At 59.8% G+C, this 56,908-nt stretch carries 47 protein-coding genes and 10 pseudogenes (2 of these 57 cut by a window edge); 21 read left to right on the forward strand and 36 right to left on the reverse strand.

Translation table 11 applies throughout. The features are described 5' to 3' along the window. The 16 genes from nuoH to AB4N82_RS21510 all read right to left on the reverse strand — a co-directional run. Positions 1-191: the 5' portion of an NADH-quinone oxidoreductase subunit NuoH gene (gene nuoH / locus AB4N82_RS21435; protein WP_003174724.1), read on the reverse strand. It extends 817 nt beyond the left edge of the window; the window shows 191 of its 1,008 coding nt (coding positions 1-191); the start codon lies at positions 189-191; its stop codon lies off the left edge, out of view. Continuing rightward, positions 188-2,902 (reverse strand): NADH-quinone oxidoreductase subunit NuoG, encoded by a 2,715-nt coding sequence (gene nuoG / locus AB4N82_RS21440; RefSeq protein ID WP_032889693.1) that lies wholly within the window; start codon positions 2,900-2,902, stop codon positions 188-190. Before nuoG ends, nuoH begins: the two co-directional genes overlap by 4 nt. Positions 2,903-3,037: 135 nt before the next feature. Further along, entirely contained in the window at positions 3,038-4,393 is a 1,356-nt protein-coding gene (nuoF, locus tag AB4N82_RS21445) for an NADH-quinone oxidoreductase subunit NuoF (protein ID WP_003174722.1), read from the reverse strand. Next, the gene (gene nuoE, locus AB4N82_RS21450; protein WP_003174721.1) at positions 4,390-4,887 is read right to left on the reverse strand and encodes an NADH-quinone oxidoreductase subunit NuoE; all 498 of its coding nucleotides are present in this window, start codon (positions 4,885-4,887) and stop codon (positions 4,390-4,392) included. Before nuoE ends, nuoF begins: the two co-directional genes overlap by 4 nt. Before the next feature lie 2 nt (positions 4,888-4,889). Then, the gene (gene nuoC / locus AB4N82_RS21455) at positions 4,890-6,674 is read right to left on the reverse strand and encodes an NADH-quinone oxidoreductase subunit C/D (RefSeq protein WP_095184439.1); all 1,785 of its coding nucleotides are present in this window, start codon (positions 6,672-6,674) and stop codon (positions 4,890-4,892) included. A gap of 71 nt (positions 6,675-6,745) precedes the next feature. Then, positions 6,746-7,420 (reverse strand): NuoB/complex I 20 kDa subunit family protein, encoded by a 675-nt coding sequence (locus AB4N82_RS21460; protein ID WP_003174719.1) that lies wholly within the window; start codon positions 7,418-7,420, stop codon positions 6,746-6,748. A 10-nt stretch (positions 7,421-7,430) separates the two neighbouring features. Next, a complete protein-coding gene (locus tag AB4N82_RS21465) occupies positions 7,431-7,844 on the reverse strand; it encodes an NADH-quinone oxidoreductase subunit A (RefSeq protein WP_003219575.1) in 414 nt (137 codons plus the stop codon). A gap of 657 nt (positions 7,845-8,501) precedes the next feature. Continuing rightward, a complete protein-coding gene (aceA, locus tag AB4N82_RS21470; RefSeq protein WP_010458877.1) occupies positions 8,502-9,827 on the reverse strand; it encodes an isocitrate lyase in 1,326 nt (441 codons plus the stop codon). 485 nt (positions 9,828-10,312) lie between these two features. After that, positions 10,313-11,050 (reverse strand): secretin N-terminal domain-containing protein, encoded by a 738-nt coding sequence (locus tag AB4N82_RS21475; RefSeq protein ID WP_122765471.1) that lies wholly within the window; start codon positions 11,048-11,050, stop codon positions 10,313-10,315. A gap of 211 nt (positions 11,051-11,261) precedes the next feature. After that, a complete protein-coding gene (locus tag AB4N82_RS21480) occupies positions 11,262-11,684 on the reverse strand; it encodes a GNAT family N-acetyltransferase (protein WP_032889687.1) in 423 nt (140 codons plus the stop codon). Next, on the reverse strand, positions 11,677-12,843 hold the full coding sequence (locus AB4N82_RS21485) for a ribosomal protein uL16 3-hydroxylase (RefSeq protein ID WP_032889686.1): 1,167 nt from the start codon (positions 12,841-12,843) through the stop codon (positions 11,677-11,679). The genes AB4N82_RS21480 and AB4N82_RS21485 overlap by 8 nt, the downstream gene beginning before the upstream one ends. 84 nt (positions 12,844-12,927) lie before the next feature. Next, the gene (gene purB / locus AB4N82_RS21490) at positions 12,928-14,298 is read right to left on the reverse strand and encodes an adenylosuccinate lyase (RefSeq protein ID WP_032889684.1); all 1,371 of its coding nucleotides are present in this window, start codon (positions 14,296-14,298) and stop codon (positions 12,928-12,930) included. Positions 14,299-14,423: 125 nt separating this feature from the next. Continuing rightward, the gene (gene hflD / locus AB4N82_RS21495; protein WP_027606331.1) at positions 14,424-15,047 is read right to left on the reverse strand and encodes a high frequency lysogenization protein HflD; all 624 of its coding nucleotides are present in this window, start codon (positions 15,045-15,047) and stop codon (positions 14,424-14,426) included. Continuing rightward, entirely contained in the window at positions 15,044-16,168 is a 1,125-nt protein-coding gene (gene mnmA / locus AB4N82_RS21500; RefSeq protein ID WP_122765470.1) for a tRNA 2-thiouridine(34) synthase MnmA, read from the reverse strand. The genes hflD and mnmA overlap by 4 nt, the downstream gene beginning before the upstream one ends. A 59-nt stretch (positions 16,169-16,227) precedes the next feature. Further along, a complete protein-coding gene (locus AB4N82_RS21505) occupies positions 16,228-16,674 on the reverse strand; it encodes an NUDIX hydrolase (protein WP_095184442.1) in 447 nt (148 codons plus the stop codon). A 220-nt stretch (positions 16,675-16,894) separates the two neighbouring features. Beyond that, on the reverse strand, positions 16,895-19,120 hold the full coding sequence (locus AB4N82_RS21510; RefSeq protein ID WP_095184444.1) for an NADP-dependent isocitrate dehydrogenase: 2,226 nt from the start codon (positions 19,118-19,120) through the stop codon (positions 16,895-16,897). A gap of 494 nt (positions 19,121-19,614) precedes the next feature. Here AB4N82_RS21510 and icd point away from each other — a divergent pair, with 494 nt between their 5' ends. Further along, a complete protein-coding gene (icd, locus tag AB4N82_RS21515; protein WP_032890041.1) occupies positions 19,615-20,871 on the forward strand; it encodes an NADP-dependent isocitrate dehydrogenase in 1,257 nt (418 codons plus the stop codon). Positions 20,872-20,955: 84 nt separating this feature from the next. Here icd and cspD read toward each other — a convergent pair whose 3' ends face one another. Next, positions 20,956-21,234 carry a cold shock domain-containing protein CspD gene (cspD, locus tag AB4N82_RS21520; RefSeq protein WP_163033180.1) on the reverse strand — a complete coding sequence of 93 codons (279 nt, stop codon included), beginning with the start codon at positions 21,232-21,234 and terminating at the stop codon, positions 20,956-20,958. 226 nt (positions 21,235-21,460) lie between these two features. Between cspD and clpS the strand changes: the two genes are divergently transcribed. Both clpS and clpA read left to right on the forward strand, forming a co-directional pair. Beyond that, positions 21,461-21,829, forward strand: coding sequence for an ATP-dependent Clp protease adapter ClpS (clpS, locus tag AB4N82_RS21525; protein WP_010567912.1), 369 nt, complete (start codon positions 21,461-21,463; stop codon positions 21,827-21,829). Between the two features lie 29 nt (positions 21,830-21,858). Further along, the gene (clpA, locus tag AB4N82_RS21530) at positions 21,859-24,129 is read left to right on the forward strand and encodes an ATP-dependent Clp protease ATP-binding subunit ClpA (protein WP_032889678.1); all 2,271 of its coding nucleotides are present in this window, start codon (positions 21,859-21,861) and stop codon (positions 24,127-24,129) included. Between the two features lie 182 nt (positions 24,130-24,311). On the opposite strand, the gene infA is transcribed toward clpA, so the two are convergent. The 3 genes from infA to aat form a co-directional block, all read right to left on the reverse strand. After that, complete coding sequence (infA, locus tag AB4N82_RS21535) at positions 24,312-24,530, reverse strand: translation initiation factor IF-1 (RefSeq protein ID WP_002553999.1); 219 nt, start codon at positions 24,528-24,530, stop codon at positions 24,312-24,314. Positions 24,531-24,630: 100 nt separating this feature from the next. After that, entirely contained in the window at positions 24,631-25,338 is a 708-nt protein-coding gene (locus AB4N82_RS21540; RefSeq protein ID WP_032889677.1) for an arginyltransferase, read from the reverse strand. Positions 25,339-25,394: 56 nt separating this feature from the next. Further along, positions 25,395-26,075, reverse strand: coding sequence for a leucyl/phenylalanyl-tRNA--protein transferase (gene aat / locus AB4N82_RS21545; RefSeq protein ID WP_032889676.1), 681 nt, complete (start codon positions 26,073-26,075; stop codon positions 25,395-25,397). A gap of 497 nt (positions 26,076-26,572) precedes the next feature. On the opposite strand from aat, the gene AB4N82_RS21550 reads away from it, so the two are divergent. From AB4N82_RS21550 to cysG, 6 genes are read left to right on the forward strand one after another with little or no spacing between them, the layout of a single operon-like run. Beyond that, the gene (locus tag AB4N82_RS21550; protein WP_122765468.1) at positions 26,573-28,981 is read left to right on the forward strand and encodes a DNA translocase FtsK; all 2,409 of its coding nucleotides are present in this window, start codon (positions 26,573-26,575) and stop codon (positions 28,979-28,981) included. A 54-nt stretch (positions 28,982-29,035) separates the two neighbouring features. Beyond that, positions 29,036-29,659, forward strand: coding sequence for an outer membrane lipoprotein chaperone LolA (gene lolA / locus AB4N82_RS21555; RefSeq protein WP_032889674.1), 624 nt, complete (start codon positions 29,036-29,038; stop codon positions 29,657-29,659). Between the two features lie 23 nt (positions 29,660-29,682). Next, the gene (locus AB4N82_RS21560; RefSeq protein ID WP_032889673.1) at positions 29,683-31,005 is read left to right on the forward strand and encodes a replication-associated recombination protein A; all 1,323 of its coding nucleotides are present in this window, start codon (positions 29,683-29,685) and stop codon (positions 31,003-31,005) included. Further along, positions 31,005-31,379, forward strand: coding sequence for a fluoride efflux transporter CrcB (gene crcB, locus AB4N82_RS21565; protein ID WP_032889672.1), 375 nt, complete (start codon positions 31,005-31,007; stop codon positions 31,377-31,379). The genes AB4N82_RS21560 and crcB overlap by 1 nt, the downstream gene beginning before the upstream one ends. 16 nt (positions 31,380-31,395) lie before the next feature. Continuing rightward, positions 31,396-32,676, forward strand: coding sequence for a serine--tRNA ligase (gene serS / locus AB4N82_RS21570; RefSeq protein WP_032889671.1), 1,281 nt, complete (start codon positions 31,396-31,398; stop codon positions 32,674-32,676). Next, positions 32,677-34,071, forward strand: coding sequence for a siroheme synthase CysG (gene cysG, locus AB4N82_RS21575; RefSeq protein WP_032889670.1), 1,395 nt, complete (start codon positions 32,677-32,679; stop codon positions 34,069-34,071). 118 nt (positions 34,072-34,189) lie between these two features. Here the strand turns inward: cysG and AB4N82_RS21580 are convergent. The 6 genes and pseudogenes from AB4N82_RS21580 to tusD all read right to left on the reverse strand — a co-directional run bounded on the left by AB4N82_RS21580 (position 34,190) and on the right by tusD (position 37,633). Continuing rightward, positions 34,190-35,184, reverse strand: a pseudogene (locus tag AB4N82_RS21580) (glutathione S-transferase family protein). Between the two features lie 88 nt (positions 35,185-35,272). Beyond that, positions 35,273-36,273, reverse strand: a pseudogene (locus tag AB4N82_RS21585) (glycosyl transferase family protein). Next, a pseudogene (locus AB4N82_RS21590) lies at positions 36,270-36,606 on the reverse strand (TusE/DsrC/DsvC family sulfur relay protein). The pseudogenes AB4N82_RS21585 and AB4N82_RS21590 overlap by 4 nt, the downstream one beginning before the upstream one ends. Continuing rightward, entirely contained in the window at positions 36,603-36,884 is a 282-nt protein-coding gene (gene tusB / locus AB4N82_RS21595; protein ID WP_460102944.1) for a sulfurtransferase complex subunit TusB, read from the reverse strand. Before tusB ends, AB4N82_RS21590 begins: the two are co-directional and overlap by 4 nt. Then, a pseudogene (gene tusC, locus AB4N82_RS21600) lies at positions 36,884-37,236 on the reverse strand (sulfurtransferase complex subunit TusC). The gene tusB and the pseudogene tusC overlap by 1 nt, the downstream one beginning before the upstream one ends. A 1-nt stretch (position 37,237) precedes the next feature. Next, positions 37,238-37,633, reverse strand: a pseudogene (gene tusD / locus AB4N82_RS21605) (sulfurtransferase complex subunit TusD). A gap of 157 nt (positions 37,634-37,790) precedes the next feature. On the opposite strand from tusD, the pseudogene AB4N82_RS21610 reads away from it, so the two are divergent. Next, positions 37,791-38,965, forward strand: a pseudogene (locus AB4N82_RS21610) (CaiB/BaiF CoA transferase family protein). 96 nt (positions 38,966-39,061) lie between these two features. On the opposite strand, the gene AB4N82_RS21615 reads toward AB4N82_RS21610, so the two are convergent. Continuing rightward, on the reverse strand, positions 39,062-39,556 hold the full coding sequence (locus AB4N82_RS21615; protein ID WP_032890037.1) for a SprT family zinc-dependent metalloprotease: 495 nt from the start codon (positions 39,554-39,556) through the stop codon (positions 39,062-39,064). Positions 39,557-39,684: 128 nt separating this feature from the next. Beyond that, positions 39,685-40,287, reverse strand: a complete 603-nt coding sequence (locus tag AB4N82_RS21620) for a Yip1 family protein (RefSeq protein WP_032889661.1) — start codon at positions 40,285-40,287, stop codon at positions 39,685-39,687. A 266-nt stretch (positions 40,288-40,553) separates the two neighbouring features. Between AB4N82_RS21620 and ttcA the strand changes: the two genes are divergently transcribed. Beyond that, complete coding sequence (ttcA, locus tag AB4N82_RS21625) at positions 40,554-41,378, forward strand: tRNA 2-thiocytidine(32) synthetase TtcA (RefSeq protein WP_122753670.1); 825 nt, start codon at positions 40,554-40,556, stop codon at positions 41,376-41,378. A gap of 67 nt (positions 41,379-41,445) precedes the next feature. Next, positions 41,446-42,116: pseudogene (locus tag AB4N82_RS21630) on the forward strand (DNA-3-methyladenine glycosylase I). A gap of 79 nt (positions 42,117-42,195) precedes the next feature. On the opposite strand, the pseudogene AB4N82_RS21635 reads toward AB4N82_RS21630, so the two are convergent. From AB4N82_RS21635 to arsC, 3 genes and pseudogenes are all read right to left on the reverse strand, one after another. Further along, a pseudogene (locus tag AB4N82_RS21635) lies at positions 42,196-42,604 on the reverse strand (DUF2069 domain-containing protein). Then, positions 42,588-43,202: an NAD(P)H:quinone oxidoreductase gene (gene wrbA, locus AB4N82_RS21640; RefSeq protein ID WP_032889655.1), complete on the reverse strand. Its 615-nt coding sequence runs from the start codon at positions 43,200-43,202 to the stop codon at positions 42,588-42,590. The pseudogene AB4N82_RS21635 and the gene wrbA overlap by 17 nt, the downstream one beginning before the upstream one ends. After that, positions 43,199-43,552 (reverse strand): arsenate reductase (glutaredoxin), encoded by a 354-nt coding sequence (gene arsC / locus AB4N82_RS21645; protein ID WP_032889654.1) that lies wholly within the window; start codon positions 43,550-43,552, stop codon positions 43,199-43,201. The genes wrbA and arsC overlap by 4 nt, the downstream gene beginning before the upstream one ends. Before the next feature lie 115 nt (positions 43,553-43,667). Between arsC and AB4N82_RS21650 the strand changes: the two genes are divergently transcribed. Next, a complete protein-coding gene (locus AB4N82_RS21650) occupies positions 43,668-44,129 on the forward strand; it encodes a TlpA disulfide reductase family protein (protein ID WP_032889653.1) in 462 nt (153 codons plus the stop codon). A 129-nt stretch (positions 44,130-44,258) separates the two neighbouring features. Here AB4N82_RS21650 and AB4N82_RS21655 read toward each other — a convergent pair whose 3' ends face one another. From AB4N82_RS21655 to AB4N82_RS21670, 4 genes and pseudogenes are all read right to left on the reverse strand, one after another. Continuing rightward, the gene (locus AB4N82_RS21655; RefSeq protein WP_032889652.1) at positions 44,259-44,663 is read right to left on the reverse strand and encodes an META domain-containing protein; all 405 of its coding nucleotides are present in this window, start codon (positions 44,661-44,663) and stop codon (positions 44,259-44,261) included. After that, positions 44,660-45,100, reverse strand: a complete 441-nt coding sequence (locus AB4N82_RS21660; protein ID WP_032889650.1) for a hypothetical protein — start codon at positions 45,098-45,100, stop codon at positions 44,660-44,662. Before AB4N82_RS21660 ends, AB4N82_RS21655 begins: the two co-directional genes overlap by 4 nt. A gap of 45 nt (positions 45,101-45,145) precedes the next feature. Next, positions 45,146-46,162: a 2-hydroxyacid dehydrogenase gene (locus AB4N82_RS21665; RefSeq protein WP_460102952.1), complete on the reverse strand. Its 1,017-nt coding sequence runs from the start codon at positions 46,160-46,162 to the stop codon at positions 45,146-45,148. A 48-nt stretch (positions 46,163-46,210) separates the two neighbouring features. After that, positions 46,211-48,964: pseudogene (locus tag AB4N82_RS21670) on the reverse strand (response regulator). A 203-nt stretch (positions 48,965-49,167) separates the two neighbouring features. Between AB4N82_RS21670 and AB4N82_RS21675 the strand changes: the two are divergent. Together AB4N82_RS21675 and AB4N82_RS21680 are read left to right on the forward strand one after the other, a co-directional pair. Further along, positions 49,168-49,896 carry a response regulator transcription factor gene (locus tag AB4N82_RS21675; RefSeq protein WP_032889647.1) on the forward strand — a complete coding sequence of 243 codons (729 nt, stop codon included), beginning with the start codon at positions 49,168-49,170 and terminating at the stop codon, positions 49,894-49,896. Next, positions 49,886-51,254 (forward strand): annotated as a pseudogene (locus AB4N82_RS21680) (histidine kinase sensor domain-containing protein). The gene AB4N82_RS21675 and the pseudogene AB4N82_RS21680 overlap by 11 nt, the downstream one beginning before the upstream one ends. A 3-nt stretch (positions 51,255-51,257) precedes the next feature. Here AB4N82_RS21680 and AB4N82_RS21685 read toward each other — a convergent pair. Next, a complete protein-coding gene (locus tag AB4N82_RS21685; protein WP_460102954.1) occupies positions 51,258-51,773 on the reverse strand; it encodes a DUF2062 domain-containing protein in 516 nt (171 codons plus the stop codon). Positions 51,774-51,908: 135 nt separating this feature from the next. Here AB4N82_RS21685 and AB4N82_RS21690 point away from each other — a divergent pair, with 135 nt between their 5' ends. The 6 genes from AB4N82_RS21690 to kdsB form a co-directional block, all read left to right on the forward strand. Next, positions 51,909-54,134, forward strand: coding sequence for a DNA internalization-related competence protein ComEC/Rec2 (locus tag AB4N82_RS21690; protein ID WP_241089539.1), 2,226 nt, complete (start codon positions 51,909-51,911; stop codon positions 54,132-54,134). Positions 54,135-54,244: 110 nt separating this feature from the next. Beyond that, positions 54,245-54,880, forward strand: a complete 636-nt coding sequence (locus AB4N82_RS21695) for a MotA/TolQ/ExbB proton channel family protein (protein ID WP_032890033.1) — start codon at positions 54,245-54,247, stop codon at positions 54,878-54,880. Then, complete coding sequence (locus tag AB4N82_RS21700) at positions 54,877-55,305, forward strand: ExbD/TolR family protein (protein WP_032889643.1); 429 nt, start codon at positions 54,877-54,879, stop codon at positions 55,303-55,305. Before AB4N82_RS21695 ends, AB4N82_RS21700 begins: the two co-directional genes overlap by 4 nt. Then, the gene (gene lpxK, locus AB4N82_RS21705; protein WP_122765461.1) at positions 55,305-56,315 is read left to right on the forward strand and encodes a tetraacyldisaccharide 4'-kinase; all 1,011 of its coding nucleotides are present in this window, start codon (positions 55,305-55,307) and stop codon (positions 56,313-56,315) included. The genes AB4N82_RS21700 and lpxK overlap by 1 nt, the downstream gene beginning before the upstream one ends. 24 nt (positions 56,316-56,339) lie before the next feature. Next, positions 56,340-56,525, forward strand: coding sequence for a Trm112 family protein (locus AB4N82_RS21710; protein ID WP_003174668.1), 186 nt, complete (start codon positions 56,340-56,342; stop codon positions 56,523-56,525). Further along, positions 56,522-56,908: the 5' portion of a 3-deoxy-manno-octulosonate cytidylyltransferase gene (kdsB, locus tag AB4N82_RS21715; protein ID WP_032889641.1), read on the forward strand. It continues 378 nt past the right edge of the window; the window shows 387 of its 765 coding nt (coding positions 1-387); its start codon is at positions 56,522-56,524; the stop codon falls past the right edge of the window. Before AB4N82_RS21710 ends, kdsB begins: the two co-directional genes overlap by 4 nt.

Below are 56,908 nucleotides of genomic sequence, written 5' to 3' on the forward strand. Positions count from 1 at the left end.
ATGTCGGCAGCGATCTGGAACATGCCGAATGGGCCAACGCGGTTCGGACCGTAACGGTCCTGCCACCAGCCCAGCAGGCGACGTTCGACGAAGCTGAGCAGGGCGCCCGCAACGACCACGGCCAACAGGATCACGATGGCCTTGACGACCGAGATGATCACGTCGATCACTTCAGGGGTGAACCAGGTCATTGCGCTGCCTCCTGCAGACCGTCAACGGTTTTGCCAAAGATCGCAGGCGGAATGCCGGCAAGGCCTTTAGGCAGTGCAACCAGGCCAGCGCCCAACGCTTCGTTGATACGCAGCGGCAGACGCAGAGTCTGGCCGGCCACGTTCAGGCTGAGCACGGCACCGTCGTTGACGCCGAGACGGTCGGCTTCGGACTTGGCCACGGACACGTACGCTTCTGGGATGCGGCTTTGCACCGGCGCGGCCTTGGAAGAGTTCTCTTCGCTGCCGAACAGGTGGAAGAACGGCACAACTTGCCAAGTGCCCTGGGCCGGGTTGAACGGGCGCGGTACTGCTGCGAACCAGTTCAGCGAGTCACCGGTGCTTTCGATCAGGCGGGTGCCTGGGTCGCCAGCGCGGATGTGACCACCGACTTCGTCCTGGAACTTGTTCCAGGCTTGTGGCGAGTTCCAGCCCGGCGACCAGGCAAACGGCACCTGCTGACGCGGCTCGACCGACCCCGAGTAACCTTCCATGGAGAAGGCGAACGCGGTGTCGTTGTCTTGTGGGGTACGCGGTTCGTGCACGCTGATGTCGGCGCGCATGGCGGTACGACCGGAGTAACGCAGCGGTTCACGGGCCAATTTCATGCCCTTGATGCGGAACGCGGCGGACGGTGCGGCATCGACGATACGCGCAAGCTGCGGTGTGCTGCCGGCGACGGCTGCGGTCACGTGGTCCAGTTGGGTCCAATCGATCGGCTGGTTCAACAGGGTCGCGCGCAGGGCATGCAGCCAGCGCCAGCCTTCGTGAACCAGGATGCTGGCGTCCATGTACTTCGGATCGAATACCTGGAAGAAGCGCTGGGCGCGGCCTTCCTGGCTGACCAGGGTGCCGTCGCCTTCGGCAAAGCTCGCCGCTGGCAATACCAACTGAGCGCGGTCGCTGGTGGCGGTCTTCTGGTGGTCGGCCACGATCAGAACTTTTGCGGCGTTCAGTGCAGCGTCAACCTTGGCGGCGTCGGTGCGTGTGTACAGGTCGTTTTCCAGCACCACCATGGCGTCGGCGTTGCCGTCGATCACGGCTTGCAGGCCAGCGTCCAGGGACTCACCACCCAGCATGGCCAAGCCTAGGCTGTTGGCTTCCGGCACGACCAGGCTGATGGAGCCGTTCTTGTCGCGCAGCTTCAAGGCCTTGGCGATGTTGGCGGCGGCTTCGATCAATGCTTTGGAACCCAGCGAGGTACCGGCAATGATCAATGGACGCTTGGCTGCCAGCAGGGCGTCGGCAATGCGTTGGGCCAGTTCGACGGCTTCAGTGTCCAGGCCTTCGACGGCAGGCGCGCTGGCGTCCAGGGCGTGGGCCACGGCGAAACCGATGCGGGCGAGGTCGTCCGGTGCAGCGTGGACGCATTCTTCGGCGATGTCGTCGAGCTTGGTTTCAGCGATGCTGGCGATAAACAGCGGGTTCAGCGCGTGCTGGCCAATGTTTTTCACCGCAGCGTCCAGCCATGGCTGTACGCGCATGGCGTCGGCCATCTCTTCAGCCTTGCCTTTGACCGACTGACGCAGGGACAGCGCGATACGCGCGGCGGTCTGGGTCAGGTCTTCACCGAGCACGAAGATGGCATCGTGGTCTTCGATGTCGCGCATGTTCGGCACTGGCAGCGGGCTGTCGTTCAGCACTTGCAGGACCAGACGGATGCGTTCCAGCTCACCAGCTTCGATGCCGGAGTAGAAGTGCTCGGCACCGACCAGTTCGCGCAACGCGTAGTTGCTTTCGAGGCTGGCGCGAGGCGAACCGATACCGACGATATTACGACCGCGCAGCAGGTCGGCGGCTTTATCCAGCGCGTCGTCCAGGCTCAGCTTAGTGCCGTCGGCCAGCAGTGGTTGGCGCGGGCGATCCTTGCGGTTGACGTAGCCATAGCCGAAACGGCCACGGTCGCACAGGAAGTACTGGTTGACCGAACCGTTGAAGCGGTTTTCGATACGACGCAGTTCGCCGTAGCGTTCGCCCGGGGAAATGTTGCAACCGCTGGAGCAGCCGTGGCAGATGCTCGGGGCGAATTGCATGTCCCACTTACGGTTGTAGCGCTCGGAGTGGGTCTTGTCGGTGAACACACCGGTCGGGCAGACCTCAGTGAGGTTGCCGGAGAACTCGCTTTCGAGCACGCCGTCTTCAACGCGACCGAAGTACACGTTGTCGTGGGCGCCGAAGACACCAAGGTCGGTGCCGCCAGCGTAGTCTTTATAGAAACGTACGCACCGGTAGCAGGCGATGCAGCGGTTCATCTCGTGGGAAATGAACGGGCCGAGGTCCTGGTTCTGGTGGGTACGCTTGGTGAAACGATAACGGCGCTCGTTGTGGCCGGTCATCACCGTCATGTCTTGCAAGTGGCAGTGACCGCCTTCCTCACAGACTGGGCAGTCGTGGGGGTGGTTGGTCATCAGCCATTCGACAACGCTGGCGCGGAACGCCTTGGATTCTTCATCTTCGATGGAGATCCAGGTGTTGTCGGTAGCTGGGGTCATGCAGGACATGACGATACGACCACGGGTGTCGTTCTCGTCGGTGTATTGCTTGACCGCACACTGGCGACAGGCACCGACGCTACCGAGTGCGGGGTGCCAGCAGAAATACGGGATGTCGAGGCCTAGTGACAGACATGCCTGTAACAGGTTGTCCGCCCCATCGACTTCGAGCGCTTTGCCGTCTACGTGGATAGTGGCCATGGTTCAAAGTTCTTCGTTGGCCCGTTGTCAGCGGGCGTGGCTAATGGAATCTTGTTATTCATGGGCATCAACACAGCCTTTACGGCGTCAGCCCATGAGAAGACGAAGGGCACGGACCCTTCGCCTTTTAAAGCGTTACGCGCCGACTACGATCGGCCTTGCCAGAGGCGGGACGGCGGCGCTGGTAGGCGCAATACCGGCTTCGAACTCCGAGCGGAAGTATTTGATTGCGCTGCCCAATGGCTCCACGGCGCCCGGTGCGTGAGCACAGAAGGTCTTGCCTGGGCCGAGGAAACCGACCAGACCCAACAGGGTCTCGATGTCACCCTCACGGCCTTCGCCATTTTCCAGGGCCATCAGCAGCTTGACGCTCCACGGCAGACCGTCGCGGCATGGGGTGCAGAAGCCACAGGATTCACGGGCAAAGAACTGCTCCATGTTGCGCAGCAGCGAGACCATGTTCACGGTGTTGTCCACCGCCATCGCCAGGCCAGTACCCATCCGGGTGCCCACCTTGCCGATGCCGCCGGCATACATTTGTGCGTCGAGGTGCTCGGGCAACAGGAAACCGGTACCAGCGCCGCCTGGCTGCCAGGCCTTCAAGGTGTAGCCGTCGCGCATGCCGCCGGCGTAGTCCTCGAAAAGCTCGCGTGCGGTAACGCCGAATGGCAGCTCCCACAAGCCAGGATTCTTGACCTTGCCGGAGAAGCCCATGAGCTTGGTGCCCATGTCTTCGCTGCCTTCACGGGCCAACGATTTGTACCAGTCCACGCCGTCGGCGATGATCGCCGGCACGTTGCACAGGGTCTCAACGTTGTTGACGCAGGTCGGCTTGCCCCATACGCCCACGGCGGCGGGGAAGGGTGGCTTGGAGCGCGGGTTGGCGCGGCGCCCTTCGAGGGAGTTGATCAGTGCGGTTTCTTCACCGCAGATGTAACGCCCGGCGCCGGTGTGCACGAACAGTTCGAAATCAAAGCCGGAACCCAGGATGTTCTTGCCCAACAGGCCAGCAGCCTTGGCTTCTTCCACGGCACGGTTGAGGTGCTTGGCGGCGGTGGTGTATTCGCCACGCAGGAAGATATAGCCACGATAGGTTTTCAGCGCGCGGGCACTGATCAGCATGCCTTCGATCAGCAAATGGGGCAGTTGCTCCATCAGCATGCGGTCTTTCCAGGTGTTCGGCTCCATTTCATCCGCGTTGCACAGCAGGTAGCGGATGTTGATGGACTCGTCCTTGGGCATCAGGCCCCACTTCACGCCCGTGGGGAAGCCTGCACCGCCGCGGCCTTTGAGGCCGGCGTCTTTCACGGTCTGGACGATGTCGTCCTGGGCCATGTCGGCAAAGGCTTTGCGCGCAGCGGCGTAGCCGTTCTTGGCCTGGTACTCATCGAGCCATACCGGCTCGGCATCGTCACGCAGGCGCCAGGTGAGAGGATGGGTCTCAGGCGAACGCTTGATCAGGTTGGCGGGGCCGAAAGATGTAAGGGTCATGGGTAGCCCTCAAGCAATTGGGTCACGCCAGCAGGCTGCACGTCACCGAATGTGTCGTCGTCGATCATCAACGCCGGCGCCTTGTCGCAGTTGCCCAGGCAGCACACCGGCAGCAGCGTGAAGCGGCCGTCCGGAGTGGTTTGGCCCAGGCCGATGCCCAGTTTGTTCTGGATCTCGCTGACCACGGATTCGTGACCACCGATGTAGCAGACCATGCTGTCGCACACGCGAATGATGTGACGGCCCACCGGTTGGCGGAAGATCTGGCTGTAGAACGTAGCCACGCCTTCAACGTCGCTGGCAGGGATGCCGAGAATCTCGCCGATGGCGTAGAGGGCGCCGTCCGGCACCCAGCCACGTTCCTTCTGAACGATCTTCAGGGCTTCGATCGACGCCGCGCGCGGGTCTTCGTAGTGATGCAGCTCGTGCTCGATGGCCGAGCGCTCGGTTTCACTCAAGGTGAAACGGTCTGTCTGGATAAGCGTGCTGTTCATGCTTAGCGGTCCACGTCGGCCATAACGAAATCGATACTACCCAGGTACGCAATCAAGTCCGCGACCATCTCGCCTTTGATCACCGAAGGGATCTGCTGCAAGTGCGGGAAGCTTGGAGTACGAATCCGGGTGCGGTAGCTCATGGTGCCGCCATCGCTCGTCAGGTAATAACTGTTGATACCCTTGGTCGCTTCGATCATCTGGAAGGATTCGTTGGCCGGCATGACCGGGCCCCACGAAACCTGCAGGAAGTGCGTGATCAGGGTTTCGATGTGCTGCAGCGTGCGTTCTTTGGGCGGCGGCGTGGTCAGCGGGTGATCCGCCTTGTACGGGCCGGCCGGCATGTTGCGCATGCACTGTTCGATGATCTTCAGGCTCTGGCGCATTTCTTCGACGCGCACGATGCAACGGTCGTAGGCATCGCCATTGGCGGCCACCGGCACTTCGAACTCGAAGTTCTCGTAGCCGGAGTATGGGCGCGCTTTACGCAGGTCGAAGTCGCAGCCAGTCGAGCGCAGGCCTGCACCGGTGACGCCCCATTCCAGGGCCTCTTTGGTGTTGTAGGCGGCGACGCCGATGGTACGGCCCTTGAGGATGCTGTTATCGAGCGCGGCTTTTTGGTACTCGTCCAGACGCTTGGGCATCCAGTCGATGAATTCCTTGACCAGGCGCTCCCAACCATTCGGCAGGTCGTGGGCCACGCCGCCGATGCGGTACCAGGCCGGGTGCAGACGGAAACCGGTGATGGCTTCGATGACCTTGTAGGCGCGCTGACGGTCGGTGAATGTGAAGAACACCGGGGTCATGGCGCCGACGTCCTGGATATAGGTACCCAGGAACAGCAGGTGGCTGGTGATCCGGAAGAACTCGGCCATCATGATGCGGATGGTGTCGACGCGGTCCGGGACCTTGATGCCGGCCAGCTTCTCGACCGAGAGCACGTACGGCAGGTTGTTCATCACGCCGCCGAGGTAGTCGATACGGTCGGTGTACGGGATGAAGCTGTGCCACGACTGACGCTCGGCCATCTTCTCGGCGCCACGGTGGTGGTAGCCGATGTCCGGCACGCAGTCGACAATTTCTTCGCCATCCAGTTGCAGGATGATACGGAAGGCACCGTGAGCCGAAGGGTGGTTCGGGCCCAGGTTGAGGAACATGTAGTCCTCGTTGGTGCCGGAGCGTTTCATGCCCCAGTCTTCCGGACGGAAGCGCGCAGCCTCTTCTTCAAGCTGTTGCTTGGCGAGGTTGAGGCTGAACGGGTCGAATTCGGTGGCGCGGGCAGGGAAGTCCTTGCGCAGCGGGTGACCTTCCCACGTGGGCGGCATCATGATGCGCGTCAGGTGCGGGTGGCCGGGGAAATCGATGCCGAACATGTCCCACACTTCACGCTCGTACCAGCTGGCGTTCGGCCAGATACCGGTTACGGTCGGGACGCTCAGGTCGCTCTCGGAGAGGGCAACCTTGATCATCACGTCGCTGTTACGTTCCAGCGACATCAGATGGTAGAACACGGTGAAATCGGCACCGCTTGGCAGGCCCTGGCGCTTGGTGCGCAGACGCTCGTCCACGCCATGCAGGTCATAAAGCATGACGTACGGCTTGGGCAAGTTACGCAGGAAGGTCAGGACTTCGACGAGCTTGGCGCGCGCCACCCACAGCACCGGCATACCGGTACGTGTGGCCTGGGCGGTGAAGGCGTCAGGGCCAAAACGGTTATTGAGTTCGACGACCACATCCTGGTCGTCTGCCTTATAAGGCGGGATGTACAGAGCGCTGCCTGTAGTCATGGTTTTTTATCGCTTTCGGTCAACGTAAAGAATGAAGCCAGGTATTCGTTCTATAAAAGAAGCGGGCTGGATCAGACTTCGTCAGGGCTGCGCAGGTTGGTGACTGCGATTCGCTGTTCGCGGCGCTGTTCCTTTTGCGAGGGCATCTCGGCGCGGTAAACGCCTTGATCGCCGACGACCCAGGAAAGCGGACGACGCTCCTTGCCAATCGATTCCTGCAACAGCATCAAGCCTTGCAGAAATGCTTCAGGGCGGGGCGGGCAGCCAGGCACGTAGACGTCCACGGGCAGGAACTTATCCACCCCTTGGACCACTGAGTAGATGTCGTACATGCCACCGGAGTTGGCGCACGAACCCATGGAGATAACCCACTTCGGTTCGAGCATTTGCTCGTAGAGACGCTGAATGATCGGCGCCATCTTGATGAAGCAGGTTCCGGCGATAACCATGAAATCCGCCTGGCGCGGTGATGCCCGGATAACTTCGGCGCCAAAGCGCGCGATGTCGTGGGGCGCCGTGAAGGCGGTGGTCATTTCCACATAGCAGCACGAAAGGCCGAAGTTGTACGGCCACAGGGAGTTTTTACGCCCCCAATTGACCGCGCCACTCAGCACGTCTTCGAGTTTGCCCATGTAGATGTTTTTGTGGACTTGGTCTTCTAACGGATCGGAAACGGTTTCCCGTTCGCCGATGGGGTACTGCTCGTTAGGAGCATCCGGGTCGATCCTGGTGAGATTGTATTGCATCGCCAAAGCCTCATTGTTTCAGCTTCGCTTGCCGCTTACGACGAGCTTCCGGAGCCCAGTCAAGGGCGCCCACTCGAAATAGGTAGACAAGGCCTGCCAACAGAATTGCTATGAAAACGAGAGCTTCGACGAATCCGGTCCAGCCGCTTTCGCGGACGGACACAGACCAGGCAAAGAGAAAGAGGGCTTCGATATCGAAGATCACGAACAGCATCGCGACCAGATAGAATTTGGCTGAGAGCCGCAGGCGGGCGCCACCTGTAGGTAGCATGCCCGACTCGAACGGTTCGTTTTTGCTGCGGCCCCAGGCTTTTGACCCGAGGAGGCTGGAAACACCGAGCATGAAGGCGCAAAGGCCGACAACACCGAGGAGGAAAATGGCAAAGCCCCAGTTGTGGGCCATGAGTCCTGTCGCTTCGGTCATGCTGGAAATCCTTAACAGAGAGCAAAGGTCTCTGAGCTCGAAAAAGTAATGATGCAGTGACGATATGTCGCAGCGCAGTCAATCGCGGTGATTTTATGGCTAAACACCGGGCAAGTAAAATTCCTATAGCGAAATTATTCGATGGAATAAGGACATAGTGCACCTTCTTGGGGCTGTAGCCCTTGCGGGGCGGGGATTAGCGGGCATTTGATCAATTATGTTTTGTTTAACCAGTAACGAAGTTTTCATGGCCTAAATGATAATGAATATTGTTTGCGTGGGGTTTAAGCGATTGTTTCTCATGTGGCGGGGTAAGTTGCCGTTACTTGTTTGATTGGCGCAAGTTGCCGGAGCGGATCTTTTAACCGATTTATCTGCAGCGAATACCGCTCTGGATCAAGGTTTTGTACAAAATCTTCAGGTTGCGTGCGTTCCCTTGTGGGAGGGGGCTTGCCCTCGATGGCTGAGTGTCAGTCAATAACGCTGTTGCTGATCCACCGTTATCGGGGGCAAGCCCCCTCCCACATTTGGATTCTCATTGGCCCGGGGCAGATATCTCAGGCAAAAAAAACGCCCCGAACCAGTCGGGGCGTGATTGTCGTGCAGCACTGCGGTTAGCTCTTTAACGGGTCCGCAGTGGCTGTGTACTCACATCGATCAGTGGAACTGCTCTTCTTCAGTCGACCCGGTCAGCGCGGTCACGGACGAGGTGCCGCCCTGGATCACGGTGGTCATGTCGTCGAAGTAGCCAGTACCCACTTCCTGCTGGTGCGCCACAAAGGTGTAGCCTTTGGAGGCGTCAGCGAATTCCTGCTCCTGCAGCTTCACGTAGGCGGTCATGTCGTTGCGGGCGTAGTCGTGCGCCAGGTTGAACATGCTGTGCCACATATTGTGAATGCCGGCCAGGGTGATGAACTGGTGCTTGTAGCCCATGGCGGACAGTTCGCGCTGGAACTTGGCGATGGTCGCGTCGTCCAGGTTCTTCTTCCAGTTGAAAGAAGGCGAGCAGTTGTAGGACAGCAGTTGGTCAGGGTATTCCTTCTTGATCGCTTCGGCGAAACGACGCGCTTCGTCCAGATCCGGCTTGGCGGTTTCGCACCAGATCAGGTCGGCATACGGTGCGTAGGCCAGACCGCGGGCGATGGCCTGGTCGAGGCCGGCGCGTACCTTGTAGAAACCTTCCTGGGTGCGTTCGCCGGTAACGAATGGTTGGTCGTACGGGTCGCAGTCGGAGGTCAACAGGTCTGCTGCGTTGGCGTCGGTACGGGCCAGGATGATGGTCGGCGTGCCGGCAACGTCAGCCGCCAGACGGGCAGCGGTCAGCTTCTGTACAGCTTCCTGGGTTGGAACCAGTACCTTGCCGCCCATATGGCCGCATTTCTTCACGGAAGCCAGTTGGTCTTCGAAGTGAACGCCCGCGGCGCCTGCTTCGATCATGCTCTTCATCAGCTCATAGGCGTTCAGTACGCCGCCGAAGCCGGCTTCGGCGTCAGCTACGATTGGTGCGAAGTAGTCGATGTAGCCTTCATCGCCTGGGCCTTTGCCGGCTTTCCACTGGATCTGGTCAGCACGACGGAACGAGTTGTTGATGCGCTTGACTACGGTCGGCACGGAATCAACCGGGTACAGCGATTGGTCGGGGTACATGGACTCAGCGGAGTTGTTGTCCGCTGCCACTTGCCAGCCGGACAGGTAGATCGCCTGGATGCCGGCTTTTACCTGTTGGACTGCTTGGCCGCCAGTGAGGGCGCCCATGCAGTTGACGAAATCTTTGTCGGGGCGGAAGGAAGGCTTGGCACCTTGGGTGACCAGGTTCCACAGCTTCTCGGCGCCGAGTTTTGCAAAGGTGTGCTCAGGTTGAACCGAGCCACGCAGGCGGACGACGTCAGCAGCGGAATAAGCGCGGGTTACGCCTTTCCAGCGTGGGTTTTCAGCCCAATCTTTTTCAAGGGCTGCAATTTGCTGTTCGCGTGTCAGTGCCATGGGGAAAAACCTCGTCGCATAGGTCTAGGTGGAAAGATCCATTTGCCAGCCGCGCAATCGTTGCGGGGTATGGCTGCTCGCTGACCAGAAGCATAGGTGGTCAAGTCAGGTTCCACGGGGAAGGCGACGGGATGAACGATGATCGAGAGGGGGCAGGTAAAGGCTGGCCGAGAACGGTCTTCGGGCATCGTGGGCCCTTGGGTATTCTGCAGCATGTTGCCGGGTTACCTGGTTAGCTTCCGTCCCTCGGGACAACTTCATTCCAGTCGCAACCTCGTCAAACACACCTTGTGGGCGGTACAGACACGAATCGGCTCAGGTGGGTAGCTTAGAGCGACGATCCGAAGGCCCTTGCCAGGGCCCCTGATTAGCGGGAGCGAGGCCATCATGCCCATGCTTTTTTGGATCGTCAAATGTTTTGTAGTGCTTTTTTTATAGCACTACATCTTTAGTCTAATACGACTCATCAGTCAGTTTTTGGTGCTTCAGTTCAGGGTGTCGACCTTGACCCGCAACGTCAGGTCATCACGGCCCTGGGTAGAGTAGCTGCGGGTTGTAGAGGATTTATCGGCTTGGGTTTCACGGTTGATGCCGGCCAGGGGGATCCATTCGCCAAGACGCCCGCTGACGGTTGTGTCGGTACTTTGCACATTCACTACATCGGGACGTTCCTGGCTCATGCGGTCACGGTTGGTACTGATCGCCAGATGCACGGTCTCGCCGGTGACGCTGGCAGTGACATAGAAGCCCTGGGTGACGTCGCGGTATTGGGTCTGGTTCTGCGGGCGGCCGTAGGCGTCTGGTTGGGTGGTGGTCAGTGGTACGCTCTGGCCGACCTGGATTAGCGCAGGCACGCCTTCGCTGGCCTGGATCTGCTGGATGCCGCCGTCGCGACTGGCAGTGCCGTAGTTGATGATGCGGGTTTGGCTATCGCCACTGTTCTGTTGGTTGTTTTCGTTCGTGTCTACAGTAATCAGCAGGCGCTTGGCCGGTGTGTCCAGTTGTGCAATCAGTGCGCGCAGGTCCTGGAGCTTGCCGGGATCGGCGTTAACAATAAGTTGGTTGCCGTAGGCGCTGACGGTGCCGTCCTTGCCGATGAAATTCTGCGCCACCGGCAATAGATCGGCGCTGGTGCGGTTGTTCAGGTTGACGACTTCGGTGTCGGCCATTGTCGAGCAACTGACGGCCAGGAGGAGGGCGGTGAGCAGGGTGCGTAGGGACATGTCCGTGATCTCTGCGAGTCATTTAGGCTTGATAGTGCCAGTTTGTCGGCCTGGGGTGTAGTGAGCGGGCTTGCCCTGCGCTGGGCTGCGTAGCGGCTCCTATAAAAAACGCCGCGTTCTTTCAGAAAGAACGCGGCGTTTGGTTTTGTGGCTGCTAAGCAGCCCAGCGCGGGGCAAGCCCGCTCACCACAGACAAGCCCTTAAGCAGGGATCAGCCCCCACGTACCATATCAACATGGGGAATCCCGACTTCCAGGAACTCATCGCTGACGATCTTGAAGCCCAACCGCTCATAAAACGGCGCTGCATAGACCTGCGCGCTGAGGAACTGTTTGGTCTGGCCGCGTTGCTCGGCCACGCCAATCACCGCTTCCATCAGCTTGTCGCCAACCTTCAGGCCGCGCCAGTCCTTGAGGACCGATACGCGGCCGATCTCGCCGCTGGGCAGCAGGCGAGCGGTGCCAATTGGAAAGTCGCCTTCGAACGCCAGGAAGTGCATCGCACCAGCGTCATCCGCGTCCCACTCCAACTCGGGCGGAACCGATTGTTCAGCGATAAATACCGCTTCACGAATGCGCCGAATCTCGGCGATATCCTTTTGCCAGTCCGCGACACTTACGTGAATTTTATTCATCGGCAAATCCCAGGCTGCCTTGCTTGACCAGCTCGCACAGCAGGTCGCGGCCGTCTTCGTCGGCGAGCCACTCACCCAGGTTTTCGCTGTGCAGCGCATCGGCGGAGCACACCAGTTTCAACAGTTCACGCAGCTTGCCGGGCAGGTAGCGGCTCTGGCCGCTGGCAAACAGCAGCACGTCGTCGTCCACTTCCGACCACGCCATGCGCGCGCTTGGGTTGCGTACCAGGATCGCGCCGTCTTGCAGGGTGCTGATGAAGTCTTCTTCGCCCAGCTCTTCGCCGGCGACGAGTTCTGGGTAGCGCGGTTCGGTCATGAACTGGCCGAACCAGGTCAGCAGCATGCGTTCGTCGCTCATGTGCTCGGCCAGCAGGCTCTTGAGGCGGTCGAGGGCGTCGCGCTGGATCTGATGCGGGTCGCTGACTGGCTGCGCGTCGGCGTCGGTGTAGCGCTCTTCATCCGTCAGGTATTGGGCGAGGAAATCGGTGAAGTGGGTGAGCACTTCGGCGGCGCTCGGCGCACGGAAGCCGACCGAGTAGGTCATGCAGTCGTCTTCGGCGATGCCGAAGTGCGCCAGGCGTGGCGGCAGATAGAGCATGTCGCCCGGTTCGAGTACCCATTCGGCGGTTTCTTCGAATTCGGCGAGGATGCGCAGGTCGGCGTGTTGTAGCAGAGGGCTTTCGGAGTTGCACATCTGGCCGATCTTCCAGTTGCGCTTGCCTTGGGCTTGCAGCAGGAACACATCGTAGTTGTCGAAGTGCGGACCAACGCTGCCGCCAGGCGCGGCGAAGCTGATCATCACATCGTCGATGCGCCAGCTTGGTAGAAAGCGGAACTGCTCCAGCAGCTCGGCCACTTCCGGAACGAACTGGTCGACCGCCTGCACCAGCAGGGTCCACTCGCGCTCAGGCAGGCTGCCGAAGGCGTCTTCGGCGAACGGGCCGCGACGCAGTTCCCATGGGCGCTCGCCGTGTTCGATCACCAGGCGCGATTCGACTTCTTCTTCCAAGGCCAGGCCGGCCAGTTCGTCGGCGTCGATCGGGCTTTCGAAATCAGGGATGGCCTGACGGATCAGCAGTGGTTTTTTCTGCCAGTAGTCGCGCAGGAATTCCCGTGCCGTGATGCCGCCCAGAAGTTGAAGAGGGATGTCAGGATTCATGTGTAACCTATTGAAAGAAAGCACTTTTCAGACTGGAATAAAAAACGCCCGGCGCGGCCGGGCGTCTCAAGGGTCTTGCGATGATCAGATGCGCTTGGCTTGCTCTACCGCGTTGCCGATGTAGTTGGCCGGGGTGAGCAGTTTCAGCTCGGCCTTGGCGGCGGCTGGCATGTCCAGGCCGTCGATGAAAGTTTGCAGCGCTTCAGGGCTGATGCCCTTGCCGCGCGTCAACTCTTTCAGCTTCTCGTACGGGTTTTCGATGTTGTAGCGACGCATCACGGTCTGGATCGGCTCGGCCAGCACTTCCCAGCATGCGTCCAGGTCAGCGGCGATTTTCTGCGCGTTGAGCTCCAGCTTGCTGATGCCTTTGAGGCTGGCTTCGTACGCGATCACGCTGTGGGCAAAACCCACGCCGAGGTTGCGCAGTACGGTCGAGTCGGTCAGGTCGCGCTGCCAGCGTGAGATCGGCAGCTTGCTGGCCAGATGCTGGAACAGGGCGTTGGCGATGCCGAGGTTGCCTTCGGAGTTTTCGAAGTCGATCGGGTTGACCTTGTGCGGCATGGTCGACGAACCGATTTCACCGGCAATGGTGCGCTGCTTGAAGTAGCCCAGGGAGATGTAGCCCCAGATATCGCGATCGAAGTCGATCAGGATGGTGTTGAAGCGCGCAATGGCGTCGAAAAGCTCCGCGATGTAGTCGTGGGGCTCGATCTGCGTGGTGTAAGGGTTGAAGCCCAGGCCCAGCTCGTCTTCGATGAAGGCGCGGGCGTTGGCTTCCCAGTCGATCTCAGGGTAGGCCGACAGGTGCGCGTTGTAATTGCCGACGGCGCCGTTGATCTTGCCCAGCAATGGTACGGCAGCGACTTGAGCAATCTGACGCTCCAGGCGATACACCACGTTGGCGAGTTCTTTGCCCAGGGTGGTCGGCGAAGCCGGCTGGCCGTGGGTGCGCGACAGCATTGGCACGTCAGCGAAACGGATGGCCAGCTCGCGGATGGCTTCGGCGGTCTGGCGCATCAGCGGCAGCATCACGTCATCACGGCCTTCGCGCAGCATCAGGGCGTGGGACAGGTTGTTGATGTCCTCGCTGGTGCAGGCAAAGTGGATGAACTCGCTGACCTGGGCCAGTTCCGGCAGCTTGGCCGCCTGCTCTTTGAGCAGGTATTCAATGGCTTTGACGTCGTGGTTGGTGGTGCGCTCGATCTCTTTCACACGCTCGGCGTGCTCCAGGGAGAAATTTTCCGCCAGGGTGTTGAGCACAGCGTTGGCTTCGGCAGAGAACGCCGGCACTTCGCTGATGGCGGGATGAGCGGCCAGGCGCTGGAGCCAGCGCACTTCAACCAGAACACGAGCACGGATCAAGCCGTATTCGCTGAAAATAGGGCGCAGGGCCTGGGTTTTGCCGGCGTAGCGGCCGTCAACAGGGGAAACCGCAGTGAGCGAAGAGAGCTGCATGGGGTGTTCTCGGACAGTCGGGCAACGAAATGGGGCGCGTATCATACATGAAAAAATCCGCCGGTCCGTCGCCAACTGACCGGCGTATTACGCGTAACGGCTTGAAAAAAGCCCTTTGCTGCGACTTATTCGTTGCGCATCAATGGGTAAAGCTCTTTGAGCAATTTTCGACGGCTGATCACCAGCTGCCAGCGATGGCCGCCCAACTGACGCCACAACCGCGCCGAGCGAATACCGGCCAGAAGCAGGGCGCGGATTTTCGAGGCGTTGTTCGGTTGCTGCAGGTTGCGCATGTCGCCGTGAACCTGGATCCGCTGGCGCAAAGTGCTCAAGGTGTCTTGATACAGCGCACCACAGGCGGCGATCACGTTTTCGTGGGCCGGGCCGAAGTGTTCTACCTGAGACTGGATCTGTGGCAGGCGTTTGCCGATGGTTTCCAGCATGTCTTCGCGCTTGGCCAGTTGGCGCTCCAGGCCGAGCATCGACAGGGCGTAGCGCAGCGGCTCGCGCTGCAGGGTGCTGGGGTCGCGCTCCAGGGCGCCGATCAGGGCGCGGTAACCTTCACGCAGTGCGAGGTCGTCGCCGCCGTAGACTTCCAGGGTGTCCTTGGGGTCGCGGATCAGCAGGCTGCCGAGCATGCAGGTCAGGCCGGCTTCGGTGACCTGGCCGGTCTTGGCGATCTTGTCCACTAATACGGCGGAGAGAAATACCCCGCCGAGTGCCGTCAGTTGCTCTTGGGTAGGGCTCATGCCGGGTTGCTCCAGGCTTGCGCGACTTCAATCACGCCGCCGCCCAGGCAAATTTCGCCGTCATAGAACACCACCGACTGGCCAGGAGTGACCGCACGTTGCGGGTCATCAAAGGTGGCGCGGTATCCTGTCGCCGTTTTTTCCAGGGTGCAGGGCTGGTCGCTTTGGCGATAGCGCACTTTGGCAGTCAGGCGGCGCGGGGTGCTCAGGTCGATCGGGTTGACCCAATAGATCTCCGAGGCCAGCAGCGCGCCCGAGAACAGCAGCGGGTGTTCATTACCCTGGCCGACGATCAGCACGTTGTTTTCCAGGTCCTTGACCAGCACATACCACGGCTCTTCACCGGCGTCTTTCAAACCACCGATGCCCAGGCCCTGGCGTTGGCCGATGGTGTGGTACATCAGGCCGTGGTGACGGCCGATCACTTCACCTTCGGTGGTCTTGATCTCACCCGGTTGCGCCGGCAGGTATTGCTTAAGGAAGTCGCTGAAGCGGCGCTCGCCGATAAAGCAAATCCCGGTGGAATCCTTTTTCTTCGCGGTAGCCAGGCCGTGTTTCTCGGCGATCCTGCGTACTTCGGGTTTTTCCAGCTCGCCCACCGGGAACAGGGTCTTGGCGATCTGTTCACCGCCAACAGCGTGCAGGAAGTAGCTCTGGTCCTTGTTCGGGTCCAGGCCCTTGAGCAGTTCAATACGGCCATCGATGTCGCGACGGCGCACGTAGTGGCCAGTGGCAATCAGGTCGGCGCCAAGGATCATGGCGTAGTCGAGGAACGCCTTGAACTTGATTTCGCGGTTGCACAGGATGTCCGGGTTCGGCGTGCGACCGGCCTTGTATTCAGCCAGGAAGTGCTCGAACACATTGTCCCAGTACTCGGCGGCGAAGTTGGCGGTGTGCAGCTTGATACCGATCTTGTCACACACGGCCTGGGCATCTGCCAGGTCGTCCATGGCGGTGCAATATTCCGTTCCATCGTCTTCTTCCCAGTTCTTCATGAACAGGCCTTCCACCTCATAACCCTGCTCCATGAGCAGAACGGCGGAAACGGAAGAATCCACGCCGCCGGACATGCCGACGATGACGCGCTTCTTTTGTGTGTCAGAAGGGGCTGGATCACGCATAGGGTTTCAACGGGTGTCTTGAAAAAGGACGCGATTCTAGCAGGCCTGGGCCCGCAAGGCTAAAGAGAAGGGCGGATCAATTCCAGACTGTGACGCTGGCCGGCCAGATAATCATCGATGCAGCGGATGATCAGCTCGCTGCGCCAGTCCTCGCGCACGGCCATCAGCTCGTCACGGCTCAGCCAGCGGGCGCGCAGGATGCCTTCGTCGAGTTGGTAGTTCGGGTGGTGTTTCAGGGCTTTGGCAATGAAACAGACCCTTTGGTAGGTCACGCCATTGCTGGGTGCGGTGTACAGGTAGATGCCGACGATACCGGTGGCTTCCACGTCCCAGCCGGTTTCTTCGAGGGTTTCACGCACGGCTGCTTCGGTGAGGGTTTCATGCGGGTCGAGGTGGCCGGCGGGCTGGTTGAGCACAGCGCGGCCGCCCTTGAGTTCTTCGACCATCAGGAAGCGTCCGTTGTCTTCGACGATGGTGGCGACGGTAATGTGGGGTTGCCAGGTCATGGGATGCCTCGATTCAAGATATGACGCGGTGTTTGGACAGAATTACGGCCAGTGTGGGAGGGGGCTTGCCGCCGATGACGCTTTGTCAGTAACCAATAGCTCGACTGATCCATCGCTTTCGGGGGCAAGCCCCCTCCCACATTTGATCCGGTTTCTTCCGTTGAGCGGTAGAAACAGAAACCCCGGCACAGGGCCGGGGCTTCTTTGCATCCTTGCAACCTTACTTCAACTTGGCAATTGCCGCGTTGAGGGTGTTGCTTGGGCGCATGGCCTTGCTGGTCAGCTCTGGGTTCGGCGCGTAGTAGCCGCCGATGTCCACTGGCTTGCCCTGTACGGCGTTGAGTTCGGCAACGATGGTTGCTTCGTTCTCGGCCAGGGTTTTTGCCAGTTCGCCGAACTGCGCTTGCAGTGCAGTGTCCTCGGTCTGGGCGGCCAGGGCTTGAGCCCAGTACAGCGCCAGGTAGAAGTGGCTGCCGCGGTTGTCGATGTTGCCGACTTTGCGCGATGGCGACTTGTTGTTGTCGAGGAATTGGCCAGTGGCCTGGTCCAGGGTCTTGGACAGTACCAGGGCTTTCGGGTTGTTGTATGTCACACCCAAATGCTCAAGGGAGGCGGCCAGGGCCAGGAACTCGCCCAGGGAATCCCAGCGCAGGAAGTTTTCTTCCAGCAGTTGCTGTACGTGCTTCGGTGCCGAGCCGCCGGCGCCGGTTTCGAACAGGCCACCGCCGTTCATCAGCGGCACGATCGACAGCATCTTGGCGCTTGTGCCCAGTTCCATAATCGGGAACAGGTCGGTCAGGTAGTCGCGCAGTACGTTGCCGGTCACCGAGATGGTGTCCAGGCCCTTGCGGGTGCGCTCCAGAGTGAACTTCATCGCGTCGACTGGCGACATGATGCGGATGTCCAGACCTTCGGTGTTGTGGTCTTTCAGGTAGGCCTGAACTTTCTCGACCACGACGCCGTCGTGAGCGCGCTTAGGGTCCAGCCAGAAGATGGCAGGGGTGTTGCTGGCGCGCGCGCGGTTGACGGCAAGCTTGACCCAATCCTGGATCGGCGCGTCTTTGGTCTGGCACATGCGGAAGATATCGCCGGCTTCGACGTTCTGTTCCATCAGCAGGTTGCCCTTGCTGTCGGTGATACGGACTACGCCGTCAGCCTTGATCTGGAAAGTCTTGTCGTGGGAGCCGTACTCTTCGGCTTTCTTCGCCATCAGGCCAACGTTTGGCACGCTGCCCATGGTGGTTGGATCGAAAGCGCCATTGGCCTTGCAGTCTTCGATGACGGCTTGGTAGATGGTGGCGTAGCAGCGATCCGGGATCACGGCCTTGGTGTCGTGCAGCTGGCCGTCGGTGCCCCACATCTTGCCGGAGTCACGGATCATGGCTGGCATCGAGGCGTCGACGATGACGTCGCTCGGCACGTGCAGGTTGGTGATGCCTTTGTCGGAGTTGACCATCGCCAGGGAAGGGCGAGCGGCGTAGACCGCCTGGATGTCAGCTTCGATCTGCGCTTGCTGCTCGGCCGGCAGGGCCTTGATGCGAGCGTACAGGTCACCGATGCCGTTGTTCAGGTTGAAGCCGATCTGCTCCAGTACCGTGGCGTGCTTGGCCAGGGCATCTTTGTAGAACTCGGCAACGATCTGGCCGAACATGATTGGGTCGGAGACTTTCATCATGGTGGCTTTGAGGTGAACCGACAGCAGTACGCCTTGTTTCTTGGCGTCTTCGATTTCAGCGGCGATGAACGAGCGCAGTGCGTTTTTGCTCAGCACGGCGCTGTCGAGGATCTCGCCAGCTTGAGCGGTAGTCTTTTCTTTCAGGACGGTGGTGGTGCCGTCCTTGCCGACCAGCTCAATTTTGACAGCATCAGCGGCTTCGATCTGTACGGCTTTTTCGCTGCCGTAGAAGTCGCCATTGCTCATGTGGGCGATGTGGGACTTGGAGTCCGCAGCCCATGCGCCCATTTTGTGCGGGTGCTTGCGGGCGTAGTTCTTGACCGACAGCGGCGCGCGGCGGTCGGAGTTGCCTTCGCGCAGTACCGGGTTCACGGCGCTGCCCTTGACCTTGTCGTAACGTGCGCGGGTTTCTTTTTCCGCGTCGGTGGTTACGGTTTCCGGGTAGTCCGGCAGGGCGTAGCCCTGGGCCTGCAGTTCCTTGATCGCCGCTTGCAGCTGCGGGGTCGAGGCGCTGATGTTAGGCAGCTTGATGATGTTGGCTTCAGGGGTAACGGCCAGGTCGCCCAGTTCGGCGAGGTGGTCCGGTATGGCCTTGTTGCCCAGTTGCTCGGGGAAGCTTGCGAGGATGCGCCCGGCGAGAGAAATATCGCGGGTTTCCACGGCAATATCAGCGGAAGCGGTGAAGGCCTCTACGATAGGCAGCAGTGAATAGGTGGCGAGGGCAGGGGCTTCGTCGGTGAAGGTGTAGATGATCTTCGAGCGGGTGGGCATATTCGGATTAACTCTCTTCTTTGCTGAAAGCGTGCGCAGAAACTCGAGATGCGCCGGGTGGAGCGCGTTCGTTCAAAGTCATCCATGAGCGAAATGTCGAGGTTTCTTCGCGGTGATGTTGGGTTGCATCAGTCGAGCGTCAAGCGGGTGGACTATTGTAATAGTCCGGCTTTGTAGCTGAAGGCACCTATTCTAGAGCGGTCAGCCGTCGTGACTCTTGGGTCAGCGGCGGCATTATACATAGGTCGCTATGCTTACGCCGAGCCTTCATACAAAAGGTGTGTCGTCCATTGGTCTAAAGGTCGCAGGTACCGGGGTACGCCTAAAGTCGCATGATGTGCTCAAGATTGGCGCTTTTCCCTTTGCTTTCAGGCTTGTAGGCGACAAATTATGCTGTTTTCGATGCAAATGAACATGGCGTGAGGTTTCGGTCGTCATTTATCTGGAGTAGGCTCGAACGCAGCCAGATGTTTAATCCATAGATGGAGTTCAGCATGGGATACAAGAAGATTCAGGTTCCGGCAGTCGGCGACAAAATCACCGTCAATGCAGACCATTCTCTCAATGTTCCTGACCAACCGATCATCCCTTATATCGAAGGTGACGGTATTGGCGTCGACATCAGCCCGGTGATGATCAAAGTGGTCGACGCAGCTGTTGAAAAGGCATACGGCGGCAAGCGCAAGATCTCGTGGATGGAGGTGTACGCCGGCGAAAAGGCGACTCAGGTCTACGATCAGGATACCTGGCTGCCCCAGGAAACCCTGGATGCCGTCAAGGATTACGTGGTGTCCATCAAGGGTCCGCTGACCACGCCGGTCGGTGGTGGTATTCGATCGCTGAACGTGGCTCTGCGTCAGCAGCTCGACCTTTATGTGTGCCTACGCCCAGTGCGTTGGTTCGAAGGTGTGCCGAGTCCGGTCAAGAAGCCCGGCGACGTGGACATGACCATCTTTCGCGAAAACTCCGAAGACATTTACGCCGGGATCGAGTGGAAAGCTGGCTCGCCGGAAGCTATTAAAGTGATCAAGTTCCTCAAGGAGGAAATGGGCGTTACCAAGATCCGCTTCGACCAGGATTGCGGGATTGGTATCAAGCCGGTGTCCAAAGAGGGCACTAAGCGCTTGGCGCGCAAGGCCTTGCAATATGTGGTGGATAACGACCGCGAATCGCTGACCATCGTGCACAAAGGCAACATCATGAAGTTCACCGAAGGGGCCTTCAAGGAATGGGCCTATGAAGTGGCGGCCGAAGAGTTCGGCGCGACCCTGCTCGATGGTGGGCCGTGGATGCAGTTCAAGAACCCGCGCACCGGCAGGAATGTGGTGGTCAAGGATGCAATCGCCGACGCCATGCTCCAGCAGATCCTGCTGCGTCCGGCTGAATATGACGTGATTGCAACCCTTAACCTCAATGGTGACTACCTGTCCGACGCGTTGGCGGCGGAAGTGGGTGGTATCGGCATTGCGCCGGGTGCCAACCTGTCTGACACCGTGGCAATGTTCGAGGCGACTCACGGGACGGCGCCCAAGTATGCGGGCAAGGATCAGGTCAATCCGGGGTCTTTGATCCTTTCAGCGGAAATGATGCTGCGTCATATGGGTTGGATTGAAGCTGCCGATCTGATCATCAAGGGCACCAATGGCGCCATTTCGGCCAAGACCGTGACCTATGATTTCGAGCGCCTGATGGAGGGCGCCACGCTGGTGTCGTCGTCGGGCTTCGGTGATGCGCTGATCTCGCATATGTAACGTCTCACGCGACAAAAAAACGGCCATCCCAACTTGAGTGGGATGGCCGTTTTTCTTGCCGCAGACTGCATGCTCGGCGGCGGTTCAGGCCGGTTGCTTCTTCTCTTTATGAGCGTGTTTCTCCGTGGTCTTTTCCGGTGCTTGCGCGCTCACTGCGCCGATGTTCACGGCATGCAGTCCCTTGGGGCCTTGAATGATTTCAAAACTCACGGGCTGGCCCGCTTTCAGCGTTCTATAACCATCCATTTGGATTGCTGAATAGTGCGCAAAAAGGTCCTCGTTTTTCCCTTCCTCATTAACAAAGCCATATCCTTTGGCGTTGTTGAACCACTTGACCTTGCCATTGATCTTGACGCCGGACATACCCATTTCCCTCTGCACCAGACTCCATCACTGGAGTATCATCCAGTTTATCCGTCCTAACCCGAATAAATTAAGGTTGACTGCGCGGACCTTTTTTACCCACTGTGGGTTCTATTGGTTGTAACACCGATTCGCCGATAGTCAAGGCGACCGGCCAGTTGAGAGTTGAAATTCTGACAGGTCGCCCCCACCACTGTATTTGAACCACTGACGAACCTTTCTTTCCATGCATGCAATCAGCCAGATTCGACTAACATTCAATCAGGATCGACCGGATCACGAACACGATGACGACGGTTCTGCAGGCATTGCTGTTCAGGAGGCCAAGCCTGCTCTACAGGCGCCGCCGATGTACAAGGTGGTTTTGTTCAATGATGACTACACACCGATGGATTTCGTGGTCGAAGTGCTCGAGGTGTTTTTTAACCTGAACCGAGAGTTGGCGACCAAGGTAATGCTGGCCGTTCACACAGAAGGACGGGCAGTATGTGGAGTGTTTACCCGTGACATCGCCGAGACAAAGGCCATGCAGGTCAACCAGTACGCCAGGGAAAGCCAGCATCCGCTACTCTGTGAAATCGAGAAGGACGGTTAACGCCGACCACTTGGGTATGAGGTGAAGCTATGTTAAACCGCGAGCTCGAAGTCACCCTCAATCTTGCCTTCAAGGAGGCTCGTTCGAAGCGTCATGAATTCATGACAGTCGAACACCTTTTGCTGGCACTTTTGGATAACGAAGCTGCCGCCACCGTTCTGCGTGCGTGCGGCGCCAACCTCGACAAACTCAAGCATGACCTGCAGGAGTTTATCGACTCCACCACGCCACTGATCCCCGTGCATGACGAGGACCGCGAGACCCAGCCAACCCTGGGCTTCCAGCGGGTATTGCAGCGTGCTGTTTTCCACGTACAGAGCTCCGGTAAGCGTGAAGTCACAGGCGCCAACGTGCTTGTGGCGATCTTCAGCGAACAGGAAAGCCAGGCAGTGTTCCTGCTCAAACAGCAGAGCGTTGCCCGTATTGATGTCGTCAACTATATCGCCCACGGTATCTCCAAGGTGCCTGGGCACGGCGATCATTCCGAGGGTGAGCAGGATATGCAGGACGACGAGGGCGGTGAGTCTTCTTCTTCAAGCAACCCGCTGGATGCCTATGCCAGCAATCTCAACGAACTGGCGCGCCAGGGTCGGATCGATCCGCTGGTGGGGCGTGAGCTTGAGGTTGAGCGTGTAGCGCAAATCCTCGCGCGTCGTCGCAAGAACAATCCGTTGCTGGTGGGTGAGGCAGGCGTGGGTAAAACCGCAATCGCCGAAGGCTTGGCCAAGCGTATCGTGGATAACCAGGTGCCTGACCTGCTGGCCAACAGCGTCGTCTACTCCCTTGATCTGGGCGCGTTGCTCGCCGGGACCAAGTACCGGGGCGATTTCGAGAAGCGCTTCAAGGCGTTGCTCGGCGAGTTGAAAAAACGCCCGCAGGCGATCCTGTTCATCGACGAAATCCACACCATCATTGGTGCTGGTGCGGCGTCTGGCGGGGTGATGGATGCGTCCAATCTGCTCAAGCCGTTGCTGTCGTCGGGTGATATCCGCTGCATTGGTTCGACCACCTTCCAGGAGTTCCGTGGCATCTTCGAGAAAGACCGTGCGCTGGCGCGTCGCTTCCAGAAGGTCGACGTGTCCGAGCCTTCGGTTGAAGACACCATCAGCATCCTGCGCGGGCTCAAGGGGCGTTTTGAAGCGCACCATGGCATCGAGTACACCGATGAGGCGCTGCGTGCAGCTGCAGAGCTGGCGTCGCGTTACATCAATGATCGGCATATGCCGGATAAAGCTATCGACGTGATCGACGAGGCGGGGGCTTATCAGCGCCTGCAACCGATCGAGAAACGTGTGAAACGCATCGACGTGCCTCAGGTCGAGGACATCGTCGCGAAGATCGCGCGAATTCCACCAAAACACGTCAACAGCTCCGACAAAGAGCTGCTGCGTAACTTGGAGCGCGATCTCAAGCTCACTGTGTTCGGCCAGGATGCAGCCATCGACGCGCTGTCCACTGCGATCAAATTGTCGCGTGCGGGCCTCAAGTCGCCGGACAAACCGGTCGGCTCGTTCCTGTTTGCTGGCCCGACCGGTGTCGGCAAAACCGAAGCGGCGCGTCAGTTGGCCAAGGCCATGGGGATCGAGCTTGTGCGGTTCGACATGTCCGAGTACATGGAGCGTCATACCGTGTCGCGCTTGATCGGTGCGCCTCCTGGGTATGTAGGCTTTGATCAGGGCGGTTTGTTGACTGAAGCGATCACCAAGCAGCCCCATTGCGTATTGCTGCTCGATGAAATCGAGAAGGCTCACCCGGAAGTCTTCAACCTGCTGCTGCAGGTCATGGATCACGGGACCCTGACCGACAACAACGGACGCAAGGCGGACTTCCGCAACGTGATCGTGATCATGACCACCAACGCCGGTGCCGAAACAGCCGCGCGGGCTTCGATCGGCTTTACCCATCAGGATCACTCCTCTGATGCGATGGAAGTGATCAAGAAGAGCTTCACGCCGGAGTTCCGCAACCGTCTGGACACCATTATCCAGTTTGGTCGCCTCAGTCATGAGGTTATCAAGAGTGTGGTGGACAAGTTCCTTACCGAGCTTCAAGCGCAGTTGGAAGACAAGCGCGTGCAGCTGGATGTCACGGAAGCGGCGCGCAGTTGGATCGCCGAGGGTGGCTACGATGCCGCAATGGGCGCCCGCCCAATGGCGCGTCTGATCCAGGACAAGATCAAGCGGCCATTGGCCGAAGAGATCCTGTTCGGCGAACTCTCCGACCATGGTGGCGTGGTGCATATCGACCTGAAGGATGGCGAGCTGACCTTCGAGTTCGAAACCACGGCTGAAATGGCCTGATCGTTCTGCAGTAATGCAAAAGGCGCCGAAAGGCGCCTTTTTGCTGTCTTGAAACGCAGTTCTCAGAACAATGAAGATCCAGTGTGGGAGGGGCAAGTCCCCTCCCACAGGAATCATCGGTGTTTGAAAATCCCATGCACACAAAAACGCCCGGCATAACCGGGCGTTTTGTATTGACTTGCTTAGCGAGCGCGGTAAGTGATGCGCCCTTTGCTCAAGTCATAGGGCGTCAGCTCGACGCGCACTTTGTCACCGGTAAGAATACGAATGTAGTTCTTGCGCATCTTGCCGGAGATATGCGCGGTTACGACGTGCCCATTTTCCAACTCCACACGAAACATGGTGTTGGGCAGGGTGTCGACGACAGTGCCTTCCATTTCGAAGCTGTCTTCTTTCGACATGCAGTAAAGCCCTCGGTATCCAGTGAATGGCCCGGTGCAACTGCGCCAGGCAAAAGCGGCGTGCATTGTGCCCGAAAAAGGGTGTTTAAGCCAAGGGGTTCTAGTTAAGCGTGACCCATCTTTGATTAATTAGCAGTTCTATGGGGCGATATTGGGTCTTGTAGCTCATCTTTTTGCAGTTCTTGATCCAGTATCCGAGGTAGACGGCCTCCAGTTCCAGGCGCAGTGCTTCGCCGATTTGCCAGAGGATTGCAAAGCGCCCGAGGCTGCGGCGCTCTTCGGCAGGTTCATAGAACGTGTATACCGCCGACAGGCCATTAGGCAGCAAGTCGGTCACGGCGACGGCCAGCAGGCGACCGTCCGCTCGAAACTCATAGAAGCGTGAAAAGGGTAGGTCACGCACTAGAAACGTGGAGAACTGGTCGCGGCTCGGGGGGAACATATCGCCGTCGGCGTGGCGTTGCTCAATATAGCGCTGGTAAAGGTCGAAATATTCTTCGGTAAATCGAGGCTTGCACGATGTCACCGTCAGGTCGGCGTTGCGCTTGAGGATGCGCTTCTGGTTACGATCCGGCAGAAATTGCGCCACGGGCAGGCGTGCCGGTACGCAGGCATTGCAGTTCTGACAATGGGGTCGGTAAAGGTGGTCGCCACTGCGTCGAAAGCCCATTTCCGAAAGATCGGCATACACGTGCACGTCCATCGGTTGGCTGGGGTCGAGGAACAACGTGGTGGCCTGCTCGTCTGGCAGATAGCTGCAAGAGTGGGCTTGAGTGGCATAAAACTTCAAACGCGCCAACTCGGTCATGATCAACCCTCGGGATAAGCTTTGAAATAAGTGTAAGCCAGGTGCGCGGATGTCGCCTAAGAAACCCATGGTCCGGTGTTGGGCTGGTCCAAGTGGTCGCGTAGAAAACCGGCGAACTCAGTGCGAGGAATGGCGCGGGCACCCAAGCTGTGCAAGTGATCGTTGGGCATCTGGCAGTCGATCAGCACAAAGCCCCAGGCCTGTAATTGTCGTGTCAGTGTGGCGAAGCCGAATTTTGAGGCGTTGTCGGCGCGGCTGAACATGGATTCGCCAAAAAACAGTTGGCCCATCGCTAGGCCATACAGGCCGCCCACCAGTACCCCTTCGTCCCATACTTCTACCGAGTGTGCATGGCCGCGTTTGTGCAACTCCAGGTAGGCGCTCTGAATGCCTTCGGTGATCCAGGTGCCATCGGCATAGGCGCGCGGTGCGGCGCAGGCTTGGATGACTGCTGCGAAGTCCTGGTCGAATGTCACGCTGTAGCGCTGCTGGCGTAACAGCTTGCTCAGGCTGCGGGATACGTGCAGCTCGTCAGGGAAGATCACCGTGCGCGGGTCCGGAGACCACCAGAGGATCGGTTGACCCTCCGAGAACCATGGGAAGCAGCCATGGCGGTAGGCTTGGACCAGTCGCTCGGCCGACAGGTCGCCGCCGGCGGCCAGCAGGCCATTGGGTTCACGCATAGCTTTGGCCAGCGGTGGGAAGGTCAGGGTGTTGCGTTGTAACCAGGTCAGCATGGCATCCAGGCTTATGGAAGGGGAGGGGAGTGGCAGGTATGACACCCGCCTCGGCAGTGCTGATTATTGTCGACGCAGCGCCATCGGGCCAGCTTGAATCAGCCATTGATGCGTATTAGCGTGAGCGGGTGTTTCTGCAACTCTATGCCGGGGGTGTGGTCGTATTCGGGGCCGGCCCATGCAGGCCATTTGCCAAGCTTGTCTGGATTAGTAAAAACAGTTCATAAGCCTTTGTCAGCAAAGACAATGCATGCTCAAATTGAACATGTCGTGACACACAATTGGCTATGCTGCCTGAAGAAAGCCAAGTGGCGTGGCATCAGGGGTACAAACCCGTACAATGCGGCCATTGTGGCGTTATCGTCCTTTCATTCAGCAATTGCCCAGTGTTAAACGTAGATTCAACGACGATCGTTTATTTTTCAACTGCTCGGATTGGGCAGTATTTGCAGTCATTCAACAGATGGACGCGCTAAAGGCGCAGGAAAAGACCCGTTTTGAAGAAATCCGCCGCAACACCTAAAGCAGCAGTCGTGCCGGCTTGGCGCCAGCACCTGCATTATCGACTCAAGGAAGGCGCGCTGATCGCTATCGGCGCGCTGTGCTTGTTCCTGATGATGGCCTTGCTCACCTACGGCAAGGACGATCCGGGCTGGAGCCACAACAGCAAGATAGACGATGTGCAAAACTTCGGCGGTCCGGTGGGTTCCTACAGCGCCGACATCCTCTTCATGGTGCTGGGTTACTTTGCTTACATCTTCCCGCTGCTGCTGGCGATCAAGACCTGGCAGATCTTCCGTCAGCGTCACGAGCCGTGGCAGTGGAGCGGCTGGCTGTTCTCCTGGCGCCTGATCGGTCTGGTGTTCCTGGTGCTCTCCGGCGCGGCGCTGGCCCATATTCATTTCCATGCGCCCACCGGTTTGCCGGCGGGCGCGGGCGGGGCCTTGGGCGAAAGCCTCGGCGACCTGGCGCGCAAGACCCTGAATATCCAGGGCAGCACTCTGATGTTCATTGCGCTTTTCCTGTTCGGCCTCACGGTGTTCACCGACCTCTCGTGGTTCAAGGTGATGGACGTGACAGGCAAGATCACCCTCGACCTGCTCGAATTATTCCAGGGCGCCGCCAACCGTTGGTGGTCCGCTCGTGTTGACCGCAAACGCATGGTGGCTCAGTTGCGTGAGGTGGATACCCGCGTCAACGAAGTCGTAGCCCCAAGCACACCGGACCGCCGCGAACAGGCCAAGGTCAAGGAGCGCCTGATCGAGCGCGAACAGGCCCTGAGCAAGCACATGTCCGACCGCGAGAAGCAGGTGCCGCCTGTGATTGCACCTGCGCCGCCCAAGGCCCCCGAGCCAAGCCATCGCGTGCAGAAAGAGAAGCAGGCGCCGTTGTTTGTCGATAGCGCTGTCGAAGGCACCTTGCCGCCGATCTCGATTCTCGACCCGGCCGAAAAGAAACAGCTCAACTATTCCCCCGAATCCCTGGCGGCTGTCGGCCACTTGCTGGAAATCAAGCTCAAGGAATTCGGCGTCGAAGTGTCGGTGGACTCGATCCACCCTGGCCCGGTGATTACCCGTTACGAAATTCAGCCGGCCGCTGGTGTGAAAGTCAGCCGCATCTCCAACTTGGCCAAAGACTTGGCCCGTTCCCTGGCCGTGACCAGCGTGCGCGTGGTGGAAGTGATCCCAGGCAAGACCACCGTGGGTATCGAGATTCCCAACGAAGACCGCCAGATCGTGCGCTTCTCCGAAGTACTGTCGACGCCGGAATACGACAACTTCAAATCGCCGGTCACCCTGGCGCTGGGCCATGACATCGGCGGAAAGCCGGTTATCACTGACCTGGCGAAAATGCCTCACCTGCTGGTCGCCGGTACCACCGGTTCCGGTAAGTCGGTGGGCGTGAACGCGATGATCCTATCGATCCTGTTCAAGTCCGGCCCGGAAGACGCCAAGCTGATCATGATCGACCCGAAGATGCTTGAACTGTCGATCTACGAAGGCATTCCACATCTGCTGTGCCCGGTGGTCACCGACATGAAGGACGCGGCCAACGCCCTGCGCTGGAGCGTTGCCGAGATGGAGCGCCGCTACAAGCTGATGGCGAAGATGGGTGTACGTAACCTGTCGGGCTTCAACGCCAAGGTCAAGGAAGCCCAGGACGCCGGCACACCGCTGACCGACCCGTTGTACAAACGCGAAAGCATTCACGACGAAGCGCCACTGCTGAGCAAGCTGCCGACCATCGTGGTGGTGGTCGACGAGTTCGCCGACATGATGATGATCGTCGGCAAGAAGGTTGAAGAGCTGATCGCGCGTATCGCCCAAAAGGCGCGTGCAGCAGGTATTCACTTGATCCTCGCCACCCAGCGTCCGTCGGTGGACGTGATCACCGGTCTGATCAAGGCCAACATCCCGACGCGCATGGCGTTCCAGGTATCGAGCAAGATCGACTCGCGGACCATTATCGACCAGGGTGGCGCCGAGCAACTGTTGGGTCACGGCGACATGCTCTACATGCCACCGGGCACCAGCCTGCCGATTCGCGTACACGGTGCCTTTGTTTCCGATGATGAAGTGCACCGCGTGGTGGAAGCCTGGAAGCTGCGCGGCGCACCCGAATACAACGACGACATCCTCGCCGGCGTCGAAGAAGCTGGCAGCGGTTTCGACGGCAGCAGCAGCGGTGGCGACGACGATGCCGAGACCGACGCCCTGTACGACGAAGCCGTAGCGTTCGTGCTGGAAAGCCGTCGCGCGTCGATTTCTGCAGTTCAGCGCAAGCTGAAAATCGGCTACAACCGCGCCGCCCGCATGATCGAAGCGATGGAAAACGCCGGCGTCGTCACCGCAATGAACACCAACGGCTCGCGTGAAGTCATTGCCCCTGGGCAGATGCGCGACTGATCCCGCGCCGCGTGGCAGCACGCGGCGCGCCCTTACGACTCAATGAGGACTCCCATGCGCTTTATCCGCATGCTGTTGTTGCCGGCACTGGCCCTGACCGCTGTTTCGGCTCACGCTGACCCGGCCTCTGTCGCCAGCCTGACCAACCTGCTGGACAAATCCAAGACCCTGACGGCGCGCTTCTCCCAACTGACCCTGGATGCCGGCGGTACCCGTTTGCAGGAAACGGCAGGCGAAATGGCTGTGCAGCGTCCGGGGCTGTTCTACTGGCACACTGAAGGCAAGGCCGAGCAGACCATCGTTTCCGACGGCCAGAAGGTCACGTTGTGGGACCCGGATCTGGAACAGGCAACTATCAAGAAGCTCGACCCGCGCCTGAATCAGACGCCTGCGCTGTTGCTGTCGGGTGATGTGTCGAAGATTAACGACAGCTTCGACATCACCTCCAAGCAAACCAGCAACGTGATCGAATTCACCCTCAAGCCGAAGTCCAAGGACACGCTGTTTGACAGCCTGCACCTGTCTTTCGGTAACGGCGTGATCAATAACATGCGCCTGATCGACAGCGTCGGCCAACGCACCGATATCCTGTTCTCCGGGGTCAAGGCCAACGAGCCGGTGCCTGCTTCCAAGTTCAAGTTCGACATCCCTAAGGGTGCCGACGTGATCCAGGAATAAACCAGAGGTTTCAAACGCTGCCCATGGATCTGTTTCGAAGTGACCCGATTGCCCAACCCCTGGCCGCGCGTTTGCGTTCGACCAACCTGGATGAGTACGTCGGTCAGGAACACCTGCTCGCTCGCGGCAAGCCTTTGCGCGAAGCCCTGGAGCAGGGCGCGCTGCATTCGATGATTTTCTGGGGCCCGCCGGGCGTGGGTAAAACCACTCTGGCGCGGCTGCTGGCGAAAGTCTCGGATGCGCACTTCGAAACGGTTTCCGCGGTGCTGGCTGGGGTCAAGGAAATCCGCCAGGCGGTGGAAGTGGCCAAGCAGCAGGCTGGGCAATACGGTAAGCGCACCATCCTGTTTGTCGACGAAGTGCATCGCTTCAACAAGTCGCAGCAGGATGCGTTCCTGCCTTATGTCGAAGATGGCACGCTGATCTTTATCGGCGCCACTACCGAAAACCCGTCCTTCGAATTGAACAACGCCTTGCTGTCGCGAGCGCGAGTGTATGTGCTCAAGAGCCTCGATGAAGCGGCGATGCAAAAGCTGCTGCACCGCGCGTTGAGTGAAGACAAGGGCCTGGGCAAGCGCCAACTGAGTGTCAGCGAAGAAGGCTTCAAGATCCTGCTCACCGCTGCCGATGGCGACGGTCGCCGTTTTCTCAACCTGCTGGAGAATGCGTCGGACCTGGCCGAGGATGGCAGCGAGATTGGCGTCGACCTGCTGCAAAGCCTGCTTGGCGACACACGTCGTCGGTTCGACAAGGGCGGTGAAGCGTTCTACGACCAGATTTCGGCGCTGCACAAATCTGTGCGCGGCTCCAACCCTGACGGCGCGCTGTATTGGTTTGCGCGGATGATCGACGGCGGCTGCGACCCCTTGTACCTGGCGCGCCGCGTGGTACGCATGGCCAGCGAAGACATTGGCAACGCTGACCCGCGCGCCTTGAGCCTGTGTCTGGCGGCGTGGGACGTGCAGGAGCGGCTCGGCAGCCCGGAAGGTGAGTTGGCGGTGGCCCAGGCCATCACTTACTTGGCCTGCGCGCCGAAAAGCAACGCGGTGTACATGGGCTTCAAGGCGGCGCTACGTGCTGCCGCCGAGCACGGCTCCCTTGAAGTGCCGCTGCACCTGCGCAATGCGCCGACCAAGTTGATGAAACAATTGGGCTACGGCGATGAATACCGCTATGCCCACGATGAGCCGGACGCCTATGCCGCCGGCGAAGACTACTTCCCAGATGAGCTTGAGCCATTGCCGCTCTACCAGCCGGTGCCCCGTGGCCTGGAGCTGAAAATCGGTGAAAAACTCAATCACCTGGCCCAGCTCGATCGCCTCAGCCCCAAACAGCGGAGAAAGTAGTGCTCAAGACGATTCTTGCCGTGTCCGCAGCCGGCATCGCTGGTACATTATTGCGTTTCGCCACCGGTACTTGGGTGAGCGCCAACTGGCCTAAGCATTTTTATGCCGCAACCCTCGCGGTCAACCTTGTTGGCTGCTTGATCATTGGGTTGCTGTACGGCTGGTTCCTGTTGCGCCCGGAAATACCGATTGAAATTCGTGCCGGCTTGATTGTCGGCTTTGTAGGCGGTCTGACGACCTTTTCATCCTTTTCACTGGATACGCTGCGCTTGCTGGAAAGCGGGCAGGCCCTGGTCGCCTTCGGGTACCTTGGCATCAGCGTGTTCGGCGGGCTGCTCGCCACCTGGGCTGGCCTGTCCTTGACCAAACTTTGATAAACGAGAGACCGACATGCTCGATTCCAAACTGTTACGTAGCAACCTTCAGGACGTAGCGGACCGCCTGGCATCCCGTGGCTTTGCCTTGGATGTTGCGCGCATCGAAGCGCTGGAAGAACAGCGCAAGACCGTCCAGACCCGCACCGAAGCACTGCAGGCTGAGCGTAATGCGCGTTCCAAATCCATCGGTCAGGCCAAGCAGCGCGGCGAAGACATCGCGCCGCTGATGGCGGACGTCGAGCGTATGGGCACCGAGCTGTCCGACGGCAAGGTCGAGCTGGACAAGATCCAATCCGAGCTGGATTCGATCCTGCTGGGCATCCCCAACATTCCGCACGAGTCTGTGCCCGTTGGCGAAGACGAAGACGGCAACGTTGAAGTGCGCCGCTGGGGCACGCCAAAAGCCTTTGATTTCGAGATCAAGGACCACGTCGCCCTGGGCGAATTGACCGGTGGCCTGGATTTCGAAACCGCCGCCAAGATGTCCGGCGCGCGCTTTGCGTTGCTGCGCGGTCCGATTGCGCGCATGCACCGTGCCTTGGCGCAATTCATGATCAACCTGCACACCGGCGAGCACGGCTACGAAGAGGCCTACACCCCGTACCTGGTTCAAGGTCCGGCGCTGATGGGTACCAGCCAGTTGCCGAAGTTCGAAGAAGACCTGTTCAAGATCAGCCGCGATGGTGAAGCCGATCTGTACCTGATCCCGACTGCTGAAGTGTCGCTGACCAACATCGTCGCTGGCGAGATCCTCGATGCCAAGCAACTTCCACTCAAGTTCGTGGCCCACAGCCCGTGCTTCCGCAGTGAAGCCGGTGCATCGGGTCGTGATACTCGCGGCATGATCCGCCAGCACCAGTTCGACAAGGTCGAGATGGTGCAAGTGGTTGAGCCGTCGACCTCCATGGAAGCCCTGGAAGGCCTGACCGCCAACGCCGAACGCGTGCTGCAGCTGCTGGAGCTGCCGTACCGAGTGCTGGCTCTGTGCACCGGCGACATGGGTTTCAGCGCCGTGAAGACCTACGATCTGGAAGTGTGGGTGCCGAGCCAGGACAAGTACCGCGAGATCTCGTCGTGCTCCAACTGCGGTGATTTCCAGGCCCGGCGCATGCAGGCGCGTTTCCGTAACCCGGAAACCGGCAAGCCGGAACTGGTGCACACCCTCAACGGTTCGGGCCTGGCTGTGGGTCGTACCCTGGTTGCCGTGCTGGAAAACTACCAGCAGGCTGACGGTTCGATCCGTGTACCTGAAGTGCTCAAGCCTTACATGGCGGGCGTTGAGGTCATCGGCTAAATGGAATTTCTGCCGCTGTTTCATAACCTGCGCGGCAGCCGTGTGTTGGTCGTTGGTGGCGGGGAGATTGCTTTGCGCAAATCCCGGCTGCTGGCCGACGCCGGTGCGGTGCTGCGGGTGGTTGCTCCCCAGATCGAAGACCAGTTGCGTGAATTGGTGCTGGGCAGTGGCGGGGAACTGATTGTGCGCGGTTATCAGGAGGCCGACCTTGATGGTTGCACCCTGATCATCGCCGCCACCGACGACGAGCCACTGAATGCGCAAGTGTCCAGTGATGCCAAGCGTCGCTGTGTACCGGTCAATGTGGTGGACGCACCGGCCTTGTGCAGTGTGATCTTCCCGGCAATTGTCGACCGTTCTCCCTTGGTGATTGCGGTGTCCAGCGGCGGCGATGCGCCGGTGCTGGCACGCTTGATCCGCGCCAAGCTGGAAACCTGGATTCCGTCCACCTATGGCCAGTTGGCAGGGTTAGCGGCGCGTTTTCGTGCCCAGGTCAAAGGCTTGTATCCGGATGTGCAGCAACGTCGTGCGTTCTGGGAAGAAGTGTTCCAGGGCCCGATTGCCGACCGCCAGTTGGCCGGGCAGGGTGATGAGGCTGAGCGTCTACTGATTGAAAAGGTCAACGGCGCACCGCCGTATGCGCCGGGTGAGGTCTACCTGGTGGGCGCAGGCCCGGGCGATCCCGACCTGTTGACCTTCCGCGCGCTGCGTCTGATGCAGCAAGCGGACGTGGTGCTCTATGACCGCTTGGTCGCCCCGGCGATTCTTGACCTGTGCCGCCGCGATGCCGAACGTGTGTATGTCGGCAAACGTCGCGCAGACCATGCCGTGCCGCAGGACCAGATCAACCAGCAACTGGTGGACCTGGCCAAGCAAGGCAAACGCGTGCTGCGCCTCAAGGGTGGCGATCCGTTCATCTTCGGGCGTGGTGGTGAAGAGATCGAAGAACTGGCGGCCCATGGCATCCCGTTCCAGGTGGTACCAGGAATCACGGCGGCCAGCGGCTGCGCGGCCTATGCGGGTATTCCGCTGACCCACCGTGACTATGCGCAGTCAGTACGTTTTATCACCGGGCATTTGAAGAACGGGACGTCGGACCTGCCTTGGAGTGATCTCGTGGGGCCGTCGCAAACCCTAGTGTTCTACATGGGCTTGATTGGCTTGCCGATTATCTGCGAGCAACTGATCAAGCATGGCCGTGCTTCTGATACCCCGGCGGCGTTAATCCAGCAGGGCACCACCTCCAACCAGCGCGTGTTCACCGGCACGCTGGCGGACTTGCCACGCATGGTGGCGGAGCATGAAGTGCATGCGCCGACGCTGGTGATCGTGGGTGAGGTGGTAGTGTTGCGTGAGAAGCTGAAGTGGTTTGAAGGCGCCCAGTCTCAGGTCTGAGCCTTTTAAAAACATCGGGAGCAAGCCCCCTTCCATATTTTTACTGTATTCACAGTTCCAAATGTGGAAGGGGGCTTGCTCCCGATGAGGCCATCACACACACAGCGCATTTCCTGAATCAGCGCCAGACGCCTTCGCCACTCAACCGCTGGCGATCGTGCCCAGCATCAAACCTCTGCAACGGCCCCTTTGGTACAATCCCCGTCGGGTTGATCGTGCGGTGACTGGCATAGTAATGCCCCTTGATGTGCTCAAAATCCACCGTCTCGGCCACCCCCGGCCACTGAAACATTTCCTCAGCCAATTCGACAGATTCGGATAATCCGCAATCCGCCGCAGATTGCATTTGAAGTGGCTGTAATACACCGCATCAAAACGAATCAACGTGGTGAACAACCGCACATCCGCTTCGGTCAGGTACTCGCCGGCTAGGTAGCGATGGTCGCCCAAGTGCTGTTCCAGATGGTCCAGTTCAGCAAACACATCATCAAACGCGCTTTCATACGCTTTTTGTGAGGTGGCAAAACCTGCGCGGTACACGCCATTGTTCACGGCCGGATAGATCCGCTCGTTCAGCTCATCGATGGTTGTACGTAGGGACTCGGGATAGAAATCCAGGGTATTGCCAGTCAGTCCGTTGAAGGCGCTGTTGAACATGCGGATGATCTCCGCCGATTCATTGCTGACGATGCGTTTGAGCTTCTTGTCCCACAAGACCGGCACGGTCACGCGGCCGGTGTAGTCGGCTGTGTCGGCGGTGTAGCGTTGGTGCATAAATTCGAAATTATCCAGCTTATCGCCGGTCGAGCCGTGGGCCTTGTCGAAGGTCCAGCCGTTTTCCAGCATCAGCCAGCTGACTACGGACACATCGATCAGGCTTTCGAGGCCCTTGAGCTTGCGCAGGATCAGCGTGCGGTGCGCCCATGGGCAGGCCAGGGACACATAGAGGTGATAACGACCGGCCTCGGCCTTAAAGCCGCCTTCGCCGCTCGGGCCAGGTTGGCCGTCGGCGGTCACCCAGTGGCGCCGCTGTGCCTGTTCCCGTTGGAAAGCGCCGTCTGCGCTACTTTCGTACCACTGGTCTTTCCAGTGTCCTTCGATCAGCAAACCCATGACTGGCTCCTTGGCTAATAAGCGTTGGAGCCCAGTCTAAAGGGATGAGTTCGAACTAAAAGCGCAAAGACTGCGGATGAATGATCGATTAAATCGATTTATCCCGTGCTTCCCAATATTGCTGCGCCAGTTCGAACGCCTGCTCCCGCGGGTGGTCAAGGCCGCGCAAGGCCAGGGCCATGGTGGCGATCAGCGCCAGCTGCGGGTAGCTGTCCTCTGCATCGCCGCGCCATACGGCCTTCAAGTGCTCAGGCTCCAGCGTTGCCGGCTTGACGTGGCGCTGGGCGGAGAGGGCGGGCCATTCTTCATCCCAGCTTCGCCGCCGGTGGTGCCGTACAGGTGGCTGATAGTGTCGGGGTTGATCTCTATCTCGCCACCGTCGCCTTTCACCACAATCACGTTATCCCCGAGCAGCCCGCTGGCATCGCGGTGCACGCCCTGGTAGCCCGGATGAAAGATGCTTTGCAAGCCGCAACGAGCATTCAACGGGCTGAGCAGCCGCGCCAGCGAGTGGATCGGCGAGCGCAGGCCCAGGGTGTTGCGCAAATCGATCATGCGTTGCAGTTGTGGTGCCCAGTCGCCCAGCGGGATAAATGCGAGGTTTGCGTGCTCAAACGCCGTACCGACCTGTTGCCAGTTTCGGCACAGGGGAATGTGCAGGGTATCCAGCAGCTGCTCGGTGTACAGCCGGCCCGCCGTATGGGCGCCGCCGCCGTGTATCAGGATGCGCACACCGTTCTGCGCCAGGCATTTGGCTGCCAGCAGGAACCACGGCAGGTGGCGTTTCTTGCCGGCATAGGTGGGCCAGTCGACGTCGACATTCAGTGTGGGGGCATCCAGGCGCTCGCGCACGGCTTCTGTGAAACCGGCGAGTTCTTCCGGGCTTTCTTCCTTGTGCCGAAGCAGCATCAGGAAGGCGCCCAGTTGGGTGTCTTCGACTTTTTCGTCGAGCAACATGCCCATGGCTTCGCGGGCTTCTTCGCGGGTGAGGTTACGCGCGCCGCGCTTGCCTTTGCCCAGGATGCGTACGAATTGCGCAAATGGGTGCTCGGCAGGAGTTTGCAGGGTCAGCGGGGAGAAGTCGGTCATAAGCAATTCGTCGGCCGGGGGCAGGCCCGCCAGCTTGGCGGCGAGTTTGGCGGGAGTGCCGTTGAACAATTGGTTGAGGTGCAGGCTGTTGCCTTTGTCCGGGCCTAGCTTTAAGGCGGTGTACTTGATCAGCGGGCGCGTGGCTGGGGACAGCTGGAATTCGGCGTAAAAGCCGCGCAACAGTTCGAGGATTTCCCAGTGCGCCGCAGTCAATACCAGGTTTTCGGCGGTGGCCAGGGCGTTGGCCACCTCGGTGGACCAGTCGTTCAGGTCGACGAGGTAGCCGTCCTTGTCCAGTTCGAGGCGGCGTTCGCCCACGGTCAGGGTGTTCATAGCCAGGTGTTGACCTTGTCGTAGTCGATCGACAGTTGCACGAAACCGGGATAGTCCACGCTGTCAGCCCAGTCCGGTAATGGCAGGTTACGCGCCTGCATGTCTTCGGCCAGCACAAAGACCTTCACGCCCTTGGTTTGCAGGGCTGGGGCGTGCAGCCCGTAGGCGCCGTCGCCGCACAGCAGGATCGCGTCCTCGGCGCCGGCAGATACGCAGCAGCAGCTGTCGAGGCGGCTATCGGTAAACGGGGAGTGAGACACCACGTGTAAAGTCGACATCAGAGGGTAATTACCTGGTCGTAACGGTCAATCAATTGGGAAATAGCGTCGTTGCTCAACGGTTGCGCTTCGGTTGGCGGCGTCAAGCCACGCACGGCCATGCTGTGGGCGGCAGACAAACACATCATCGATGCCGAACAGCTCCAATGCCTGCAGGTTGGCACTGCGCGGCTCCTTGTTGCACGGCCTTGGCGTTCTGGTGCGGCGCGAGCTGGAACACGCCGTCATCCATGAACAGCAAGCCGATGGGCAGATCAAAGGCGCCACCCGCCAGCACGACATCCAGCGCTTCCCGTGCGCTCGGCCTGGACCACGGCGCCTGACGGCTGATCAGCAATAAGGATTTGGACATTTCACGGCCCTCCAAAACAGATCAGGCGGTCGGCATCCTGGATTGCATCATGCAATTGCTCCCAGGCCTGACAGCGTCCACGGTGCATCCAGGTTCACTGCGCTGCGTTGATAGCGCGTGGCCTCTTCGCTGTTGAGCACGCCACGACGGCAGGGCGGCGGCGATGCATACCACGCCGTCGAGCTGATGAGTGCTGACAAACTCACGCCATTGGCGGGCAATGTCCTGCTCATCTTGGGGCGCTACGAGGTTGCTGGACGCGCTGTAAACGCCATCCTGATAAAAAAACAACCGCACAATCTCATGCCTCACCGGCCAACGCCGCCTGGGCGAAGAGCAAGGCGCGGCGCGAAGAGGGCGCGTGGGCGGCGGAATACAGGGCAATCGCGAACTTCATGGAACACTCGGCAAGCAAACGTAGGCCAATGATAAAGCCGCCGTCGCGAAAAAGCCCGCCGTGATCAAAACGGTCACTGTCGGTGATCGTTCTGACGATTGCCGGTAGGCGCAAGGCTGCCTAGTCTGTGGGCATTCGAACCGAAAGTGGAGTCCCCATGTCAGGTCCCTTGGCGTCCCTCAAAGTGCTGGATTTTTCCACCTTGCTGCCCGGCCCGTTTGCTTCGTTGATGCTGGCGGACATGGGCGCCGAAGTGCTGCGTATCGAATCGCCCACGCGCCTGGACATGCTGCGGGTCTTGCCGCCCCATGATCAGGGCACCTCGGCAAGCCATGCCTACCTCAATCGCAATAAACGCAGCCTGGCGCTGGACCTCAAGCAGGTCGAGGCCTTGGAAATTGTGCGGGCGCTGGTCAAAGACTACGACATCGTGCTCGAACAGTTTCGCCCCGGCGTGATGGAACGCCTGGGCCTGGGGTATGAGGCTCGAAGGCGATTAATCCCCGGCTGATTTATGTGTCGATCACCGGTTATGGCCAGACCGGCCCGTATAAGGATCGCGCCGGCCACGATATCAACTACCTGGCACTGGCAGGCGTGGCCAGCTATACCGGGCGCCAGGACAGCGGGCCGCTGCCGTTGGGTGTGCAGTTGGCGGACGTGAGCGGGGGTTCGCTGCATGCGGTGGTGGGGTTGCTGGCGGCCGTTATCGCCCGCCAGCAAAGTGGCGTCGGGCAATACCTGGATGTAAGCATGACCGATTGCTCGTTCAGCTTGAATGCCATGGCTGGGGCGGGTTATCTCGCCTGTGGTGCGGAGCCGGAATGGGAAGGCCATGTGCTCAATGGCGGGAGTTTCTACGATTACTACCGCTCGCGCGATGGGCGCTGGATGTCGGTGGGCAGCCTGGAGCCGGCGTTTATGCAGCAATTGTGTGAAGCGTTGGGGCGCCCGGAGCTGGCCGCGCAGGGCTTGAAGCCAGAGCGGCAGGCGGCGCTTAAGCAGGCCTTGCAAGTGGAGTTCGAGAAGCGCAGTTTCGCGGAATTATGCGAGCTGTTTGCCGGGGTGGATGCCTGCGTTGAACCTGTGCTGACGCTCAGCGAAGCCGTGGCCCATCCGCAGTTAAAGGCGCGGGCGCTGGTCAGCCAGGTGCCCAGGGGCGATGGCTCGAACCAGGCGCAGATTGCCTGCCCGTTAAAGTTTTCGGACGGGTTGCCAGCGCCCCGGCACATTGGTGCCGCCGTGGGCGCGCACAGTGATGAAGTGTTGGCGGAGCTGGGCTTGAGCCTGTCGCGCATCAGCGAGCTGCGCAGCTCCAAGGTGATTATGTAGTGGCTGGGCGGACGCTATCGGGAGCAAGCCCCTTCCCACATTCAGGCCTGTGAATACGATCAAAATGTGGGAGGGGGCTTGCTCCCGATGAGGCCTTTATTCCACCCGGGTTTCGCCTGTAAACACCAACGTCTGCCGACAGCGCCGACACAGATACCGCCGCCCCTGAGCCACCATGCCATGTCGCTGCGACGAAAACGGAAAGTCGCTGTCGGCACATGGGCAGCGGTAGATATAGCGGGTCACCTGGCGCCGCTGCACGGCATAGGTATGGCAACGGTCCGGCGGCAGTTCGTAGACCCCGCGCATGATCAACTGCCATTCCTCGCCATGGGGCTGGATGCGTTCACCAAACAATTGGTGGGCGATCAGGTGCGCCACCTCATGGGCCACGGTCTGCTTGAGGAAGTGCTGGCTGTTTTCTCGGTACAACTGTGGGTTAAAGCGCAGCAGGTTCTCGTGCAAATGCGCGACACCGGCTTTCTGGCCCCGCAGCTTGAGGCTGACCTGGGGGCGTTTGAAGCTTCGTTTGAAAAAGGATTCGGCTTGCAGGAAACAATCTTCGACGCGGGTATTGAGTTGCTCGGGCATGCTGTACATATCTCCAGAGATGCCCAGTATGCCGCAAAGCTGAGTGTTTCCGAATCTGTCAGGCGCCGAATGGTCATGCATAACGCACAAAGCCACCTTGCGGTGGCCTTGCCTACGGTTTCAGCGGTTCAGTTGGTATAGATCGGCCCTACGCCCAGGCCCCAGACGATCACCGTAAACGCCATGATCGCCACCAGCACCACCAGGCCTACGGCCAGTACCGAGCTGGAAAACAGGAAGCCTTCGTCCGGATCGATGTTCATGAACGTCGGCAGCCCCACATACAACAGGTACACCGTGTAGCAGATCGCCGCTGTGCCCACGACCATACCCAGCCACATGTGCGGGTAGAGCGCCGCCAGCCCGCCGATAAACAGCGGCGTCGCGGTGTAGGTCGCAAAGGCCACGCAGCGGGCCATGCTGGGGTTGGCGTCGTAGGTCCGGGCCATCCAATGAATGAACGCGCCCATCACCGCCACGCCGCCAAGCATGGCTGCGTACGACATGATGGTCATCCACAACGCACTTTCCTGGGTCAGCATCACCGGCGCGCGATTGCCGATGACCCAGCCCACCTGGGTGGTGCCGATAAACGCTGATATTGCGGGAATTGCCGCGAGAATCAGGGTGTGAGTGAGGTACATGTGGCCGATGCTTTCTTCTTTATCGCCACGGATTTCCCGCCATTCCTGGTCGGGATGGGTAAACAGCCCCACGACGTGATGGATCATGCCAGTCACTCCTGTCGTTGTTACCATCGCCCCCCATCGGAGCGCCCACGGGCCAATTGGCCTGAAAGGTCTGGATATAGATGTGCGACCTCACGTCGCAGTATAGGAAGGGATGACCGGAATAACTGTAGGGCCTTTAGAGCAAATCGCACTGTAAACAGTGGGCCTAATCGCAGATTGGAATGCGGGGCCACGTTGAATGTGTGGACTCGACATCGGTAAGATACCCGGCTTTTCGTCACACACCTCCAGCGGATCCAATCGCCATGGGCACTCTTACGGTCAACCAGAACAAACTGCAAAAACGCCTGCGTCGCCTGGCGGGTGAAGCAGTCGCCGATTTCAACATGATCGAGGATGGCGACAAGGTCATGGTCTGCCTCTCCGGCGGCAAAGACAGTTACACCCTGCTCGATGTGCTGCTGCACCTGCAAAAGGTCGCGCCGATCAAGTTCGACATCGTTGCCGTCAACATGGACCAGAAACAACCGGGGTTTCCCGAGCACGTGCTGCCGGCTTACCTGAAAGCGCTGGGCGTCGAGTACCACATCGTCGAGAAAGACACCTATTCGGTGGTCAAGGAGTTGATCCCGGAAGGCAAGACCACCTGCTCGCTGTGCTCGCGCCTGCGCCGTGGCACGCTCTACACCTTTGCCGATGAAATCGGTGCGACCAAGATGGCATTGGGTCACCATCGCGACGACATCGTCGAAACCTTCTTCCTCAACATGTTCTTCAACGGCTCTCTCAAGGCCATGCCGCCCAAGCTGCGCTCCGATGACGGACGCAACGTGGTAATCCGTCCGCTGGCGTATTGCAACGAGAAAGACATCCAGGCCTACTCCGACTTCAAGCAATTCCCGATCATCCCGTGCAACCTGTGCGGCTCCCAGGAAAACCTGCAGCGCCAGGTGGTCAAGGAGATGCTGGTGGACTGGGAGCGCAAGACGCCGGGGCGCACAGAAAGCATCTTCCGCAGCTTGCAGAACGTGCAGCCGTCGCAGTTGGCCGACCGCAACCTGTTTGACTTCACCAGCCTGAAAATCGACGAGACGGCCGCTTCGCGCTTCGTCAACGTAGTGAACCTCTGAAGCAGTTCAACGCTCTGAAAGACGGCGCTCAAGGGCGCCGTTTTCATTTCAATCCCCAGGAGAGGGCATGCGCGATTACAAGTGGCTGCACGAATATTGTCTGAACCGCTTTGGTTCAGCGGCTCAACTGGAAGCCCACCTGCCGGCACCCAAGACCCCGGCCCAATTGCGCAAGATCAGCGATGATCGCTACCTGTCGACCTTGGCGCTCCGGGTGTTTCGCGCCGGGTTGAAGCACAGTGTAGTGGACGCCAAGTGGCCGGCGTTTGAGCAGGTGTTCTTCGGCTTCGATCCGGAAAAAGTCGTGCTGATGGGCGCCGAGCACTTGGAACGCCTGATGCAGGACACGCGTATCATCCGTCACCTGGGCAAGCTCAAGAGCGTGCCGCGCAATGCGCAGATGATTCTGGATATTGAGCAAGAGAAGGGCAGCTTCGGCGCGTTTATCGCCGACTGGCCGGTGACGGATATCGTCGGGCTTTGGAAGTACCTGAGCAAGCACGGCCATCAGTTGGGCGGCCTGTCGGCGCCGCGATTCTTGCGGATGGTGGGCAAGGATACGTTTGTGCCGAGTGATGACGTAGTGGCTGCATTGAATGCGCAGAAGATCGTCGACAAGGCGCCGACCAGCCTGCGGGATCTGGCGACGGTTCAGGGCGCGTTCAACCAGTGGCATGCCGGAGTGGGCGGCCGATGTGTCAGTTGTCGATGATGTTGGCTTACACCGTCAACCACTGACCCCAGTCGGCGCAAGTTCTTGTGCGGTGAGCGAGTAAGCTCGCTCGCCACACAAGCCTGATGCACTGCAAATCGTTGATCAGGCCTCAGCCAGCCGCCGATTCAATCTGATGCCGCCACCGCACATAGAGCAGTGCGGTACAAAACACCGCCAGACTCGCCAGCATCTCAAGCACCCCGAACCACTGACGGTTCGGGTCATACGCCGCCAGCGCGCCCTTAATGAAATACAGGTTCACCGCAAAGCACATCCATGAGTGCCCCCGCGCACTGCCGCTGATCATGCCCGGCGCCAGCAACAACAGCGGCACCAGCTCGATCAGCAGGATCACCCATGGGCGTGCGCCGTGCAGGTCGGCGACGAACAGGTAATACACGCAGAGCAAACCCACCAGGCTAAAAAACGCCAGCAGGCTCAGCGCGCGTGCCACCTTGACCCGCGGCTCCAGCCACGCTTGGGGCGGCAGAACTTTAGGCTTTTTGGCCACGACCATTCTCCAGCAGCGTGGCGGTGGTGGCGAGGCGCAATCCCAGTGCCCGGCACAGGGTGATTTCATGTTGATCGAGCATGCGCTTGCCGTCCGGCCCGGAATGGTGGCTGGCGCCATATGGCGTACCGCCGCCCTGGGTGTCGAGCAATGCCTGTTCGCTGTAGGGCAGGCCAGTGATCAGCATGCCGTGGTGCAGCAGCGGTAGCAGCATCGACATCAGCGTGGTCTCCTGGCCGCCGTGCAGGCTGGCGGTGGAGGTGAACACGCCAGCCGGCTTGCCGACTAGAGCGCCGGTGAGCCACAGGTTGCTGGTGCCATCGAGGAAGTACTTGAGCGGCGCGGCCATGTTGCCGAAGCGCGTCGGGCTCCCCAGGGCCAGGCCTGAGCAGTTCTTCAGATCATCTAGATTGGCATACAGCGCGCCTTCGTCCGGAATACTCGGCGCCACGGCTTCGCATTCGGTGGAGATCGCCGGCACTGTGCGCAAGCGCGCCTCCATGCCGCCTTGCTCAATGCCCCGGGCAATCTGCCGGGCCATTTCGCTGACCGAGCCGTTGCGGCTGTAATACAGCACCAGCACGTACGGTGTGGTCACGGCAGAATCTCCAGCACGTTTTCTGGTGGGCGGCCGATGATGGCTTTGTCGGCGGTTTCCAGGATCGGACGCTCCATTAGCTTGGGGTGTTCGGCGATGGCGGCGATCAGATGGGCTTCGCTGAGGCTGGCGTCGGCCAGGTTGAGAGTTTTGTACTCGTCTTCGCCGGTACGTAGCAATTGACGGGCGCTGAGGCCCAGTTTGGCCAGCAAGGCCTTGATTTGCGACGCATCCAGCGGGGTTTCCAGGTAGCGCACCACGGTTGGGGTGAGACCGCGGGCTTCAAGCAGTTCGAGCGCACCGCGGGATTTCGAGCAGCGCGGGTTGTGATAAAGCGTCAGATCGGTCATGTGCGGGTCGCATCTTGCGTAAGGTGGCGGGTATTCTACCCGCGCTGCACCCCGTCCTTAAACCGTAAGAGGCGATAGGTCGCAGCCAACGTTCATTTTTGCGAAGGATTACCCCATGACACGTCGACTGATCGGTGCATTGGCGATCATTACAACCCTGCTGCTCAGCGGCTGTGGGAATGACTATGGCGTTGACCAGTACGGCCAGAAAGTCGCGGCCGAGCGCTTGGACAAGCAATGGCTGGTGGTCAACTACTGGGCAGAATGGTGTGGCCCGTGCCGCACGGAAATCCCTGAGCTCAATGCCTTGGCGGAACAGCTGAAGGGGCAGGGCGTGGGGGTGTTCGGGGTTAACTTCGACAATGTGCAGGGTGCAGAGCTGAAAGAGGCCAGCGACAAGCTGGGCATTAAATTCACCGTGCTGGCGCAAAACCCCGACGGGATCTTTGAGATTCCGCGCAGCGAGGCATTGCCGGTGACTTACATCATTGATGACAAGGGCAAGGTGCGTGAGCAGTTGATGGGCGAACAGACGGCGGAAGGGGTACTGGCCAAACTCAAGGCCTTGCGCGGTTAAAGCAACCACTCAAATCAAATGTGGGAGGGGCTTGCCCCCGATTGCAGTGTTTCAGTCAATACATCCGTTGACTGTTACACCGCCATCGGGGCCAAGCCCTCTCCCACATTTGGACCGCAAGCAGCGTGATCAGCCTTCTTCCAGCCACAGGCGAATCGGCTTGCCTTCGGCCGGCCAGAAGCGGGTCTGCTCGATCGGCGAGATGTCCCAGCGTTGTACGCTTTGCAGGGCCTGGAAGAAGCGATGCTCCTGCTCCATCAAGGCCTCGGCGCAGAGCTTGCGGGTGCTGCCGATTTTGCCGAAGCTGAGCTTGTCGCCCTCGACCGTGTACGGCGCAAACCAGTGGTTGCAGCCGCCATTACCGTAGGCGCGGCCATCGGCGCCGAGGGTGACAGTCAGGTGTGCGTAGTCCATCAATGGCCGCTCACCAATCCACTCCACCACGTAACTGTGATCCTGCTTGAGCTTGACCGCATCACCGGCACAGCCGCTCAAGGCCACGCCGACGGCGGCGAGCAGAAGCAGGCCTTTCATTGCGCAGCCTTCTGGCATTTCGGGCAGCGGTGCTTGTCGCCTTCACTGGCCCAGCCCAACTCTTTGATGCGCGCGTTGGCGGCAGGCTGCAGCGGTTCTTTGGTCAGCTTGGTTTCTACCGCGAATTCAAACTCCAGCACGGTGTCGCAGCTGTCGCAGTTGACCTTCCAAGTGTGAATCTCCAACTCGCCGAATTTCGGCCCTTGAGCCATGGCGACCCATTGGCCCGCCGGGCGGATGGAGTAGCGCGCGTCACCTTCAACGGTCAGTCGCATTGACAGGGTTTTACTGCCGCGCAGGGTGACGATCAGGACATCGCCATGCTTGATCGAACCACCGTTGCCGGTGACTTGGTAACGGCCCGGCACTAGGGCTCGGCATTCGATCAGGGTGTGTTGCGGGCTCAGCAAGCTGAAGCGGAAATCGTGTTCGGCCATGGATCCTCCAAATAGGCGCGGCATCCTATCACGGGTGCCTGCTCATCATGAGCTTGCTATGTGACCGCTGATCATCCCTTCGACGAGGTTCTGCGCCCGACCATCGGCCCATGCAGCGATGTTGGCAAGGGTAGTGCCGGCAATGGCCGCCAGGGCCTCGCGGGTAAGGAACGCCTGGTGTGCGGTGATGATCACGTTGGGGAAGGTCAGCAGGCGTGCGAGCACGTCGTCTTGCAGGGGCAAGTCCGAGCGGTCCTCAAAAAACAGCTGGGCTTCTTCTTCGTAGACATCCAGCCCCAAGTAGCCGAGTTGGCCGTCCTTGAGGGCTTCGATCAATGCCGGGGTATCCACCAGGCCGCCACGGCCAGTATTGATCAGCATCGCGCCGGGCTGCATGTGCGACAGGGAGCGGGCGTTGATCAGGTGCTTGCTGTCAGCGGTCAGCGGGCAGTGCAGGCTGATGATCTGCGCCTGGGCCAGTAACTCGGGCAGGCTCACGTACTTCGCGCCCATTGCCTGCACCTGTTGATTGGGGAAGGGGTCGTAGGCGAGCAACTCACAGCCGAACCCGGCCATGATCCTGGCAAATGTCGCGCCGATCTGCCCAGTGCCGACAACACCGACAGTCTTGCCCACCAGGTCGAAACCGGTAAGACCGTGCAAGCTGAAGTCACCCTCGCGGGTGCGGTTGTAGGCACGGTGCAGGCGGCGGTTGAGTGCGAGGATCAGCGCTACGGCGTGTTCGGCGACCGCATGGGGCGAGTAAGCGGGTACCCGTACGATCGTCAGGCCCAGGCGCTTGGCGACGGCGAGGTCGACATGGTTGTAACCCGCCGAGCGCAGTGCAATCAGTCGGGTGCCGCCCTTGGCCAGGTGTTCCAGCACCGGGGCGCTGAGGTCGTCGTTGATAAAGGCGCAAACCACCTCGTGGTGTTCGGCCAGGGCCACGGTGTCGAGATTGAGTCGGGCCGGCTGGAATTGCAGTTCCAGCCCAGCTGGCATTGGCTCGCCGAGGAAACTATCGCGGTCGTAGGTCTGGCTGCTGAAAAGAATCACGCGCATTGAAAAGCTCCCTGCAATTTTTCAGTGGGTCAGCGCCATGAAATAGGGTCAGACACTTACCCGTGCTTCACTGGCCAATCGCGCGATGGCCATGTCCAGTTCGTCCAGCGCGGTCATCGCCTTGGCATCGTCCTGCTTGAGCAGGGTTTCGGCGCGCTGGCAGGCGGCGCGCAGTTGCGGTACGCCACAGTAGCGGGTGGCGCCGTGCAAGCGGTGGACGCGTTCGATCAGCGCCAGGTTGTCCTTGGCGTCGCGGGCGATGTGAATGGCTTGGCGGTCGGCTTCCAGGGAGGCCAGCAGCATGGCAAGCATGTCAGCCGCCAGATCGGTTTTACCCGCGGCCAGGCGTAGGCCTTCTTCATGGTCCAGGACCGGCAACTGCACCCCCTGGGCCCAGACCTTCAGCGACACGCTCAGGCACTTGGTTGCGCAAGGCCAGGCCGGTCCACTTCAACACCACTTGGGCCAGTTGTCTTTCGCTGATGGGTTTGGTCAGGTAATCGTCCATGCCGCTTTGCAGCAAGGCGCGTTTTTCGTTAGCCATGGCGTGAGCGGTAAGGGCGACCACTGGCAAGGGTGTGCCATGGCGCTCACTTTCCCACTGGCGGATCGCCTCGGTGCTCTGGCGCCCATCCATGCCAGGCATTTGTACGTCCATCAGCACCAGGTCGAAGGTGTCCTGTTTTACCGCGTCGACTGCGGCATAACCGCTTTCTACCGCACGTACCTGGGCGCCCATGTCCTCCAGCAACGTTTGCACCAAGAGCAGGTTTGCCGGGTTGTCGTCGACACACAGCACACGTGGTGCACGGCTGGACAGCGGCTCGCCCGGTTCGCTGCGCGACGGGCGCGGGCTGATCAGGTCGGAGAGGGCGCGGCGAAGCTTGCGGGTGCATGCCGGCTTGGCCTGCAACTGGCTGTTGGGGTTGGGCACCGACTGGTTGAACAGCATCTGTTCCGTGGTTGGGCACAGCACCAGCACTTTGCAACCCAGGCGTTCCAGGTCCCAAAGATGCTGGTTGAGGCGCTCGGGCGGGATGTCGTTGGCGGTGACGCCGAGCACCGCCAAGTCGATGGCTTGCTCGGTCTGATGGGCGCTGGTGATGCCGTTGGTCAGGTTTTCCAGGCTGTTGAACGGCGTGACTTCCAGGCCGCAGTCTTCCAGTTGATGTTGCAAGGCCTGGCGCGCCAGTTCGTGGTTTTCCAGTACCGCCACGCGATGGCCCAGCAGCGGCGCAGGGCAGGTCTTCGATATCGTCGCGGGTTTTGGGCAGGTTCAGGCTGATCCAGAATTCCGACCCTTCGCCCGGCGTACTGTCGACGCCAATTTCACCGCCCATTTGCTCGATCAGGCGCTTGGAAATCACCAGGCCCAGCCCGGTGCCGCCCGGCTGGCGCGACAGAGAGTTATCGGCTTGGCTGAACGCCTGGAACAAAGCCCGCACATCCTGGCTGGACAGGCCGATGCCGGTGTCCTGCACGCTGATGCGCAGTTGCACGCTGTCTTCCTGTTCCTCCTCGATCATCGCCCGGGCCACGATAGTGCCCTCGCGGGTGAACTTGATGGCGTTGCCGATCAGGTTGGTCAGGATCTGCTTAAGCCGCAGAGGGTCGCCCACCAGTGCTAGCGGCGTGTCGCGGTACACCAGGCTGACGAGCTCCAACTGCTTGGCATGGGCAGCGGGGGCGAGGATGGTGAGGGTGTCTCTGCAGCAAATCCCGCAGGTTGAACGGGATGCTGTCGAGCACCAACTTGCCGGCCTCAATCTTCGAGAAGTCGAGGATCTCGTTGATGATGCCCAACAGGTTGTCGGCGGATTTTTCGATAGTGCCCAGGTAATCCAACTGGCGCGGTGTGAGCTCGCTTTTTTGCAGCAGGTGGGTAAAGCCGAGGATACCGTTGAGCGGTGTGCGGATTTCATGGCTCATATTGGCCAGGAACTCGGACTTGATACGGCTGGCCTCGAGTGCTTCTTTGCGGGCCAGGTCCAGCTCGATGTTCTGGATTTCGATGGTTTCCAGATTCTGGCGCACGTCTTCGGTGGCCTGGTCGATGCTGTGCTGCAACTCTTCCTGAGCGTTTTGAAGAGTTTCGGCCATGCGGTTGACGCCTGAGGCGAGTTGGTCCAGTTCCTGGCTGCCCAAAGGAGGCAAGCGGGTTTCCAGGTTGCCGTCCTTGAGCTGGGCCACTGCTTGCTTGATCAGGCCAATCGGCTCGTTGATCGTGCGGCTGATGCGCAGCGCCAGGGCTGCTGTGCAGATCAGGCCAATGGCGATCAACAGCAGGCTGGCGAACAGACTGCGATAGCCGCGCAGCAACATACCGTTGTGGGACAGTTCTACTTCGACCCAGCCCAAGAGGCGGTCGGCTTCATCGGGGATCAAGTCGCCGGCAAGGTTGCGATGGCGGCCAAACACCGGCAGCAGATAGCGCGTGGCGTCATTGTCGGTGCGTTGCAGCAGATGAGAGCTGTTGCCGGCCGGCGGCTGGTTGAGCATGGTCGGGCCAGCGTGGGCGAGGGGCGTACGGTCCGGCGCAAGGAACGACACGGTGCGCACGTCCAGTTGTTCCAGGGATTGAGTGGCGATGCGCTCCAGCAGGTCAGTGTTCTTGCTGCTTAAAGCAGGAGCCACCAGAGGCGCCAATTGCTCGGTGATCATTTCGCCGCGCTGCAGCAATTGGGTCTGCAACTCCGAGAGTTGCATCCAGGTGAAGTAGCCCCCCAACAGTAAGGCCATCAGGCTGGTCGGTAATAAGCTCAGCAACAGTACGCGGCCTTTTATCCCCATTCTTCTAAGCACGCCACTCTCCTGCTACCACACTGAAATCAATCTTCCGCGCCGGCATCCGGCCCGCGCCACCTGCGCAGTGTAGCCATTTGCACGGCCTGGAATCTCGCAAATTGTTGAGAGAGGGCAATCTTCGGCTCGTTTGGCCCCGTAGCGATTGCCTGCGCCAGGGTAATCTTGAATAATCAGCGATTGAGAATGACTTGCAGACGCTAATGAATCCCGCAGCAGTTGGCCTACCCAATATCCTGACCATCGAAGATGATCCCGTGCTGGGCGCCTATGTCCACGAGCATCTGGGGCGCTGTGGCTTCCAGGTCACCTGGTGCCAGAACGGCCAGCAAGGGCTGGCGATGGCGCGCGAACAGGCGTTCGACCTGGTGTTGATGGATATCCTGCTGCCGGGGCTGGATGGTTTGTCGATCTTGACTCATCTACGCCAGAGTCATTCGATCCCGGTGATCCTGATGTCGGCATTGGGTGCCGAGGCCGATCGCGTCAGCGGTTTTCGCCTGGGCGCCGATGACTACTTGCCTAAGCCGTTCAGCATGGTCGAGTTGCGCGTGCGTATCGAAGCCATCCTGCGCCGGGTGGCCCTGGATCGACGCCCGCTGCCGACGCTTGCGCCGGTGCGTGGGGATGCTCGCACACTGCGTTTCGACGATGAGCTGTGCGATGTGTTTCATCAGGAACACTGGGCAGGCCTGACCCGCAGCGAATACCGCCTGTTGGAAACCCTGCACCGCAACACTGAAGAAGTCCTCAGCAAAGCATTCCTTTACCAACATGTGTTGCAGCGCGGCTATGCGCCCCATGACCGCAGCCTCGACATGCACATCAGCCAGATCCGTCGCAAGCTCAAGGCGATCGGCTACAGCGAGCGCGAAGTGCGCACGGTGTGGGGCAAGGGCTATGTGCTCAGTGGTCACGACGATGGGCTTTGAAAGGGCGCTGAAACGGCTGCCGGGCAAACATTCATTATTTTGGAAGCTCGCCTGCCTGTTGATTGCCTTCTGCTTACTGATGATCTGGCTCAGTTGGTCCTGGGGCCGTTACATGGAGCAAAAGAACGCGTATTTGTCCGACGAGGCGAGGGGCACGCTGAGTGGTTATGCGGTGAGCGCCGAGCAGGCCTGGAACCGTGGCGGCCATGCCGGTGTTGATGCGTGGCTGCAGGCGATGGGCAAACAGGAAAGCACGTGGATCGGCGTAATAGGCAACGACTTGCAGTCGTTGAGCAGCTATCCACTGACCGCTACGGAAAGCCAGCGCCTGACGTTCTTGCGGGGCCTGGATTGGCCGGTCAGCCGCCACGTCAAGGGCTTGCCGTGGCTCAAGATCCCGTTTGCGGTAGATCCGGGGGCCGGTTCGCTGGTCATTGAATTGCCACAGCGTTTTATGCCAGGGCGTTATCAAGTGGTCTGGCGCGTGGTGACCAATGGTGTGATTCCAGGCCTGTTTACCTTGTTGCTGTGCGTCGGCCTGTACCGGCTGCTGATCATGCCTCTCAATCAACTGCGCGAGCAGGCCAATGCCTGGCGTGCCGATCAATTGAACACGCGGATGCCCCTTGACGCCACCAGTCGACAGGACGAATTGGGCGAGTTGGGCCGTGCGTTTGACCACATGTCTGAGCGTTTGCAGGGCACTGTTGTATTGCAACAACAACTGCTGCGGGACATGTCCCATGAACTGCGCACTCCGCTGAGCCGCTTGCGCGTGGCCTGCGACAGCGAGCAGGATCTTGCTCAGTTGCGTGAGCGGCTGGGCCGAGAGATTGACGCTATGCAGCGCCTGGTGGAAGACAGCTTGCAGCTGGCCTGGCTGGACACCGAGCGGGCGCCACTGCCCAAGGAGGATCTTCAGGTACAGGCGTTGTGGGACATGCTGCGGGAGAATGCCTGTTTTGAAAGCGATTGGTCCGCATCGCGACTGCCGTGCCTGCTGGGCGCTGACTGTTGGGTGCGCGGTAATCTAAACGCCCTGGCCCAGGCCTTGGAAAATATCCTGCGCAACGCCATACGCCACTCCTCCGGAGAACGGGGTTGTGTGTCTGGATGGGCGACGCGATGGGGAGTACTGGCACCTGTGGTTGGAGGATCAGGGCGGGGGGATTGATGAGCGTGATCTGGAGCGGATTTTTGCGCCGTTCACGCGCTTGGACGGCTCACGGCCCGGTGATGGTGGTTTCGGCCTGGGCCTGAGCATCGCGCGCAATGCCGTTCAGCGTCAGGACGGCAGCCTTTGGGCGCAAAACACCGGTCAGGGCTTGCGTGTACACCTGCGGTTACCGGCGCGCTAGGGCTCAGCCCCGGCGCAGCTTGCGCTTCTTCCATTGGCGCGAGACCCACCAGCGCCAATAGCCCATCGTCAGGCAATAGGCCAATGCGCCCAGCACCAGCCCCAACACCACTGAGCCGAGCAAGAAGGGTTGCCACAGCGTACTCAACTGGCCGCTGATCCATTCCCAGGTCAAGTCATCGGGCAGGCTGCGCGGGGGCACGTTCATCAACCAGGCGCCGGTCATGTAAGTACAAACAAATACCACTGGCATCGTGATCGGGTTTGTCAGCCAAACCAGGCTGACGGCGATGGGCATATTGCCGCGCACGGTAATTGCCAGCACCGCAGCCAATAGCATCTGCAACGGAATGGGGATAAATGCTGCGAACACACCCACCGCCATGGCGCGCGCCACCGAGTGCCGATTCAGATGCCAGAGGTTCGGATCATGCAGCAGCGTGCCAAGAAACTGTAATGACTTGTGTTCCCTGATACTGGTGGGGTCGGGCATGTACCGTTTGAATAAGCGCCGTGGCATAAGGGGTCCAGGTCAGTTCGAGGGGCAAGTATGCCCGCATTCTATAAACAGAAAATTCAGACTTTGTGACAAAACATCATAGGACGTACCGAGCACCCAGCTAAGACTGAGTGGATCACTTGAAAAGGATGATTCATGAAGACAGGGATGTTCGCGCTGGCGCTGGGCTTGCTTGCCCTGCGCTTCCTACCTGAGTTACCGACCACTGGATGGCTGATAGCCATGCTGGTGCTGGTTTTGATGCTGCTGCCATTTCGTACGTCTCCCTTGGCGTTTTTCCTGCTGGGCTTGAGCTGGGCGTGCATCAGTGCGCAATGGGCGCTGGATGATCGCTTGCCACCGGCGCTCGATGGCCAGACGCGATGGTTGGAGGGGCGCGTCATTGGGTTGCCACAACAGACCGGCACCGGGGTGCGTTTCGATCTGGCCGACAGTCGGTCGCGTAACGCCCGGTTGCCCAAGCGCATCCGTGTGTCCTGGCACGGTGGGCCCGAGGTACGCAGCGGGGAGCGCTGGCGCCTGGCAGTCACGCTTAAGCGGCCGTCCGGGCTGCTCAATTTTCACGGTTTTGATCAAGAGGCATGGTTGCTAGTCCAACGCATTGGCGCCACTGGCTCGGTAAAAGACGGTGAGCGCCTGTCGCCGGCCCGCCATGCCTGGCGCGACACGGTCCGCCAACGGTTGATTGCCGTCGACGCTCAAGGTCGCGAGGCGGGCCTGGCAGCTTTGGTGCTGGGGGACGGTTCCGGGCTGGCAGCCGAGGATTGGCAGGTGTTGCAGGACACCGGCACGGTGCACCTGCTGGTGATTTCCGGCCAGCATATCGGCCTGCTGGCGGGGCTGATCTACGGGTTGGTCGCGTTACTGGCACGCTACGGTTTCTGGCCTCGAATGTGGCCATGGCTGCCGTGGGCGTGTGGCTTGGCGTTTGCGTCCGCGCTGGGTTATGGCCTGTTGGCGGGGTTCGGTGTGCCGGTCCAGCGGGCCTGCGTCATGGTGGGCCTGGTGCTGCTGTGGCGTTTGCGCTTCCGTCATCTGGGGTTCTGGTGGCCGTTGTTGCTGGCGCTCAATGGTGTACTGATCCTTGAACCATTGGCCAGCCTGCAACCGGGGTTTTGGCTTTCTTTTACGGCTGTTGCCGTATTGATCCTGGCTTTCGGCGGGCGCCTGGGGCCGTGGGGTGTCTGGCAGGCCTGGACGCGTCCTCAATGGTTGATTGCCATTGGCCTGCTTCCTGTGTTGTTGGTGCTCGGGTTGCCCATCAGCGTCAGTGCGCCGCTGGCCAATCTGGTGGCCGTGCCTTGGATCAGTCTTGTGGTGTTGCCGCTGGCGTTGCTGGGGACCGCCATGCTGCCGCTGCCATATTTGGGGGAGGGCTTGCTGTGGCTGGCGGGTGGGGCGCTGGATGCGTTGTTCCTGGGTCTGGCATGGCTCGCAGGGCAAGTGCCCGCGTGGATACCTGCCGATGTGCCCTTGGGTTACTGGCTGATCAGTCTGATGGGCGCAGTGCTGTTGTTGCTGCCCAAAGGCGTGCCGTTTCGGCTGTTGGGCTGGCCGATGTTGCTGTTGGCAGTCTTTCCACCGCGTGAGCCGGTGCCCCATGGGCGGGTGGAGGTGGTGCAGTTGGATGTGGGGCAGGGGCAGTCCTTGATTCTGCGTACCCGGCATCACACGTTGCTTTACGACGCCGGCCTGCGGTCTGGCACAGTTGATCTGGGGGCTCGTGTGGTATTGCCGTCGCTGAAAAAACTCGGCGTCGAGTCACTGGACATGATGTTGCTCAGTCACGCTGATGCCGATCATGCCGGTGGGGCAGCGGCTGTTGCCCGAGGGGTGCCGATCAAGCGGGTCGTGGGCGGTGAAACCGAAGGGTTGCCAGCGTTTCTCGGAGCCCAGCCATGTATCAGTGGCGAGCAGTGGGAATGGGACGGTGTGTCATTCGAGTTGTGGCAGTGGTCTGAGGCTATTAATGGCAATCCAAAGTCTTGCGTTCTGCAGGTCCAAGCCAATGGTGAACGGCTATTGCTCACCGGGGATATTGATCGCGCCGCCGAACGGGCATTTCTCGACTCACCACTGGCCGTGCGGACCGATTGGCTGCAAGCCCCTCACCATGGCAGCCGGAGTTCGTCATCCTGGCCTTTTCTACGGCGGCTGGCACCCACGTCAGTGCTGATCTCCCGTGGGCGTGGCAATGCGTTCGGCCATCCTCATCCACAGGTGGTTGAGCGCTACCAGACGCTGGGCAGCCAGTTATATGACAGTGCTGAGCATGGAGCGGTGCGCTTGCAATTGGGGGCTTTCCTGCCACCCATTGTTGCGCGTAGTCAACGCCGTTTTTGGCGCGAAGCGTTACCGTAATTCGACGTTACTATAAGGCTGGAGCCTACGACAGGCGAAGCCATGGGTGACGAACCCCGTTGCCGAACCTGTATGGTAAAGTGGCGCACTTTTTCGAGGGGACATTCACTGTGTGGGAATTGGTCAAATCCGGCGGCTGGATGATGTTGCCGATTATCTTGAGCTCCATCGCCGCACTCGGCATCGTTGCCGAACGCTTGTGGACCCTGCGCGCCAGTCGAGTCACGCCCGAGCATCTATTGGGGCAGGTCTGGGGCTGGATCAAGAACAAGCAACTGGACAAGGAAAAACTCAAGGCATTGCGCGCTGATTCGCCTTTGGGCGAAATCCTCGCCGCGGGCTTGGCTAACTCCAAGCATGGCCGCGAGATCATGAAAGAGTGCATTGAAGAGGCCGCCGCCCGGGTTATTCATGAACTGGAGCGCTACATTAATGCTCTCGGCACCATCGCTGCCATGGCACCGTTGCTCGGTCTGCTGGGAACGGTATTGGGCATGATCGATATTTTCAGCTCATTCATGGGGTCGGGCATGACCACCAACGCGGCGGTGCTCGCCGGGGGGATTTCCAAGGCCCTGATTACCACGGCAGCAGGCTTGATGGTCGGTATTCCTGCGGTGTTCTTCCATCGTTTCCTGCAGCGGCGCATCGATGAGCTGGTGGTCGGCATGGAGCAGGAGGCCATCAAGTTGGTGGAAGTGGTGCAAGGCGACCGTGATGTGGACCTGGTTGGGGGCAAAGCGTGAAATTTCGCCGCAAGCAACGGGAAAATGTCGATATCAACCTCGCGTCGCTGATCGACGTGGTATTTATCCTGCTGCTGTTTTTTGTCGTCACCACCACCTTCACCCGGCAGACCGAACTGCGTGTCGACTTGCCGGAAGCGGTGAGTGGTTCGCCAGCGGAAGACCAGGAAATCAAGCAACTGGACATCGCCATCAGCGCCGACGGCGTGTTCTCGGTGAATAACCAGTTACTGGAGAAAAACGATCTCGCCAGCCTGATGGTCGCCCTGGAGAAAGAATCCGGAGGAGACACCAAGATGCCGTTGTCCATCAGTGCTGATGGCAAGACCCAGCACCAGGCCGTTATCACCGCGATGGACGCCGCCGGCAAGCTCGGTTTCAGCCATCTGCGCATGAGCACTGTCGAGGCGGCGAGCCAACCCTGATGTCCATGTCCGATCGTTTGCTCAAGGCCTGGTACGAGGGTCATCCGGCGCTCGCGTTATTGCGGCCGTTGGAGTCTTTGTATCGCCGCGTAGTGCAGCGCAAACGCGCGCGGTTCGTGGCGGGCGAGGGCGACATTTATCAATCACCCGTGCCGGTGGTGGTGGTCGGTAACATCACCGTAGGCGGTACCGGCAAGACGCCGTTGATCCTGTGGTTGATCGAACACTGTCGGCGCAATGGCTTGCGTGTAGGTGTGGTTAGTCGAGGGTACGGCGCCAAGCCTGCGCAACTGCCATGGCGCGTCGAGGCCAGCCAAAGCGCCGAAGTGGCGGGTGACGAACCTTTGTTGATCGTGCAGCGTTGCGGCGTGCCCATGATGATCGATCCCGATCGCAGCCGTGCGGTCAAGGCACTGTTGGCCAGCGAGCCGCTGGATCTAATTCTTTCTGATGATGGTCTGCAACACTATCGCCTGGCCCGTGACCTGGAACTGGTGTTGATTGACGCCGCCCGTGGCCTTGGTAATCGTCGTTGCCTCCCGGCCGGGCCGTTGCGCGAGCCGGTCGAGCGCCTGCAGAGTGTAGATGCGCTGCTCTATAACGGCGCAGTATCAGATCGCGACGATGGCTTTGCCTTCCGCCTGCAGCCTACGGCACTCGTCAACCTGTATACCGGCGAACGCCAGTCGGTGGAGTATTTTCAAGCAGGTCAACGGGTGCACGCGGTCGCCGGTATCGGCAACCCGCAACGTTTCTTCAACACCCTTGAAACGCTACACTGGCAACCGATACCCCATGCGTTTGCCGACCATGCGCCCTACAGCGCCGAAGTCTTGAATTTTACTCCGTCATTGCCGCTGGTAATGACCGAGAAGGACGCGGTGAAGTGCCGCGCCTTTGCCCAGCCCGACTGGTGGTACCTTGCGGTGGATGCAGTGCCGTCACCGGCGTTCGTCGCGTGGTTCGACACTCAGCTGACGCGCTTGTTGCCCGCCCGTCGCTTGCCTTAAAACACTTCTTTCCAGGAAACATTCATGGACACCAAACTGCTCGATATCCTTGCTTGCCCGATCTGCAAAGGCCCGCTCAAGCTCAGCGCCGACAAAACCGAGCTGATCAGTAAAGGCGCGGGCCTGGCATATCCGATACGTGATGGCATCCCGGTGATGCTGGAAAGCGAAGCCCGCACCCTGACCACCGATGAGCGCCTGGATAAATGACCACCGCCTTTACCGTTGTCATTCCCTCGCGTTACGCATCGACCCGCCTGCCAGGCAAGCCGCTGCAATTGATCGGCAGCAAGCCGATGATCCAGCTGGTGTGGGAACAGGCTTGCAAAAGCAGCGCTGATCGGGTGGTTGTAGCTACTGACGATCCACGCATTATTGACGCGTGCAAAGGCTTCGGCGCCGAAGCGGTATTAACCCGCGAAGACCATAACTCCGGCACCGACCGCCTGGCCGAAGTGGCCACGCAGCTTGGTCTGGCGCCTGACGCCATCGTGGTCAATGTACAAGGCGACGAACCGTTGATTCCGCCGAGCGTGATCGACCAGGTGGCCGCCAACCTGGCTGCCCATGGTGAAGCGCGCATGGCCACTCTT

The organism is Pseudomonas sp. H1_D04 (assembly GCF_054683855.1).

Bases quoted from the DNA above. Each gene is read 5' to 3' on its own strand.
- AB4N82_RS21615 (WP_032890037.1), bottom strand. From the start codon at position 39,556: ATGCCCGAGCAACTCAATACCCGCGTCGAAGATTGTTTCCTGCAAGCC.
- AB4N82_RS21660 (WP_032889650.1), bottom strand. From the start codon at position 45,100: ATGGCCGAACACGATTTCCGCTTCAGCTTGCTGAGCCCGCAACACACC.
- AB4N82_RS21460 (WP_003174719.1), bottom strand. From the start codon at position 7,420: ATGCAATACAATCTCACCAGGATCGACCCGGATGCTCCTAACGAGCAG.
- AB4N82_RS21540 (WP_032889677.1), bottom strand. From the start codon at position 25,338: ATGACCGAGTTGGCGCGTTTGAAGTTTTATGCCACTCAAGCCCACTCT.
- AB4N82_RS21620 (WP_032889661.1), bottom strand. From the start codon at position 40,287: ATGATCCATCACGTCGTGGGGCTGTTTACCCATCCCGACCAGGAATGG.
- clpA (WP_032889678.1), top strand. From the start codon at position 21,859: ATGTTAAACCGCGAGCTCGAAGTCACCCTCAATCTTGCCTTCAAGGAG.
- nuoC (WP_095184439.1), bottom strand. From the start codon at position 6,674: ATGACTACAGGCAGCGCTCTGTACATCCCGCCTTATAAGGCAGACGAC.
- AB4N82_RS21475 (WP_122765471.1), bottom strand. From the start codon at position 11,050: ATGTCCCTACGCACCCTGCTCACCGCCCTCCTCCTGGCCGTCAGTTGC.
- hflD (WP_027606331.1), bottom strand. From the start codon at position 15,047: ATGAGCCCTACCCAAGAGCAACTGACGGCACTCGGCGGGGTATTTCTC.
- AB4N82_RS21690 (WP_241089539.1), top strand. From the start codon at position 51,909: ATGAAGACAGGGATGTTCGCGCTGGCGCTGGGCTTGCTTGCCCTGCGC.
- cspD (WP_163033180.1), bottom strand. From the start codon at position 21,234: ATGTCCGGCGTCAAGATCAATGGCAAGGTCAAGTGGTTCAACAACGCC.
- ttcA (WP_122753670.1), top strand. From the start codon at position 40,554: ATGGGCACTCTTACGGTCAACCAGAACAAACTGCAAAAACGCCTGCGT.
- aceA (WP_010458877.1), bottom strand. From the start codon at position 9,827: ATGGCACTGACACGCGAACAGCAAATTGCAGCCCTTGAAAAAGATTGG.
- nuoF (WP_003174722.1), bottom strand. From the start codon at position 4,393: ATGACCCTTACATCTTTCGGCCCCGCCAACCTGATCAAGCGTTCGCCT.
- mnmA (WP_122765470.1), bottom strand. From the start codon at position 16,168: ATGCGTGATCCAGCCCCTTCTGACACACAAAAGAAGCGCGTCATCGTC.
- nuoG (WP_032889693.1), bottom strand. From the start codon at position 2,902: ATGGCCACTATCCACGTAGACGGCAAAGCGCTCGAAGTCGATGGGGCG.
- arsC (WP_032889654.1), bottom strand. From the start codon at position 43,552: ATGACCGATCTGACGCTTTATCACAACCCGCGCTGCTCGAAATCCCGC.
- icd (WP_032890041.1), top strand. From the start codon at position 19,615: ATGGGATACAAGAAGATTCAGGTTCCGGCAGTCGGCGACAAAATCACC.
- AB4N82_RS21560 (WP_032889673.1), top strand. From the start codon at position 29,683: ATGGATCTGTTTCGAAGTGACCCGATTGCCCAACCCCTGGCCGCGCGT.
- AB4N82_RS21665 (WP_460102952.1), bottom strand. From the start codon at position 46,162: ATGCGCGTGATTCTTTTCAGCAGCCAGACCTACGACCGCGATAGTTTC.
- AB4N82_RS21480 (WP_032889687.1), bottom strand. From the start codon at position 11,684: ATGAATAAAATTCACGTAAGTGTCGCGGACTGGCAAAAGGATATCGCC.
- clpS (WP_010567912.1), top strand. From the start codon at position 21,461: ATGCATGCAATCAGCCAGATTCGACTAACATTCAATCAGGATCGACCG.
- AB4N82_RS21710 (WP_003174668.1), top strand. From the start codon at position 56,340: ATGGACACCAAACTGCTCGATATCCTTGCTTGCCCGATCTGCAAAGGC.
- AB4N82_RS21510 (WP_095184444.1), bottom strand. From the start codon at position 19,120: ATGCCCACCCGCTCGAAGATCATCTACACCTTCACCGACGAAGCCCCT.
- AB4N82_RS21465 (WP_003219575.1), bottom strand. From the start codon at position 7,844: ATGACCGAAGCGACAGGACTCATGGCCCACAACTGGGGCTTTGCCATT.
- lpxK (WP_122765461.1), top strand. From the start codon at position 55,305: ATGTCCATGTCCGATCGTTTGCTCAAGGCCTGGTACGAGGGTCATCCG.
- cysG (WP_032889670.1), top strand. From the start codon at position 32,677: ATGGAATTTCTGCCGCTGTTTCATAACCTGCGCGGCAGCCGTGTGTTG.
- tusB (WP_460102944.1), bottom strand. From the start codon at position 36,884: ATGTCGACTTTACACGTGGTGTCTCACTCCCCGTTTACCGATAGCCGC.
- AB4N82_RS21655 (WP_032889652.1), bottom strand. From the start codon at position 44,663: ATGAAAGGCCTGCTTCTGCTCGCCGCCGTCGGCGTGGCCTTGAGCGGC.
- nuoE (WP_003174721.1), bottom strand. From the start codon at position 4,887: ATGAACAGCACGCTTATCCAGACAGACCGTTTCACCTTGAGTGAAACC.
- AB4N82_RS21505 (WP_095184442.1), bottom strand. From the start codon at position 16,674: ATGACCTGGCAACCCCACATTACCGTCGCCACCATCGTCGAAGACAAC.
- AB4N82_RS21685 (WP_460102954.1), bottom strand. From the start codon at position 51,773: ATGCCACGGCGCTTATTCAAACGGTACATGCCCGACCCCACCAGTATC.
- lolA (WP_032889674.1), top strand. From the start codon at position 29,036: ATGCGCTTTATCCGCATGCTGTTGTTGCCGGCACTGGCCCTGACCGCT.
- infA (WP_002553999.1), bottom strand. From the start codon at position 24,530: ATGTCGAAAGAAGACAGCTTCGAAATGGAAGGCACTGTCGTCGACACC.
- AB4N82_RS21675 (WP_032889647.1), top strand. From the start codon at position 49,168: ATGAATCCCGCAGCAGTTGGCCTACCCAATATCCTGACCATCGAAGAT.
- aat (WP_032889676.1), bottom strand. From the start codon at position 26,075: ATGCTGACCTGGTTACAACGCAACACCCTGACCTTCCCACCGCTGGCC.
- serS (WP_032889671.1), top strand. From the start codon at position 31,396: ATGCTCGATTCCAAACTGTTACGTAGCAACCTTCAGGACGTAGCGGAC.
- purB (WP_032889684.1), bottom strand. From the start codon at position 14,298: ATGCAGCTCTCTTCGCTCACTGCGGTTTCCCCTGTTGACGGCCGCTAC.
- AB4N82_RS21485 (WP_032889686.1), bottom strand. From the start codon at position 12,843: ATGAATCCTGACATCCCTCTTCAACTTCTGGGCGGCATCACGGCACGG.
- AB4N82_RS21650 (WP_032889653.1), top strand. From the start codon at position 43,668: ATGACACGTCGACTGATCGGTGCATTGGCGATCATTACAACCCTGCTG.